Source organism: Bradyrhizobium sp. S3.12.5 (assembly GCF_040548225.1).
Lineage (GTDB): Bacteria > Pseudomonadota > Alphaproteobacteria > Rhizobiales > Xanthobacteraceae > Bradyrhizobium > Bradyrhizobium cytisi.
On the sequence record NZ_JBEPRF010000001.1, the window covers coordinates 400,001 to 455,114 of the forward strand.

Annotated in this window: 55 protein-coding genes (1 of these 55 only partly in view); 38 read left to right on the plus strand and 17 right to left on the minus strand. The window is 63.4% G+C overall.

Annotation, left to right across the window (positions count from 1 at the left end; genetic code table 11):
- Window positions 1-2: 2 nt before the first annotated feature.
- Window positions 3-401 carry a GFA family protein gene (locus ABIC09_RS01875; RefSeq protein WP_354108216.1) on the minus strand — a complete coding sequence of 133 codons (399 nt, stop codon included), beginning with the start codon at window positions 399-401 and terminating at the stop codon, window positions 3-5.
- A 263-nt stretch (window positions 402-664) separates the two neighbouring features.
- Here ABIC09_RS01875 and ABIC09_RS01880 point away from each other — a divergent pair, with 263 nt between their 5' ends.
- A complete protein-coding gene (locus ABIC09_RS01880; RefSeq protein ID WP_148751722.1) occupies window positions 665-1,255 on the plus strand; it encodes a hypothetical protein in 591 nt (196 codons plus the stop codon).
- Window positions 1,256-1,604: 349 nt separating this feature from the next.
- On the opposite strand, the gene ABIC09_RS01885 is transcribed toward ABIC09_RS01880, so the two are convergent.
- From ABIC09_RS01885 to ABIC09_RS01895, 3 genes are all read right to left on the minus strand, one after another.
- Window positions 1,605-2,912: an NAD(P)H-dependent oxidoreductase gene (locus tag ABIC09_RS01885; protein WP_354108217.1), complete on the minus strand. Its 1,308-nt coding sequence runs from the start codon at window positions 2,910-2,912 to the stop codon at window positions 1,605-1,607.
- A gap of 156 nt (window positions 2,913-3,068) precedes the next feature.
- Complete coding sequence (locus ABIC09_RS01890) at window positions 3,069-3,869, minus strand: phytanoyl-CoA dioxygenase family protein (RefSeq protein ID WP_354108218.1); 801 nt, start codon at window positions 3,867-3,869, stop codon at window positions 3,069-3,071.
- A 106-nt stretch (window positions 3,870-3,975) separates the two neighbouring features.
- Window positions 3,976-4,794 carry an alpha/beta fold hydrolase gene (locus ABIC09_RS01895; RefSeq protein WP_354082550.1) on the minus strand — a complete coding sequence of 273 codons (819 nt, stop codon included), beginning with the start codon at window positions 4,792-4,794 and terminating at the stop codon, window positions 3,976-3,978.
- A 138-nt stretch (window positions 4,795-4,932) separates the two neighbouring features.
- Here ABIC09_RS01895 and ABIC09_RS01900 point away from each other — a divergent pair, with 138 nt between their 5' ends.
- Window positions 4,933-5,475 carry a methylated-DNA--[protein]-cysteine S-methyltransferase gene (locus ABIC09_RS01900; protein WP_354082549.1) on the plus strand — a complete coding sequence of 181 codons (543 nt, stop codon included), beginning with the start codon at window positions 4,933-4,935 and terminating at the stop codon, window positions 5,473-5,475.
- Between the two features lie 178 nt (window positions 5,476-5,653).
- Here the strand turns inward: ABIC09_RS01900 and ABIC09_RS01905 are convergent, their stop codons facing one another.
- A complete protein-coding gene (locus tag ABIC09_RS01905) occupies window positions 5,654-6,826 on the minus strand; it encodes an acetyl-CoA C-acetyltransferase (protein ID WP_354108219.1) in 1,173 nt (390 codons plus the stop codon).
- Window positions 6,827-7,048: 222 nt separating this feature from the next.
- On the opposite strand from ABIC09_RS01905, the gene ABIC09_RS01910 reads away from it, so the two are divergent.
- The 7 genes from ABIC09_RS01910 to ABIC09_RS01940 all read left to right on the plus strand — a co-directional run bounded on the left by ABIC09_RS01910 (window position 7,049) and on the right by ABIC09_RS01940 (window position 15,118).
- Entirely contained in the window at window positions 7,049-7,645 is a 597-nt protein-coding gene (locus ABIC09_RS01910; RefSeq protein WP_246229909.1) for a TetR family transcriptional regulator, read from the plus strand.
- 55 nt (window positions 7,646-7,700) lie between these two features.
- The gene (locus ABIC09_RS01915; protein WP_212327383.1) at window positions 7,701-8,459 is read left to right on the plus strand and encodes an SDR family NAD(P)-dependent oxidoreductase; all 759 of its coding nucleotides are present in this window, start codon (window positions 7,701-7,703) and stop codon (window positions 8,457-8,459) included.
- A gap of 274 nt (window positions 8,460-8,733) precedes the next feature.
- Window positions 8,734-10,605, plus strand: a complete 1,872-nt coding sequence (locus ABIC09_RS01920; protein ID WP_354108220.1) for an AMP-binding protein — start codon at window positions 8,734-8,736, stop codon at window positions 10,603-10,605.
- Between the two features lie 28 nt (window positions 10,606-10,633).
- On the plus strand, window positions 10,634-11,761 hold the full coding sequence (locus tag ABIC09_RS01925; RefSeq protein ID WP_354108221.1) for an acyl-CoA dehydrogenase family protein: 1,128 nt from the start codon (window positions 10,634-10,636) through the stop codon (window positions 11,759-11,761).
- 15 nt (window positions 11,762-11,776) lie between these two features.
- The gene (locus ABIC09_RS01930; protein ID WP_354108222.1) at window positions 11,777-13,024 is read left to right on the plus strand and encodes an acyl-CoA dehydrogenase; all 1,248 of its coding nucleotides are present in this window, start codon (window positions 11,777-11,779) and stop codon (window positions 13,022-13,024) included.
- 9 nt (window positions 13,025-13,033) lie between these two features.
- Window positions 13,034-14,278 (plus strand): acyl-CoA dehydrogenase, encoded by a 1,245-nt coding sequence (locus ABIC09_RS01935; protein WP_354108223.1) that lies wholly within the window; start codon window positions 13,034-13,036, stop codon window positions 14,276-14,278.
- A 138-nt stretch (window positions 14,279-14,416) separates the two neighbouring features.
- The gene (locus ABIC09_RS01940) at window positions 14,417-15,118 is read left to right on the plus strand and encodes a nitroreductase (protein ID WP_354108224.1); all 702 of its coding nucleotides are present in this window, start codon (window positions 14,417-14,419) and stop codon (window positions 15,116-15,118) included.
- 88 nt (window positions 15,119-15,206) lie between these two features.
- On the opposite strand, the gene ABIC09_RS01945 is transcribed toward ABIC09_RS01940, so the two are convergent.
- Together ABIC09_RS01945 and ABIC09_RS01950 are read right to left on the minus strand one after the other, a co-directional pair.
- Window positions 15,207-15,755, minus strand: a complete 549-nt coding sequence (locus tag ABIC09_RS01945; protein ID WP_128954138.1) for a sigma-70 family RNA polymerase sigma factor — start codon at window positions 15,753-15,755, stop codon at window positions 15,207-15,209.
- Complete coding sequence (locus ABIC09_RS01950; RefSeq protein ID WP_187434895.1) at window positions 15,755-15,988, minus strand: NepR family anti-sigma factor; 234 nt, start codon at window positions 15,986-15,988, stop codon at window positions 15,755-15,757. Before ABIC09_RS01950 ends, ABIC09_RS01945 begins: the two co-directional genes overlap by 1 nt.
- Window positions 15,989-16,210: 222 nt before the next feature.
- On the opposite strand from ABIC09_RS01950, the gene ABIC09_RS01955 reads away from it, so the two are divergent.
- The 9 genes from ABIC09_RS01955 to ABIC09_RS01995 all read left to right on the plus strand — a co-directional run bounded on the left by ABIC09_RS01955 (window position 16,211) and on the right by ABIC09_RS01995 (window position 25,593).
- Entirely contained in the window at window positions 16,211-17,017 is an 807-nt protein-coding gene (locus ABIC09_RS01955; RefSeq protein WP_187434896.1) for a response regulator, read from the plus strand.
- A gap of 145 nt (window positions 17,018-17,162) precedes the next feature.
- Window positions 17,163-17,777 (plus strand): nuclear transport factor 2 family protein, encoded by a 615-nt coding sequence (locus ABIC09_RS01960; RefSeq protein ID WP_148751739.1) that lies wholly within the window; start codon window positions 17,163-17,165, stop codon window positions 17,775-17,777.
- A gap of 340 nt (window positions 17,778-18,117) precedes the next feature.
- Entirely contained in the window at window positions 18,118-18,438 is a 321-nt protein-coding gene (locus ABIC09_RS01965) for a helix-turn-helix domain-containing protein (RefSeq protein WP_354082540.1), read from the plus strand.
- A complete protein-coding gene (hyfB, locus tag ABIC09_RS01970) occupies window positions 18,438-20,453 on the plus strand; it encodes a hydrogenase 4 subunit B (protein ID WP_148751740.1) in 2,016 nt (671 codons plus the stop codon). The genes ABIC09_RS01965 and hyfB overlap by 1 nt, the downstream gene beginning before the upstream one ends.
- A complete protein-coding gene (locus tag ABIC09_RS01975; RefSeq protein WP_354108225.1) occupies window positions 20,444-21,400 on the plus strand; it encodes a respiratory chain complex I subunit 1 family protein in 957 nt (318 codons plus the stop codon). The genes hyfB and ABIC09_RS01975 overlap by 10 nt, the downstream gene beginning before the upstream one ends.
- A gap of 5 nt (window positions 21,401-21,405) precedes the next feature.
- Window positions 21,406-22,068 carry a hydrogenase-4 component E gene (locus ABIC09_RS01980; protein ID WP_187434909.1) on the plus strand — a complete coding sequence of 221 codons (663 nt, stop codon included), beginning with the start codon at window positions 21,406-21,408 and terminating at the stop codon, window positions 22,066-22,068.
- Entirely contained in the window at window positions 22,065-23,516 is a 1,452-nt protein-coding gene (locus ABIC09_RS01985; RefSeq protein ID WP_148751743.1) for a hydrogenase 4 subunit F, read from the plus strand. The genes ABIC09_RS01980 and ABIC09_RS01985 overlap by 4 nt, the downstream gene beginning before the upstream one ends.
- A gap of 18 nt (window positions 23,517-23,534) precedes the next feature.
- A complete protein-coding gene (locus ABIC09_RS01990; RefSeq protein WP_354082536.1) occupies window positions 23,535-25,046 on the plus strand; it encodes a hydrogenase large subunit in 1,512 nt (503 codons plus the stop codon).
- A gap of 13 nt (window positions 25,047-25,059) precedes the next feature.
- Window positions 25,060-25,593 carry an NADH-quinone oxidoreductase subunit B family protein gene (locus ABIC09_RS01995; protein WP_148751745.1) on the plus strand — a complete coding sequence of 178 codons (534 nt, stop codon included), beginning with the start codon at window positions 25,060-25,062 and terminating at the stop codon, window positions 25,591-25,593.
- 77 nt (window positions 25,594-25,670) lie between these two features.
- Here ABIC09_RS01995 and ABIC09_RS02000 read toward each other — a convergent pair whose 3' ends face one another.
- Window positions 25,671-25,991: a helix-turn-helix domain-containing protein gene (locus ABIC09_RS02000; RefSeq protein WP_148751746.1), complete on the minus strand. Its 321-nt coding sequence runs from the start codon at window positions 25,989-25,991 to the stop codon at window positions 25,671-25,673.
- Between the two features lie 344 nt (window positions 25,992-26,335).
- On the opposite strand from ABIC09_RS02000, the gene ABIC09_RS02005 reads away from it, so the two are divergent.
- The 3 genes from ABIC09_RS02005 to htpG all read left to right on the plus strand — a co-directional run bounded on the left by ABIC09_RS02005 (window position 26,336) and on the right by htpG (window position 29,889).
- Window positions 26,336-26,986 carry a spermidine synthase gene (locus ABIC09_RS02005; RefSeq protein ID WP_354108226.1) on the plus strand — a complete coding sequence of 217 codons (651 nt, stop codon included), beginning with the start codon at window positions 26,336-26,338 and terminating at the stop codon, window positions 26,984-26,986.
- Between the two features lie 457 nt (window positions 26,987-27,443).
- Entirely contained in the window at window positions 27,444-27,890 is a 447-nt protein-coding gene (locus tag ABIC09_RS02010; protein WP_148751748.1) for a hypothetical protein, read from the plus strand.
- Window positions 27,891-28,014: 124 nt separating this feature from the next.
- Window positions 28,015-29,889 carry a molecular chaperone HtpG gene (htpG, locus tag ABIC09_RS02015; RefSeq protein WP_354082535.1) on the plus strand — a complete coding sequence of 625 codons (1,875 nt, stop codon included), beginning with the start codon at window positions 28,015-28,017 and terminating at the stop codon, window positions 29,887-29,889.
- 12 nt (window positions 29,890-29,901) lie between these two features.
- Here the strand turns inward: htpG and ABIC09_RS02020 are convergent, their stop codons facing one another.
- On the minus strand, window positions 29,902-33,036 hold the full coding sequence (locus ABIC09_RS02020) for an efflux RND transporter permease subunit (protein WP_354108227.1): 3,135 nt from the start codon (window positions 33,034-33,036) through the stop codon (window positions 29,902-29,904).
- Window positions 33,037-33,462: 426 nt separating this feature from the next.
- Between ABIC09_RS02020 and ABIC09_RS02025 the strand changes: the two genes are divergently transcribed.
- A complete protein-coding gene (locus ABIC09_RS02025) occupies window positions 33,463-33,753 on the plus strand; it encodes a DUF3551 domain-containing protein (RefSeq protein WP_354032833.1) in 291 nt (96 codons plus the stop codon).
- A 61-nt stretch (window positions 33,754-33,814) separates the two neighbouring features.
- Here ABIC09_RS02025 and ABIC09_RS02030 read toward each other — a convergent pair whose 3' ends face one another.
- Window positions 33,815-34,795, minus strand: a complete 981-nt coding sequence (locus ABIC09_RS02030; protein ID WP_354108228.1) for a Bug family tripartite tricarboxylate transporter substrate binding protein — start codon at window positions 34,793-34,795, stop codon at window positions 33,815-33,817.
- Between the two features lie 223 nt (window positions 34,796-35,018).
- On the opposite strand from ABIC09_RS02030, the gene ABIC09_RS02035 reads away from it, so the two are divergent.
- From ABIC09_RS02035 to ABIC09_RS02060, 6 genes are all read left to right on the plus strand, one after another.
- On the plus strand, window positions 35,019-36,833 hold the full coding sequence (locus tag ABIC09_RS02035) for a long-chain-acyl-CoA synthetase (RefSeq protein WP_354108229.1): 1,815 nt from the start codon (window positions 35,019-35,021) through the stop codon (window positions 36,831-36,833).
- A gap of 152 nt (window positions 36,834-36,985) precedes the next feature.
- Complete coding sequence (locus tag ABIC09_RS02040) at window positions 36,986-37,231, plus strand: acyl carrier protein (RefSeq protein WP_008135396.1); 246 nt, start codon at window positions 36,986-36,988, stop codon at window positions 37,229-37,231.
- The gene (locus ABIC09_RS02045) at window positions 37,218-38,600 is read left to right on the plus strand and encodes a class I adenylate-forming enzyme family protein (protein WP_354108230.1); all 1,383 of its coding nucleotides are present in this window, start codon (window positions 37,218-37,220) and stop codon (window positions 38,598-38,600) included. Before ABIC09_RS02040 ends, ABIC09_RS02045 begins: the two co-directional genes overlap by 14 nt.
- The gene (locus ABIC09_RS02050; RefSeq protein WP_354108231.1) at window positions 38,593-39,315 is read left to right on the plus strand and encodes an SDR family NAD(P)-dependent oxidoreductase; all 723 of its coding nucleotides are present in this window, start codon (window positions 38,593-38,595) and stop codon (window positions 39,313-39,315) included. Before ABIC09_RS02045 ends, ABIC09_RS02050 begins: the two co-directional genes overlap by 8 nt.
- 124 nt (window positions 39,316-39,439) lie before the next feature.
- Window positions 39,440-39,649 (plus strand): hypothetical protein, encoded by a 210-nt coding sequence (locus ABIC09_RS02055; protein ID WP_354032838.1) that lies wholly within the window; start codon window positions 39,440-39,442, stop codon window positions 39,647-39,649.
- A 169-nt stretch (window positions 39,650-39,818) separates the two neighbouring features.
- Window positions 39,819-40,961: a DUF3095 domain-containing protein gene (locus tag ABIC09_RS02060; protein WP_354108232.1), complete on the plus strand. Its 1,143-nt coding sequence runs from the start codon at window positions 39,819-39,821 to the stop codon at window positions 40,959-40,961.
- A gap of 131 nt (window positions 40,962-41,092) precedes the next feature.
- On the opposite strand, the gene ABIC09_RS02065 is transcribed toward ABIC09_RS02060, so the two are convergent.
- Both ABIC09_RS02065 and ABIC09_RS02070 read right to left on the minus strand, forming a co-directional pair.
- Entirely contained in the window at window positions 41,093-41,533 is a 441-nt protein-coding gene (locus ABIC09_RS02065; RefSeq protein ID WP_354108233.1) for a DUF2147 domain-containing protein, read from the minus strand.
- A gap of 99 nt (window positions 41,534-41,632) precedes the next feature.
- The gene (locus ABIC09_RS02070; RefSeq protein ID WP_148751758.1) at window positions 41,633-42,160 is read right to left on the minus strand and encodes a GNAT family N-acetyltransferase; all 528 of its coding nucleotides are present in this window, start codon (window positions 42,158-42,160) and stop codon (window positions 41,633-41,635) included.
- Between the two features lie 210 nt (window positions 42,161-42,370).
- On the opposite strand from ABIC09_RS02070, the gene ABIC09_RS02075 reads away from it, so the two are divergent.
- The 9 genes from ABIC09_RS02075 to ABIC09_RS02115 all read left to right on the plus strand — a co-directional run bounded on the left by ABIC09_RS02075 (window position 42,371) and on the right by ABIC09_RS02115 (window position 49,213).
- On the plus strand, window positions 42,371-42,967 hold the full coding sequence (locus ABIC09_RS02075) for a superoxide dismutase (RefSeq protein WP_063985730.1): 597 nt from the start codon (window positions 42,371-42,373) through the stop codon (window positions 42,965-42,967).
- A gap of 193 nt (window positions 42,968-43,160) precedes the next feature.
- Window positions 43,161-43,409: a hypothetical protein gene (locus ABIC09_RS02080; protein WP_148751759.1), complete on the plus strand. Its 249-nt coding sequence runs from the start codon at window positions 43,161-43,163 to the stop codon at window positions 43,407-43,409.
- A 2-nt stretch (window positions 43,410-43,411) separates the two neighbouring features.
- Window positions 43,412-44,167: a metal ABC transporter ATP-binding protein gene (locus ABIC09_RS02085; RefSeq protein WP_354032842.1), complete on the plus strand. Its 756-nt coding sequence runs from the start codon at window positions 43,412-43,414 to the stop codon at window positions 44,165-44,167.
- Between the two features lie 6 nt (window positions 44,168-44,173).
- Window positions 44,174-45,043 carry a metal ABC transporter permease gene (locus ABIC09_RS02090; protein WP_148751761.1) on the plus strand — a complete coding sequence of 290 codons (870 nt, stop codon included), beginning with the start codon at window positions 44,174-44,176 and terminating at the stop codon, window positions 45,041-45,043.
- A 2-nt stretch (window positions 45,044-45,045) separates the two neighbouring features.
- Window positions 45,046-45,909: a metal ABC transporter solute-binding protein, Zn/Mn family gene (locus ABIC09_RS02095; RefSeq protein WP_187434899.1), complete on the plus strand. Its 864-nt coding sequence runs from the start codon at window positions 45,046-45,048 to the stop codon at window positions 45,907-45,909.
- A 54-nt stretch (window positions 45,910-45,963) separates the two neighbouring features.
- A complete protein-coding gene (locus tag ABIC09_RS02100; RefSeq protein ID WP_148751763.1) occupies window positions 45,964-47,007 on the plus strand; it encodes a CobW family GTP-binding protein in 1,044 nt (347 codons plus the stop codon).
- Window positions 47,007-48,026 (plus strand): WD40 repeat domain-containing protein, encoded by a 1,020-nt coding sequence (locus tag ABIC09_RS02105; RefSeq protein ID WP_354108234.1) that lies wholly within the window; start codon window positions 47,007-47,009, stop codon window positions 48,024-48,026. Before ABIC09_RS02100 ends, ABIC09_RS02105 begins: the two co-directional genes overlap by 1 nt.
- A 30-nt stretch (window positions 48,027-48,056) precedes the next feature.
- Complete coding sequence (locus ABIC09_RS02110; protein WP_354032844.1) at window positions 48,057-48,773, plus strand: MgtC/SapB family protein; 717 nt, start codon at window positions 48,057-48,059, stop codon at window positions 48,771-48,773.
- 101 nt (window positions 48,774-48,874) lie between these two features.
- Window positions 48,875-49,213, plus strand: coding sequence for a hypothetical protein (locus ABIC09_RS02115; protein ID WP_354082527.1), 339 nt, complete (start codon window positions 48,875-48,877; stop codon window positions 49,211-49,213).
- 182 nt (window positions 49,214-49,395) lie between these two features.
- Here ABIC09_RS02115 and ABIC09_RS02120 read toward each other — a convergent pair whose 3' ends face one another.
- The 5 genes from ABIC09_RS02120 to ABIC09_RS02140 all read right to left on the minus strand — a co-directional run bounded on the left by ABIC09_RS02120 (window position 49,396) and on the right by ABIC09_RS02140 (window position 54,204).
- A complete protein-coding gene (locus tag ABIC09_RS02120; protein WP_354108235.1) occupies window positions 49,396-50,838 on the minus strand; it encodes a homospermidine synthase in 1,443 nt (480 codons plus the stop codon).
- A gap of 48 nt (window positions 50,839-50,886) precedes the next feature.
- Window positions 50,887-51,276, minus strand: a complete 390-nt coding sequence (locus ABIC09_RS02125; RefSeq protein WP_354032846.1) for a RidA family protein — start codon at window positions 51,274-51,276, stop codon at window positions 50,887-50,889.
- Window positions 51,277-51,421: 145 nt separating this feature from the next.
- The gene (locus tag ABIC09_RS02130; RefSeq protein ID WP_354032847.1) at window positions 51,422-52,009 is read right to left on the minus strand and encodes a GNAT family N-acetyltransferase; all 588 of its coding nucleotides are present in this window, start codon (window positions 52,007-52,009) and stop codon (window positions 51,422-51,424) included.
- A gap of 133 nt (window positions 52,010-52,142) precedes the next feature.
- Entirely contained in the window at window positions 52,143-53,285 is a 1,143-nt protein-coding gene (locus ABIC09_RS02135) for a type III PLP-dependent enzyme (protein ID WP_148751770.1), read from the minus strand.
- 664 nt (window positions 53,286-53,949) lie between these two features.
- On the minus strand, window positions 53,950-54,204 hold the full coding sequence (locus ABIC09_RS02140) for a hypothetical protein (RefSeq protein ID WP_354108236.1): 255 nt from the start codon (window positions 54,202-54,204) through the stop codon (window positions 53,950-53,952).
- Between the two features lie 135 nt (window positions 54,205-54,339).
- On the opposite strand from ABIC09_RS02140, the gene ABIC09_RS02145 reads away from it, so the two are divergent.
- Window positions 54,340-55,114: the start of a M3 family metallopeptidase gene (locus ABIC09_RS02145; protein ID WP_354108237.1), read on the plus strand. It continues 1,307 nt past the right edge of the window; the window shows 775 of its 2,082 coding nt (coding positions 1-775); its start codon is at window positions 54,340-54,342; the stop codon falls past the right edge of the window.

The window sequence follows — 55,114 nt, forward strand, 5'->3', positions numbered from 1 at the left end:
CGTTAGCCGATTACCCGAGGCCCGGGCCATTGGCTCCGCGCGTTCGGATCCACCACGGACATCCCGATTCCCTCGGTAGCGCGCACCGAAACCGAAGTCGGATCAAAATCCTCCAGGCAGAACACGTTGACTCCAAAATGATCCGGGGCCGCGCGTTTGCGGTGAAACGTGTAGATGCCGCAGCGTGAGCAGAAAAAATGCTTCGCGCGGCGCGTATTCCATTCGTAGACCGACAGCAGATCCTCGCCCGAGAGCACGGTGAGCGCACTCTCATGCACCTTCGTCATCAGCGCGTTCTTCTGCCTGCACAACGAGCAATCGCAGGTCGTGAGCTCGGTGATATCCGACACGAGCCTGAACGTCACCGCGCCGCAATGGCAGGCGCCTTGATAGGCCGGCATGCTTTTCTCTCTTCTCGATGCGCTCGAGCATGATCCGGGACGAGCTGTCCGCACAACAGTCCAATTGCACGCAGAACAATGTTTGGTGATCGCTGGCGGCTCCACAGGGTTGTGATCATTCAGCCATGATCGCCCGCTAGCAGGGACACGCTGAGTTCATGTGGAGTTCATTTCGAGTTCCCTAGCTTCCGACCGTCTACACCCTCGACGGCCAAATCCCTTCCGCCATCAAAACCAGCCATCCCCCTCAGGAGGAGACTTCCATGCCAGCATTGCTTCGTCCCGCCCTCACTGCGTTCGGCGTCGCGTGCCTTCTGTCCGCAGCCACGCTCGCCTCCTCCGGCGCCGCGTTCGCGCAGGCCAAGCAGCAGCCCGCACCGGCGCAACAGGCCGCGCCCGAGCAAGCTCCCACGCTCAAGCAGATGGCGCTGACCGACAAGCAGCTCGACGGTGTGCTCGCCGCGCAGAAGGACATGGACGCGATCACGGCAAAGCTGCCGGAGAACACCGCGCCCGACGCGAAGGTGATCGCCCAGCTCGACGGCGTCGCCAAGAAGCACGGCTTCGCCAGCTATGACGACTACAACAACGTCGTCGACAACATCAGCCTGGTGCTCGGCGGCTTCGATCCCGCCAGCAAGAAATATGTCGGCGCCGAAGCCGTCATCAAGTCGCAGATCGCGCAGGTCGAGGGCGACAAGAAGATGCCGGCCAAGGACAAGAAGGAAGCGCTCGATGAGCTCAACCAGGCCCTGAAGACCCCGGCGCCCGCAATCGAGAACAAGGCCAACATCGATCTCGTCGGCAAGTATTACGACAAGCTGGTGGCGGCGCTAGGGGACGATCAGAACTGAGACCGTAGCTCTCGTGTCCCGGACGCGCTGCAACGCGTAGCGTTGCCGCGCAGAGCCGGGATCCAGTGAGCCACGGATTCGAAGCAACATAGGCCCCGGCTCTGCAGCGCATCGTCGAAGGGACGCTGCGCTGCGTTCGGGGCACGTCGGCGCTGTAGGGTGGGCAAAGGCGCAACGCGCCGTGCCCACCATCCCTCGGCGGATCGCGATAGACATTGGTGGGCACGCTGCGCTTTGCCCACCCTACAAGACCTGACAACCAAAAAGCCCTGGAAACACCTCCGGGGCTTTCGTCATTTCCGCCATTTCTCGCTGATCAGCGCCTCGCAATGACAGAGTGCATGACTGCTTATCTCGCGAACGCCGCTTCCATCGCCTTCCTTGTCTTGATCGTCTCGTTGTTGGCGTCGAACTCCACGTCGCTCCAGCGCACGATCTCGCCATGGGCGACGTCCTGCTTCAGCTTGAGCCGATGCGCCAGCCCGATCGGCAGAGCGCCCGCCTTCAGGCTCGAGGCCGCCGGCACCAGCTTGCCCCACACGGTGTAGCCGCCTTCGCCGTCCAGCATCTCGCCGGCGCGCAAGTTTCGCTTGGCCACGGACGCAACATCGCCGCGGAAGCCGTGCGGCTGGCCGGTCGGCTCGCCCCGCAGCGCGGCCGACAGCACCGAGATGTTCAGCTCGAGCCCGATCAGATGATAGGGCTTGTACATCGCAGCGAAGCGTCCGCTGCCGTCGGTCTTCAGGCCGTATTGCTTGAAACAGTCGGCGGCGTAGTCGTTCGGCGCCTCCAGCACGACATAGACGCCCCAGCGCAGATCGCGAAACACCGGCCTTCCGTCGCGCTCGATCGAGGAAACGACCTCGACCACGCCGGAGCGCTCCAGCACGCCGCCGCGCGACCGAGGCCGCATGATGTGCGGGAGATCATCGACGCCGCAGGGTGGAAACAACAGTCCTTCCGCCGGCACGTCGAGACCGCAGGCGTTCGCGATCGCGGCCATCTCGATCGCCGACTTGGTGCCGTCGAGGAAGGAGTTGAACATCTGCGGATTCATGCCGGCCAACTGCGCTTCGCCGGCGGTGAGGCCATAATGCTGCCAGACGCCGTCCGGCGTCACGTCGTGATAGGCCGGCAGATATTTTGTCCCTTTGCCGGCGGCGACGACGCGAAAGCCGGTGGCGCGGGCCCAGTCCACCATCTCCGCCGTCAACGCCGGCTGGTCGCCATAGGCGAGCGAATAGACGACGTCTGCTTTCCGCGCCTCTTCGGCGAGCAGCGGACCGGCGAGCACGTCGGCCTCGACATTCACCATCACGATATGCTTGCCGGCCGCAATCGCGGCGCGCGCATGCTTGATGCCGACGGCCGGATTTCCGGTCGCCTCCACCACCACATCCATCGCGCCGCCAGCGATGGCGCGTGCGCCGTCATCGGTGAAGACGGTGGCCGAAATCCGCTCGGCGCTCCAGCCGACGGTGCGGCAGGCCTCGCGCGCGCGCTCGCGGTCGATGTCGACAATGATGGGCACGTCCAGGCCCGGCGTGTGCGGTACCTGTGCCAGAAACATCGAGCCGAATTTGCCGGCGCCGATCAGCGCGACACGGACAGGCTTGCCGGCGGATGCGCGGGCCTGGAGGAGGCGGAAGAGGTTCATGGGGGATTCCGATTATGATCGTGTCCCGGACGCGGTGCGGCGCGAAGTGCCGCTCCGCAGAGCCGGGACCCAGAGAAAAACTATCCGCGTGGCGTGGGCCCCGGCTCAGCAGCGCATCGTCGAAGAGACGCTGCGCTGCGTCCGGGGCACGATACCTTACTCCGCCGCCTGCCGTGGCGCACGGGCCAGCCGCAGAAGCGCGTCGTCGTCCACCTTCCTGATCGGCGCAAAATCGCGGTGCGCGATGTAGTCCGGCCGCGTCGGGGTGCGGATATAGTTCGAGACCGCGTTCAGCGTCAGGTACACGATCTTGCGCGGGTAGGGCGTGATGTTGCCGGCCGAGCCGTGCACGAGATTGCCGTGGAACATCAGCATGCCGCCTCCCTTGCCGGTCGGCGCGACGATGCCGCCCTGCTTGACCAGCCGCGTCACCGTGTCCTCGTCCAGCGTCCACAGTGGATACGACGTGGTGGCGAGGTCATGCGAGGCCTTGAGATCGCCGGCGTTCTGGCTCTGCGGCACCAGCATCAGAGGTCCGTTGATCGGCATCACCTCGTCGAGGAAGATCGCGATGTTCATCGCGCGCGGCTCCGGCATGCCGTCGTCGCGCTTCCAGGTGCCGTAATCCTGGTGCCATTGCCAGACGTCGCCGGTAAAGGCCGATTTCGCGTTGATCTTGAACTGGTGCATGTAGACAGGCTCTCCGAACACCTGCTCCACGGGATCGATCATGCGCGGATGCGCCCCCAGAATGCCGAACGCCTCATTGTAGAGATGCGCGGCAAAGGCCGTGCGCGGCGCGCCGCTCTTCTCGCGCCAGACCTCTGGCCGGTCGGCGTCGTAAATGCCAACCGCCTCGCGCGCGAGCAAATCGACCTCCTCCTGGCTGAACAATTCGGGCAGGAACAGCCAGCCCTCGCGCTGGAAGAACTCCAATTGCGCCTCGGACAGTTTCATGGGTCGTCCTCCTGTTTTGTTTTGTTTTTGATATCACCAAGTCTTTGATTTTATTGGGGCGGTCTACTGTGCATGGGGTTGTTTTCGGCAAAAATAGTCTCGCCCGCTACTCCGCCAGGAACCTGCGCACCGCCTCGGCGAATTCCACCGGCGCCTGCTCGAACATCGGGTGCGTCGCGTTCGGAATGATCGCCGTCCTGGAATAGGGCACATGTGCGGCGAGCGCATGCAGCACCTTTGGCAGCAGGCCCCTGGTTCGCGCGCCCAGGACGAACAGCGTCGGCATCTGAATCGCCTCCGCATCCGCCTTCGAGAACGGCGGGCGATTGTCGCGGACCTGGCCGATCAAGGTATAGGCGTTGTCGCGCAAATTCTGCTTCACCATCGCCGGCAGCCGTGACCAGGTGCCGGGTCCTTCGAGCGTGTCGACGAAGACGGCGAGGCCACCATCGACATCGCCGGCCGCGATCTTCTCGGCCGAGGCCGTGAACCGCGCCAGCAGCGGCGACGGGCCGCCGACATACTCGGGATCGAGGCTCGCATCGAGCTCGCCGCCGGGTTCGGCGAGGACGAGCCGCCGCAGCAGATCCGGCCTCGCTTGCGCGACACGGAAGCAGATGTGGCCGCCGCGGGAATGTCCCATCAAATCGACCGGGCCGAGATCGAGCTTCTCGATAAAGGCGATGACGTCGCTGACGTGCTGGGCAATCGAATAGGTGTCGCCGATGCCGTCCCATTGGGCCGGGAAGAAGTGCCGCAGGCTGACAGCGACCATCCGGTGCCGCCGCGTCAGCGGCCCGAGCACGCAGCCCCAGATGCGGAAGTCGGACAGCGAGCCGTGCACGCAGACCAGCGGCGGGCCGCCTCTGTCCTCGCCCACGTCGAGATAGGGCATATCGTATCCGTTGACGTGGAGGCTTTGCATTCTTGGCTCGCAGAACGGGGCGGAACTCCTGTGCAAGATTCCCGGAAATCGGGTGGATCGCAACTATTTCCAAGCCTAGATTTAGGCTGAGATCACGATGGGGGCATGCGACAAGGACGCGAGCTCAGGAACCAAGCCATGACCGACCAGCATTTTGCACTGTTCGACACCAGGATCGGCCTCTGCGCCATCGCCTGGGGCCCGCGCGGCATCAACGGCACGCAACTGCCGATGGGCGGCGAGGAGAAGATCCGCACCCGCATCAGCCAGCGCCACGCCGACGCCAGCGAGGCCGAGCCGACCCCTGAAGTGCAGCAGGCGATCGACCGCATCGTCAAGCTGCTCGCGGGTGAGCCGGATGACCTCACAGACATCCCGCTCGATCTCGACGGCGTGCCCGACTTCAACCGCGGCGTCTACGAGATCGCCCGCGCGATCCCGCCCGGCAAGACCATCACCTATGGCGACATCGCCAAGCAGCTGGGCGGCGTCCAGCTGTCGCGCGACGTCGGCCAGGCGCTCGGGCACAACCCGTGTCCGATCGTCGTGCCCTGCCATCGCGTGCTGGCGGCCGGCAACAAGCCCGGCGGCTTCTCGGCAAATGGCGGCGTGGTGACCAAGCTGAAGATGCTCGAGATCGAAGGCGCGCTGGTGAACCACACGCCCAGCTTGTTTGATTGAGGCGCGCCGACTGGCAAGTTGGTGAAGCGGCATCCGCGCGACAAATATTGGCCGAAGACCGTGGCGAAGATTTAGCGCGCGAATGGCGAGTAGCGAAGGGCGAATAGGGAAGAAGGGGAAACTGCTCTTCGCCCAATCACAATTCGCTACTCGCCACTCACTATTCGCTTTTGTTTTCTTACAGCCGCTCCACAATCGTCACATTCGCCATGCCGCCGCCTTCGCACATGGTCTGCAGGCCGTAGCGCTTGCCGCGCTGATGCAGGGCGTGGACCAGCGTCGTCATCAGCTTGGTGCCGGAGCCGCCGAGCGGATGGCCGAGCGCGATCGCGCCGCCATTGACGTTGAGGCGTGCCGGATCGGCGCCGGTGGTCTTCAGCCAGCCGGTCGGCACCGAAGCGAAGGCCTCGTTGACCTCGAACAGGTCGATGTCGCCGACCTTCATGCCGGCCTTCTCCAATGCGCGCTTGGTGGCGTGCAGCGGCGCGTCGAGCATGATGACGGGATCGCCGCCAGTCATGGTCATGTGGTGGATGCGCGCCAGCGGCGTGGCGCCGAGCTGCCTGAGGCCGCGCTCGTTCACGACCATCACGCCGGAGGCGCCGTCGCAGATCTGGCTGGCGCTCGCCGCGGTGAGCTTGCCGTTCTCGGCGATCAGCTTGACGCCCTTGATGCCTTCGAGCGTGGCGTCGAAGCGGATGCCTTCGTCGATGTGATGGGTGTCCTTGCTGCCGTCGGCACGGGTGATCTCGAGCGGCACGATCTCCTTCTTGAAGTAACCGGCTTGTGTCGCCGCGATCGCGCGCTGATGGCTGTTGTAGGAATATTCGTCGAGATCGTCCTTCGACAGGCCGTATTTCTCGGCCATCATCTCCGCGCCGGTGAACTGGCTGAACACGATGTTCGGATATTTGTGCTCGATGCCCGGGCTCTTGTAATTGCCAAAGCCGTTCTTGGCCGGGAGCTGCGACGACAGGCCCATCGGCACGCGCGTCATGGATTCCACACCGGCCGCGATCACCACGTCCATCGTGCCCGACATCACGGCTTGCGCCGCGAAATGCAGCGCCTGCTGCGAGGAGCCGCACTGGCGGTCGATCGAGGTACCCGGCACGCTCTCCGGCAGCTTCGAGGCCATGATCGCGTTGCGCGCGACGTTGTTGGACTGCTCACCGACCTGCATCACGCAGCCCATGATCACGTCCTCGACCAGCGCAGGATCGACCTTGGTGCGATCGACCAGCTCGTCGAGCACCTTTGCGGCGAGATCGGCCGGATGCCAGCCGGCGAGGCGGCCCCCCTTGCGCCCGCCCGCGGTACGCGCAGCGGCGACGATATAAGCCTCGGCCATTTCGGTCTCTCCCATGATTGTTCTGAATTGGTTTGGGTTGTCGGGGGCGGATTTAATGGACGGCATATCGTTTAGTCAATCGATCAATTAACTCTTGTGGGGAGGCGCTGCTTGGGCTTATCTGCGGCCCGCTTCAAGCGCCGAGAACAAAGGATCTCCGTGACTACCAGCGTACCGAACAGGCTTCCGGGCGGAAAGAATTCTACGGCAGAGAAATTGCTCATGGCCGCAAGCGAGCTGATGATCGAACGCTCCTCGATCGAGATCTCGCTCTCCGACATCGCCCAGAAGTCCGGTGCCAATGCCGCGCTGGTCAAATATCATTTCGGCAACAAGGACGGCCTGCTGCTGGCGCTGCTCGCGCGCGACGCCGCGACAGAAATGTCCAATCTGGAATATCTGCTGGCGCAGCAGATCACCTCCACGGCGAAGCTGAAGCTGCATATCGGCGGCATCATCCGCGCCTATCACCGGTTTCCCTACATGAACCGGCTGATCCATTATCTCCTGCACGAGAGCGTTGCCGGCTCCGCGGACGAAGTTTCAAAATTCTTCGTCGCACCGCTGCTCGACTTTCATCGCCGCCTGCTCGCTGAGGGCGTCAGCCGCGGCGAGTTCCGCGCCACCGATCCGGTGCTGTTCTACACCAGCCTGATCGGCGCCTGCGACCACCTGTTCTTCGGCCGGCACGCGATGTCTCGCGCGACCGGCGTCGGCCCGGTCACCGACGACGTCTGCCGGCAATATATCAAGCACATGGAAACGCTGATCTGCGGCGGCATCCTCACGCAAGCCGAGGAAGCTGCCGCGGTCGGATAATCCGGCCATCACTCTCAAGTCTAGAGAAGAAACGCCCAAGGAAAGGTAGCCTGTCATGGAATTGAAAGACGTAGCCGTTCTCATCACCGGTGGTGGTTCGGGTCTTGGTGAAGCGACCGCGCGCGCCATGGCTGCCAAGGGCGCCAAGATCGGCGTGATCGACCAGAACAAGGATAACGCCGAGAAGGTCGCCGCCGAAGTGAAGGGCGTCGCGCTCCATGCCGACGTCACCAGCGAGGAGCAGATCAAGGCGGCGATAGCGAAGGCGGAAGCCGCGCACGGCGTTGCCCGCGTGCTGATGAACTGCGCCGGCATCGGCGGCTCGCAGCGCATCGTCGGCCGCGACGGCGTCTATCCCTTGGAGAAGTTCGCACGCATCATCAACGTCAACCTGATCGGCACGTTCAACTGCCTGCGCCTGTTCGCCGAGCGCCTCGTCACGATCGAGCCGATCGGTGAAGAGCGCGGCGTCATCATCAACACGGCGTCTGTCGCTGCCTATGAAGGCCAGATCGGTCAGATTGCTTATTCGGCCTCGAAGGGCGGCGTTGTCGGCCTCACCCTGCCGGCCGCGCGCGACCTCGCCAGCCAAAAGATACGCGTCAACACCATCGCGCCCGGCCTGTTCTTCACGCCGTTGCTGATGGGCCTGAACGAGGAAGCCCGCAAGAGCCTGGGGGCCCAGGTGCCGCATCCCTCGCGCCTTGGCGATGCCAAGGAATACGGTGCGCTCGCCGTGCACATGGTCGAGAACCCGATGCTCAACGGCGAGACCATCCGTCTCGATGGCGCGATCCGCATGGCGCCGCGGTAGGGCTGCTCTTCCTTCTCCCCTTGAGGGAGAAGGTGGCGCGAAGCGCCGGATGAGGGGTATGTGTCCGTGGAGGCAGACCCCGCACCCAAGCGAGTTCTCGGTCAGCGACCTAGCAAGAATTTTGGTGCTGGCCTCGACCTTAAGGCCACGATGGCGCGCCGCTCCGAGGAATTTTCGGAAGGCATCAGGGCCTTCCTTGAGAAGCGAAAGCCTGTCTATATCAAGCACTGAACAACGAAGATCCGCAAAGGACAATAATTCCGGGAGACGCAAAATGAGTGGAAGCGCGGCGGCGGTGATGACGAAACCCGCCTTTCGCAAGGTGGAGTGGCTCGCGCGCGACATCGATGTCGAACGCCGCGCTGACGGCACAGTGGTGCTCAAGTCGCGCATTCCCTTGCAGGCTTACGAGAAGCATCTTCCGGCCTCGCTCGCGAAGTGGGCGAAGCAAGCGCCGCAGCGCATCTGGCTGGCGCAACGCGGCGGTCCCAATCGCGAGTGGCGCAAGGTGTCGTATAGCGAAGCCAAGCGCACCGTCGATGCGCTGACGCAGGCGCTGCTGAATCTCAAGCTCGAGGGACGCTCTGTCACGATCCTCTCCGGCAATTCGATCGAGCACGCGCTGATGACGCAGGCCGCGATGCAGGCGCGCGTCCCGGCGGCTCCAGTGTCGCCGGCCTATTCGTTAATGAGCCATGATCATGTCAAGCTGAAATACCTGTTCGACCTGATCAAGCCGGCCGTGGTGATGGTGCAGGACGGCCCGACCTTCGAGAAGGCGCTGAAAGCGCTCGATCTCACCGGCGTCACCGTCGTTCACGTCGTGCGGCCCTGCGATGGCGTCAAGAGCGTCAGCTTTGCCGAGCTTGCAGTCACGCCGGTGACGCCTGATGTCGACGCATCGATCGCGAAGATCACGCCCGATACCGTCGGCAAGCTACTGTTCACGTCGGGCTCGACCGGCATGCCCAAGGCCGTCATCAACACGCAAGAGATGATGTGCGCCAATGCAGCGATGATGATGCAGGTGCGGCCGCGCAGGCCGGGCGGTCCGCTCGCCACGGTGCTGGACTGGATGCCCTGGAATCACACGATGGGCGGCAATGCCGCATTCCACCCGGTGCTGGTCGAGGGCGGCACGCTCTATATCGACGACGGCCGGCCGATGCCGGGGCAGTTGGAAGAGACTATCAAGAACCTGCGCGAGATCTCGCCGACCTATTACGCAAACGTGCCGGCCGGCTACGCGGCGCTCGCTGCTGCGATGGAGAAGGACGATGCGCTGTGCCATTCGTTTTTCAAGAACCTGTCGATCATGGCCTATGGCGGCGCGAGGCTGCCCGACGATCTCTACGACCGCATGCAGGCTCTCGCGGTAAAGACCACCGGCGAGCGCGTCGTGTTCTATACCGGCTGGGGCTCGACCGAGACTGCGCCGACCTCGACCGGCACCTATTGGGACACCGAGCGCGTCGGTCTGATCGGCCTGCCGTTCCCCGGCGTCGAGCTGAAGATGGTGCCGTGCGGCTCGAAATACGAGCTGCGCCTGCGCGGCGTCAATGTCACGCCCGGCTACTTTGGTCAGCCTGATCTCACAAAGAAGATGTTCGACGAGGAGGGGTTCTACTGCATCGGCGATGCCGGTATTTTCGTCGACGATGCCGATCCGGTGAAGGGCATCATCTTTGCCGGGCGCGTGGTCGAGGACTTCAAGCTCACCACCGGCACTTTCGTGCATGTCGGCTCGCTCCGCACCGATGCGATCGCCGCGGCGACGCCCGTCGTGCATGACGCGCTGGTCGCGGGACAGGACCGTGCCTTTATCGGGCTCCTCGCCTGGCCGAACCTGCATGCGTGCCGCCAGCTCGTCGGCAATGCCGATCTCAGCTTCGAGGATGCTGTAAAGCATCCCGAGGTGATTGTCTGCTTCAGGCGTGGGTTAGAGGCCCACAACGAGGAGTGCGAAGGCGCCAGCAGCCGCATCATCGCGCGCGCGACGCTGATGGCCGAGCCGCCCTCGATCGACGGAAATGAGCTCACCGACAAGGGCTACATCAACCAGCGCGCCGGCCTGGAACGCCGCGCTGCGCTAGTCGATCGGCTCTATGCGGACAAGCCTGACCAGGACATCATCATTCTCAAGTAATCGACATCATTCAACACGGGTACGGGCCATGAACTTCGATTTCTCTGACGACCAGAAGCAGCTCCGCGACCAGGCGCGCAAATTCCTCGCTGAAAAATGCTCGCCCAAGGCGGTGCGCGTCGTGCTCGACGGCAAGGCGCCATACGACAAGGAGCTGTGGAAGGGCCTCGCCGAAATGGGCTTTCTCGGCGTCGCGATCCCCGAGGAGTTCGGCGGCGCGGGCGCCGGTCATCTCGAGCTCTGCGTGATCGCGGAGGAGATGGGCCGGGCCAATGCGCCGGTGCCGTTCTCTTCGACCGTGTATCTTGCCGCCGAAGCGCTGCTGATTGCCGGCAGCGACGCGCAAAAGAAGAGGTGGCTGCCTGCGATCGCCTCGGGCAAGGCGATCGGCACGCTGGCGCTGTTCGAGGGCAAGGGCAATCCGGCGCCGAAGAACGTCAAGCTGACCGCTGCGAATGGCGTGCTCAACGGCGTCAAGAAGCCGGTTGCGGATGGTGCGATCGCCGACTTCGCGGTGGTCGCTGCGCGGACGGGCTCCAGCGGTCGCGACGGCGACATTTCGCTGTTCCTGGTCGATCTTGGGGACGGCGGCGTCGAGGTGAAAGGCCTCACCAATCTCGATCCGACCCGCGGGCAGGCCGAGATCAATTTCAAGGACTGCAAGGCGGAGCCGCTCGGTGCTGCCGGCGAAGGCTGGAGCATCCTCACTCAGATTCTCGATCGTGCCGCGGTGCTGTGCGCCTTCGAGCAGGTCGGTGGCTCCGACCGCGCGCTTGAGATGGGCCGCGACTACGCACTCGACCGTATCGCTTTCGGCCGCCAGATCGGCTCGTTCCAGGCTGTGAAGCACATGCTGGCCGACATGTATGTCTCGGCGACGCTGGCGCGCTCCAATAGCTATTATGGTGCCTGGGCACTCTCGACCAACGCGGCCGAGCTGCCGGAAGCCGCCGCCGCCGCGCGCATCAGCGCGACGCAGGCGTTCCAGCACTGCGCCAAGAACAACATCCAGGTTCACGGCGGCATGGGTTTCACCTGGGAGTTCGACTGCCACATGTACTACCGCCGCGCCAACGCGATGGCACTTGGGCTCGGCAGCCTGTCCTATTGGGAAGATCAGTTGATCGATCGCATGCGCAAGAAGAACGCGGCGTAAGCGAAGGACAACGCCATGAACTTCGACGACACCGCGCAGGAAGCCGAATTCCGAGCCACTGCCCGCGCCTGGATCGGCGCGAACGCGCCCAAGCAATATGAGGACGAGCTGCGCAAATCCTCGCTCGGCCGCACCCAGCTCAAGAACGCCAATATCCTTGAAGTGGCAAAAGCCTGGCAGAAGAAGAAAGCCGACGCCGGCTGGGCGTGCCTGCACTGGCCGAAGGACTATGGCGGTCGCGGCGCCTCGCCGATCGAGCGTGTGATCTGGCAGCAGGAAGAAGGGCCGTTCGGCAAGCTCTCCGGCATGTTCATCATCGGCCACGGCATGTGCGGGCCGACCATGATGGCGTTCGCGCGCGAGGAGCATAAGCGCAACTATCTGCCGCCGCTCGCCTCCGGCGAAAAGGTCTGGTGCCAGCTATTCTCCGAGCCCGCCGGCGGCTCGGACGTCGCAGGCTTGCGCACGCGCGCGGAAAAGGACGGCGACGACTGGCTCATCAACGGCCAGAAGATCTGGACCTCGGGTGCGCATTATTCAGATTACGGCATCCTGCTCACCCGCACTGATCCTACCGTGCCCAAGCACAAGGGCCTCACCATGTTCTTCCTGGACATGAAGAGCCCCGGCGTCGAAGTGCGGCCAATCAAGCAGGCGAGCGGCGCCTCCGACTTCAACGAGGTCTATTTCACCGATGTTCGCATCCCCGACCATCAGCGCCTCGGCGAGGTCGGCGACGGCTGGAACGTCTCGCTGACGACGCTGATGAACGAGCGCATGTCGATCGGTGCGGGCGTGTCGACCGGCTTCCCGGAGCTGTTCGAGTATTGCTCGAGCCTGATGCTTGATGACGGCCCTGCGATCGAGGACCGCGCGGTGCGCTCGAAGCTCGCCAACTGGGCGGTGAAGGCGAGCGGCCTGCGCTACACCAGCATGCGGGCGATCTCGGCGCTGTCGAAGGGCGAGCGGCCGGGTCCGGAAAATTCCATCGGCAAGCTGGTCGCGGGCTCGATGATCCAGGACGTCGCGGCCTACGCATTGGATCTGCAGGGCGCGAGCGGTGTCGTCAGCGGTCCGGAAGATGCCGAAGTCGCCGGCCGTTTTCAGGCGATGCTGCTGCGTGCGTCGGGGACGCGCGTGGAAGGCGGCACTGACGAGATCATGCGCAACATCATCGCCGAGCGGGTCTTGGGTCTGCCCGGCGATATCCGTGTCGACAAGGACGTGCCATTCAACAAGATCCCGACCAAGGGAAGAGGTTAGAGGTCCGCCATGAATTTCGACGACACGCCGCAGGAAGCCGCATTCCGCGAGACCGCGCGCAAATGGGTCGCCGCCAACGCGCCGAGGGAGTTCGAGCAGGAGCTGTCAAAATCCTCGCTCGGCCGCATCAGGCTTGCGAAGCATGACATGGTCGAGGTCGGTAAGGCCTGGCAGAAGAAGAAGGCAGAGGGCGGCTGGGCCTGCCTGCACTGGCCGAAGGAATATGGCGGCCGCGGCGCCACGCCGATCGAGCGCGTGATCTGGCAGCAGGAGGAGGGCGTCTACGGCAAGCTGACGCAGCCGTTCCAGATCGGCGAGGGCATGTGCGGCCCAACCGTGATGGCCTGGGGCAGCGAAGATGCCAAGCGCCGTTATCTGCCGAAGCTCGCCGCGGGCGAGGAGATCTGGTGTCAGCTGTTCTCCGAGCCATCGGCCGGCTCCGACGTTGCGGGTCTGCGCACGCGCGCGGAGAAGAACGGCGACAATTGGGTGGTCAACGGCCAGAAGATCTGGACCTCGGGCGCACATTATTCCGACTTCGGTCTGTTGATCGTGCGCACCGATCCGAACGTGCCCAAGCACAAGGGCCTCACCATGTTCTTCCTGGACATGAAGAGCCCCGGCGTCGAGGTGCGGCCGATCAAGCAGGCCAACGGCATGCAGGAGTTCAACGAGGTCTATTTCACCGACGTCGTGATTCCCGACAGCCAGCGGCTCGGCGCCGTCGGCGAGGGCTGGAGCGTGTCGCTGACCACGCTGATGAACGAGCGCATGTCGATCGGCTCGCGCCTTGCGACCGGCGTGCCTGAATTGTTCGAGTTCTGCTCCAATTTGATGCTGGAGGATGGCCTTGCCATCGACGATCCCGCCGTGCGCTCGAAGCTTGCGAGCTGGGCGGTGAAATCGAGCGGGCTGAAATACACCAGCTACCGCGCGATCTCGTCGCTGTCCAAGGGCGAGCGGCCGGGCCCGGAGAATTCCATCGGCAAGCTGGTGTCTGGCATGATGCTTCAGGACATCGCGACCTACGCGATGGACCTCCAGGGCGCGGCCGGTGTTCTCACGGGCGTGGACGAGGAAACGGCGCAGGGGCAATTCCAGCAGATGCTGCTGTCCTCGCCCTCGATGCGCATCGCCGGCGGCACCGACGAGATTTTGCGCAACATCATCGCGGAGCGCGTGCTGGGCCTGCCCGGCGACATCCGCGTCGACAAGGATGTGCCGTATAACAAGATCCCGACCAAGGGTAGATAAGAGATCTTGTGTCCCGGACGCGGTGCGGCGCGAAGTGCCGCTCCGCAGAGCCGGGACCCAGGAGCCACAATGGGCCCCAGCTCTGCGCCGCATCACTTCGTGCTGCGTCGCGTCCGGGGCACGAAAGCGAGCTAGGCAATGGACGCTAAAGCAAATCAGACCCAAGACCGCATCGGCGTGCTAGAAGGGCTCCTCAACGAGCGCTACTCCGTCCGCGCTTTCCTGCCGAAAGATGTCGACCGCGCCACCATCGAGCATGTGCTGACCACGGCACAGCGGACCGCATCCTGGTGCAACAGCCAGCCCTGGCAGGTCATCATCGCCAGCGGCGAGGCCAAGGAGCGCTTCCGCCAGCTGATCTACAAGGAGGCATCGGGCGGCCTCGGCGACGATTATGATTTCACGCCGCCGCGTGAATATGTCGGCGTCTATCTCGAACGCCGCCGCGAGAGCGGATTCCAGCTCTACAACACGCTGGGCATCCCCCGCGGCGACAAGATGGGCTACGCCAGGCAGGCGCTGGAGAATTACAATTTCTTCGGCGCACCGCATGTCGCGATCATTCACACCAGCGAGCCGCTCGGCATCTACGGTGCGATCGATTGCGGGGCCTACGTGTCGAATTTCATGCTCGCGGCCCAGGCGCTCGGGCTCGGCACGATTCCGCAGGCAGCACTTGCGCGCCATTCCGGCCTGATCCGTCGTCACTTCAACCTGTCCGACGACCGCCGTGTCGTCTGCGGCATCTCGTTCGGCTATGCCGACCACGCGCACCAGGTCAACAGCTACCGCACCACGCGCGCAACCGTCGTCGACACAGTGACGTTCGTCGAGAAGTGACTGAGCGGAAATAAACTGCCCACACGCACGTAAAGGCGATCGCGCAAACAGCCGCCTTCACAGCTGTCGCCTTCAGTCGATTGACGCGCTATCCGCCGCTGCCGCCGATTACGGCGCGCACGGTCTCGTCGGGCCCGAAGTCCTCGGCGCCGTCGACATAGAGCAGCGCGGCGAGCTTCGAGCGCGCGCGGTTGACGCGGCTCTTGATGGTGCCGACCGCACAGCCGCAGATCGAGGCCGCATCCTCATAGGAGAAGCCAGAGGCGCCGACCAGGATGAGCGCTTCGCGCTGGTCCTGCGGAAGCTTCTCGAGCGCGGTGCGAAACTCCTCGAACTCGAGATGTGCGTTCTGCGAGGGCTGCGTCTTCAGCGTCTTCGCATAGTTGCCCTCGGCATCCTCGACCTCGCGCCGCCGCTTGCGATAGTCGGAGCGGAATAGGTTGCGCAGGATCGTGAACAGCCACGCCGGCAGGTTGGAGCCGGGCTGGAATGAGTCGATGTTGGCGAGTGCGCGCAACAGCGTCTCCTGAACCAAATCGTCGGCGCGGTCCGCATTGCCGCTGAGCGAGATCGCGAACGCGCGAAGGCTCGGCACGGCCGCGAGGATGTCGTCACGCAGGGAGTTCGTGAGAGGCATTAATCCCTCCCATTGTTGTCGTTGGAGCCCCCAGCCCCATTCTCGTTCTGGGATCCACCTCCCGGCGCATCAAGCCTCTTGATGAGCTCCGCGAACCGGTCCGGAACCCCCTGCCGCACGACGTCGTCGTACATGGCGCGCAGTTGGTGCCCGATCCGGGATTGGATCTCCGGAGTGAGGCCTCCCTTGCCGGGGGTCGTGCTTTTGCTGGCTTGAGACTTGAGATCTTTCATGACCTGTTCCACGTTTCCCCGAGTTAAGTGACTGCAAAATCGAGAAGTTTTCTCAACCGGGAGCCGTTCCCTGGATGAGTTCAATTCGAGCTTCGACAAAAAGTTCCCAGGCCCATGGGAACTTTTCTTATCCTGAAGCGTAATTAGCCCCAGTAGGGGAACCCGGGTCTCCCCCTTGTAGTTCCTGATTTTTGAGGCTGGCCCGAAATGAATGGAGTGGGGATGTCCCGTTCGCAGCTTGTTGCTGAGCACTTGCCGTTGTTGCGCCGGTATGCACGCGCCCTGACGGGCAGCCAGGCCTCCGGTGACGCCTATGTCGCAGCCATGTTGGAAGCCATGCTGGGGGATCCGTCGGTGCTCGACGAGAGCCATGGGCCGCGCGCCGGCCTGTTCCGGCTGTTCACCCAGATCTGGAATTCCGTCTCGGTCAATGACGACGCCGAGGTGGCGACACTGCCGATGCCGCCGGAGCGGCGGCTGTCCAATATCACGCCGCTGCCGCGGCAGGCCTTCCTGCTGCTTTCGCTCGAAGGATTTTCGGAAGAGGAAGTCGCCTATATTCTCGCGACCGATGTCGCCGAGACGCGGCGGCTGGCCGATGCCGCCGGCCGCGAGATGGCGGCCGAGATCGCGACAGACGTCCTGATCATCGAGGACGAGACCTTCATCGCCATGGACCTCGAGAGCCTGGTGAAGAATCTCGGTCACAATGTCGTTGGCGTCGCGCGCACCCATGCCGATGCGGTGGCGCTGGCCAAGAACAAGCGGCCGGGCCTCATCCTCGCCGACATCCAGCTCGCCGACGGCTCGTCGGGTCTGGATGCCGTCAACGAACTGCTCCGCACCTTCGAGGTGCCGGTGGTGTTCATCACCGCCTATCCGGAGCGCTTCCTCACCGGCGAGCGTCCGGAGCCGGCTTTCCTGATCTCAAAGCCGTTCCAGCCCGCGATGGTGTCGGCGGTGGCAAGCCAGGCGCTGTTCTTCCAGCGCAACTCGCGCAACCGCACGCCGAAGGCGCCGGCGGCGTAATAGGCGCTGCGGCGAGCTATCTGACGATGATGATTCGATCCGGCGTGCTGCAAGGCACGCCGGATCTTCCGTGCCTGCTCGGGCTGCTTGACGCGCGTCGTGTTCACCGCTCATACCTCGCATTGCCCTCATCGGAGACGTGCCCATGGACCAGCAGCTCCTCGACCGCCTCGCCATCCGCGACCTCGTCGAGAACTGGGCGGTGTGGCGCGACGCCGGTGACTGGGAGCGCTTTGCCACGGTCTGGCACGAAGAAGGCTGGATGTCCGCCACCTGGTTTCAGGGGCCGGCGCGGGATTTTATGCGCGTCAGCCAGGAGGGCTTTGCCAAGGGCGTGCGCATCCTGCATTTCCTCGGCGGCACCAGCATCGACCTCGCCGGCGAGCGGGCCATTGCGCAAACCAAGATGACCATCTCACAGCGGGCCCTGGTGCACGACGTGCTCTGCGACGTCGTCTGCACCGGCCGCTTCTACGATTTCGTGGAGAAGCGGCATGACCAATCAGGTATTGGCAAATGGGGCATCGTGCGCCGCCAGCCGATCTACGAGAAGGACCGGATTGATCCGGTCGATCCCGCCGCAACACTTCAACTCGACCAAAAGGCGCTCGCCGCGCTGCCTGAGGGCTACCGCCACCTCGCCTACATGCAGGAGCTGATCGGCTACAAGGTCAAGCGCGACATGCCGGGCCTGACCGGCCCCGAGGTCGAGAAGCTCTATGGCGAGGGGCGGGACTGGCTTGCGGGGCTCGGCCGATAGTGTCGGGCACTCCAGCCAAGACTTGCCTGCCTTCTTGCAGAATGCTTCGCGACCGAAACACCGTCGCGTAGGTCTGCATCGCGCGTTGCATCTCGAGCCTAAGCGCGGGTGTCGGCGTCCCGCCCTTGGCATTACGCAGGCTGTCGAACCGGGCCAACGCCGCGCCCTTCACGAATTTCCACCGTCATTGCGCGCGACGCATTGGATGCCGACAATTCCCGGAGGCGTTTGCGCTTAGATTAGATGTTTTAAATATCACTTCTTGACAATATAACATGATTAATTACGATGCAGGGATGATGCATAGTATTCGATCGAACCCGGATAGTAGTGCAATCCGATGATTACAGCGGCTCAATTGCGAGCGGCGAGGGTGCTCCTCGGCATCGATCAGCGCCGGCTCGCAGAAATGTCCGGGCTTTCGGTGCCAACCATCCAACGTATGGAGGCCAGTGAGAAAATGGTTCGGGGCAATGTCGATTCGCTGGTGAAGCTGATCGCGGCTCTCGACGCCGCCGGCATTGAGTTGATAGACGAAGGGGCGGTCAGTAGCGCCGAGGGACGCGGGGTGCGCCTGAAAGTCAATTCTGGATCGGCAAAAATCTATTTGAGCAATCGGATAGAAAACAAAGCACCAAGCGGAATGAAGGCGCGCAGGTAATGTCGGCTGTCGTCTTGCAAATGCTCTGTGTCGCCGGAATGCTTGGATCGGCAGTCCTGGCGATTGTTCTCAGCCGCTCAACGATCGCCACGGCCATCATCTATAGCGCGACGTTAGCCGCGTCTGCGATTGCGTTGATTGGATCCATTCACTGGTTGCTGGGCGATACGACGAACGCCACCGATCTGACCCTCCCAATCGGATTGCCGTGGCTTGGCGCCCATTTCCGGCTCGACGGGCTGGCTTCGTTTTTTCTTGTTGTCGTCAATCTCGGAGGGACATCGGCAAGCCTTTATGGTCTCGGTTACGGCCATCATGAGGAGGCTCCGCAGCGCGTGTTGCCCTTCTTCCCCGCCTTTCTAGCAGGAATGAATCTTGTGGTGCTGGCGGGCGACGCGTTTTCCTATCTGCTTTGTTGGGAATTCATGTCGCTCGCGTCCTGGGCGCTCGTCATGGCGCACCATCGTGAACCGGGCAACGCGAAAGCCGGTTACGTCTACCTCGTCATGGCGAGCTTCGGCACGCTCGCATTGCTGCTGGCCTTCGGCCTTTTGGCGGGACCGGCCGGAGACTACGAATTTGCCGCCATTCGCGCGGCTCAACATACGCCCTACGTGGCCACGTTGGTGTTGATCCTGATGCTGCTCGGAGCCGGTTCAAAGGCCGGCCTGGTGCCGCTGCACGTCTGGCTACCGCTCGCTCATCCGGCAGCGCCCAGCCACGTTTCGGCGCTGATGAGCGGTGTCATGACCAAGGTCGCGATCTACGGCTTTATTCGCGTGGTATTCGATCTGCTGGGACAGCCGAGCTGGTGGGCGAGTGTGATCGTGCTTTCTCTTGGCGGCATCACCGCCGTAATGGGCATCTTGTATGCGATGATGGAAAAGGACCTCAAGCGCCTGCTCGCTTACAGCACGATCGAAAATATCGGCGTCATCTTCGCAAGCCTCGGCCTTGCATTGGCCTTCCAGGCCAACGGCCTGAAACTGCTGGCCGCGCTCGCGTTCGCTGCTGCCTTGTTTCACGTTCTCAATCACTCCTTCTTCAAGAGTCTGCTTTTCTTCGGCGCCGGTGCCGTCCTGATCGCGACCGGCGAGCGGGACATGGACAAGCTGGGTGGTCTCATTCACCGCATGCCGTTCACAAGCTTCGCCGTTCTCGTCGGCTGTGTCTCGATATCGGCGCTTCCACCCTTCAACGGCTTCGTCTCGGAATGGCTCATGTTCCAGGCCGTGCTGCAGAGCCCGGAGTTGCCGCAATGGGCGCTGAAGATCACCGTGCCTGCGGTCGGTGCTCTATTGGCCCTGGCTGCTGCGTTAGCCGCGGCGTGTTTCGTCAAGGCATACGGCGTGACCTTTCTTGGGCGACCACGTAGCGTGGCGGCGGAAACCGCGGAGGAAGTCGACCACTACTCGCTTTCGGCAATGTTCATCCTCGCCGCGCTTTGCTTGCTGGCCGGAATTTTGCCGGGGCTGGTGATCGACGCGCTTTCGCCGATCACGCTACAGATCCTCGGTGGCCGCATGCCGATCCAGATCAACGAGCCCTGGCTTTCGATCGTGCCGATTGCGGAGAGTCGCAGTTCATACAATGGATTGCTTGTTATGGTGTTCATCGCGATATCCGCCTCGTTCGCCGTTGTCTTTATTCATCGCTTTGCCTCTCATGCGTTAAGGCGGGGTCCGGCCTGGGGCTGTGGGTTTTCCGATCCGACACCCGCGGCCCAATATTCGGGCGGAAGCTTCGCTCAGCCCATTCGCCGCGTTTTCGGTACGCTCGTGTTCCACGCCCGCGATCATGTCGAGATGCCGGCCCCCGGGGATATCAGGCCAGCGCGCCTGCGAATCGAATCGCACGATCTGATCTGGGAGGGAATGTATGAGCCGATAGCGGGCGTCGTTGGCTTCGCTGCCGATAAACTCAATCGCCTGCAGTTCCTGACCATCCGGCGGTATCTCAGCCTGGTTTTTGCGACCCTCGTCACACTCCTTCTGGTCCTCGCAATATGGTCGTGATGCCGGACATTCTTGTGCAAGGCGTGCAGATGCTTCTGGTGCTGCTGCTGGCGCCGCTGCTGACCGGCTTTGTGCGCAAGATGAAGGCCCGCCTGGCGCGTCGCCAGGGAGCGTCGGTCTTTCAACCGTATCTGGATCTCCTGCGATTGCTCCGCAAGGAAGTGGTGCTGGCGGACAACGCCTCCTGGCTGTTCCGCGTAACACCCTATGTGACCTTCGCCGCGATCTGGGTTGCCGCAGCCCTGGTGCCGACGTTCGCCACCGGCCTTCTCTTCAACTGGACGGCGGACCTGATTGCCATCGTGGCGCTGCTCGGAAGCGCGCGCTTCTTTCTGGCACTGGCCGGCATGGACGTCGGCACCAGTTTTGGCGGCATCGGCGCCAGCCGCGAAGTCATGATCGCTGCACTGGCGGAGCCGGCGATGCTGCTGGTTGTATTTTGTGTTGCCCTGGTTGCCGGCTCGACCCAACTTTCGACGGTCGCAAATTTCATGGCCTCGTCGTATGTCGGCTTGCGGGTATCGCTGGGAATGGCGGTGATCGCGCTCATCATGGTGGCCCTGGCGGAGAACGCGCGAATTCCGGTCGACAATCCTGCGACGCACCTGGAGCTCACCATGGTGCACGAAGCGATGGTTCTCGAATATTCGGGCCGTCATCTCGCGATGATCGAGTTCGGCGCCTTTCTCAAGCTATTGCTCTATATCTCGCTGATCGCATGCGTGTTCCTGCCTTGGAAGATAGCAGTCTTCGGTACCGGTCCATTGTCCTATGCCATCGGCGCCGTCGCCTACCTCGTCAAGCTCGCGGCTGCGGGCTTTTTCCTCGCACTGTTCGAGACCGCCACGGCGAAAATGCGGGTCTTTCGCGTTCCGCAATTTCTCGGTGCGGCTCTCATGCTGGGCCTGCTCGGCACCCTTCTCCTGTTCGTGTCAAAGAGCTTCTGATGCAGATGCACAGCCTCTCCTTCGACGTTTCGCACACACTGGCTGGCGGACTCGTCCTGATCAGCTTCATGATGCTGTACCAGGATAGGCTCTATTCGCTGCTCAACGTCTTTGCGCTTCATGCCCTTGTGCTCGCGCTTTCCGTCGCTTGGCAGGCCTTCGTCCAGGACGCACCTCATCTTTACATCACGGCAACAATCGCCCTCGTCTTCAAAGCGATCATCATTCCGGTGGCGCTGCATCGCATCGTCAAGCAGCTGGGGATCCATCGCGACATCGAATCGGCAGTGGGGATCGGCCCGACCATGCTGGCCGGGATGGCACTAGTTGCCCTCTCAATGGTGCTGATGCTGCGGGTGACCGCGGAGGCCGATCCATTGGCGCGCGAGGATCTCGCTTTTGCCTTGTCGGTCGTGCTGCTCGGACTTCTGGTCATGGTGACCCGTCGCAACGCCGTCAGCCAGGTCGTCGGATTCATGTCGCTCGAGAATGGGCTGGTGCTGGCGGCAACCGGCGCCAAGGGCATGCCGCTGGTGGTCGAGATCAGCGTCGCCTTCTCGATCCTGATCGCCTTCATCGTCATCGGCATCTTCCTGTTCCGGATCCGCGAACGTTTCGATTCCGTCGATGTCTCCGCGCTCGACGACTACCGGGGCGAACGGCGATGAACGTACTTTCCTTCGATCCGGTGGCGGCTGTCCTGATAATTCCGATCGGCTCGGCAGCGTTGCTGGCCATACTGCCGGGTTATCGGCTGACGGCGCGGTTGAACGTCGTGGCGAGCTTGGCGACATTTCTTTCATCCCTCTCGTTGTTCGTCATCGCACGTCCACCGCCGGGGCCGTACGTGCTCGTCGACGATCTCAACATCGTCTTCATCGTGCTCAACACCTTCGTGGGGTTTACGACCAGCATCTTCAGCGCCAGCTACATCGCGCATGAACTGGAGACTGGTCGGTTGACACCGGTTTATCTGCGTTTCTACCACGCCATGTATCAGACCATGATGTTCGGCATGAACCTGGCTTTCGTGTCGAACAATATCGGCCTGATGTGGGTCGCGGTGGAAATTGCGACGCTCACCACAGTGTTGATGGTCGGCATCTATCGAAGCCACGCCGCTTTGGAAGCGGCATGGAAATATTTCATTCTGGGGAGCGTCGGAATAGCGTTCGCCCTGTTCGGCACGATCTTGGTCTACATGGCGGCGCGGCCGGTTGTGGGCGAGGGCCAGGACGGCATGATCTGGACCCTGTTGATCCGACATGCCGCGAATTTCGATCCCGCGCTTCTCAACGTCGCTTTCATATTCCTGCTGCTCGGCTACGGCACCAAGGTCGGTTTGGCGCCGCTGCACGCATGGCTGCCCGACGCCCACGCCGAAGGTCCGACGCCGATATCGGCGGTACTGTCGGGGCTGCTGCTGAATGTCGCGCTCTACGCACTATTGCGCTTCAAGATATTGCTGGCCGCCAATCCGGCAGCGATCGCTCCTGGCCCCCTTATGGTGACGATGGGCCTGGTTTCGCTCGTCTTCGCAGCTTTCATGCTCTACCGTCGACGCGACATCAAACGGCTGTTCGCCTATTCGTCGATCGAGCACATGGGCATCATCGTGTTCGCGTTCGGCATGGGCGGCCCGCTCGCCAATTTCGCGGGACTGTTGCACATGGTGATGCACAGTCTGACCAAGTCCGCGATCTTCTACGCGGTCGGACATATATCGCAGATCAAGGGCACGCAGCGAATCTCCGGGATCCGGGGCTTGACCGTGACCCATCCGGCGCTCGGCTGGTGCCTGGTGACGGGCGTCGTCGCGATCGCCGGCGTGCCGCCGCTCGGCATCTTCATGAGCGAATTTCTGGTCGTAAGCTCGACCTTCGCACGCCAGCCCCTGCTCGCGATCGTACTGGTATTCGGGCTGTTGTTGGCCTTCGGCGCTTTGACGTTGCGTCTGACAAGCGTCGCATTTGGCGAGCCTCGCGGCAGCACGAAGTCAGCCGAGGCTTCCTATGTGCCGATGTTTGCCCATCTCTCGCTGGTTCTGATTGCGGGAATCTATCTTCCAGCGCCGCTCGTTACCTGGTTCCAGCACGTGGCTCGCCTTCTTGGATAGTTTGGAGATCAACGGGATATGCCATCGCTGATCGATCTATTGCTGGAGGGCCGCCCGGTCCAACAACACAGCCCGTGGCCGCGAGCTGTAGTCGATGCTTCCGTTTGGACGTTTGCGGCAAGTGAGCTGGCACACGGACGCTGGAGCCTGCTCGGCCTTTGGGGGGAACCCTCAACGGTGCACATGGCGATTATGGATGGACATACGGCAGAAGTTGCCACTGTCAGCCTGGATTGCCCCGACCGCGCTTATCCTTCAGTCGGCAAACACCACCCGCCAGCGCTTCGATTGGAGCGCACCATCAACGATCTGTTCGGATTGTCAGCGGAAGGCTTGCCCGATACTCGTCCGTGGCTTGATCACGACCGTTGGGCCGTTCGCTTCCCCTTGGGAAACCGCATCAACGCATTTTCGAAGGCGCCGCCCTATCATTTCCTGCCGGTGGAGGGCGACGGCCTGCATCAGGTCGCGGTCGGTCCGGTGCATGCGGGAATTATCGAACCGGGGCATTTTCGGTTTACGGCCAGCGGTGAGACCGTGGCCCGGCTGGAACAGCGGCTGGGATATACCCATAAGGGTATCGAGGGTCTCATGGCTGGAGCCAATCTCGAACGGGCTGTTCAGCTCGCCGGACGCGTGTCAGGCGACAGCACAGTCGCCTACGCCTTTGCGTTTTCGCGAGCGGCCGAAGCAGCCTTGCAGCTTGTCGTGCCCGATCGTGCAGTTTGGCTGCGTGCGCTGCTCGCGGAACTCGAGCGGCTCGCCAATCATCTCGGCGACATCGGTGCAATCTGCAACGACGCGTCCTTCGCGCTGATGCACGCTCTTTGCAGCGTGTTGCGAGAGAGCATTCTGCGCGCATCCCATATCGCATTCGGTCATCGGCTGATGCGGGATATTATCGTGCCCGGTGGCGTGACCCGCGACCTTAACGATGAAGGGAGGGAAGCCATCCAGGCGGCGCTGGATAACATCCGCCAGCGGTTTCCTGCTTTGGTCGAGCTCTACGACAATACGGCATCGCTGCAAGATCGCACGGTCGATACGGGCGTGCTTAAGCCCGCATTTGCCAAGCAGTATGCCGCTGGAGGCTACATAGGCCGCGCATCCGGTCGGTCCTTCGACGCGCGACGCACACTTAAGTATCCACCGTATGACGCGCTGCGCTTCGAAGTCCCGGTCCTGAACGAGGGGGATGTCAACGCACGCGTCTGGATCCGCGTGCGCGAGGTCGAACAGAGCCTTCTGCTGATCGACCAAATATTGGACCGGCTTCCCGATGGCCCGCCGGGAACGCATGCGGGGCACCGGCGGGAGGTGCGGGAAGGCATGGCGATCGTCGAGGGATTTCGCGGCGACGTCCTGGTTTGGCTCCGCTTGCGGGATGGCCGGGTCGAACGATGCCATCTGCGCGACCCGTCGTGGTTTCAATGGCCGCTTCTAGAGGCCGCGATCGAGGGCAACATCATCGCCGACTTTCCGCTCTGCAACAAATCCTTCAATTGCTCCTATTCGGGCCACGATCTCTGAGGAACGGCACCAGATGCGCAAGCTGCTTTTTGAGAGCCTGTTTCGCCGGCCGTTCACCGAGCAAGCACCGTCACCGGACGACGCCGCAGTGACCGAGCTCGCCACGGCCGTCGGTCGCGCGGCACGACGGCGTCTCGGCCGAAGCCTCTCGATACGCGAGGTCGATGCTGGATCTTGCAACGGATGCGAACTTGAAATCCACGCGTTGAACAATGCCTACTACGACGTCGAGCGCTTCGGCCTCCGGTTCGTAGCGTCGCCGCGTCATGCCGATGTATTGATGGTAACCGGGCCGGTGACGAAGAACATGCGCGAGGCGTTGGAGCGCACCTATCATGCGACCCCCAACCCGAAATGGGTCGTCGCCGTGGGAGATTGCGCTCGGGATGGCGGCTGCTTCGCCGGCAGCTATGCGGTGGTAGGAGGGGTCTCGCAGGTAGTTCCCGTTGATCTTCATATTCCCGGCTGTCCTCCGCCGCCCAACATGATCTTGCAGGGACTTCTCGCCCTGCTCGATCGGACGGCCGATCACGCCAATTCCATTTGAAGTTCGGTGGGAGGGCTATTCCAGGCCGGCGTGATCGCAGGGGGCCTCGATCGAGAAACCCATCTTGCCTCGGCGGGTTATCGCGCCCGTTCCAAAGTTCGCGGCGAAGAGGGCTTGGGCTGCTTCATGTTCTTCATTTTCGGCTTCGCGACGTGCTCCCTGAGGCGAACGCCTCGACCCCCGGCCGAGCTCGCAACGCCCGGATTGATCAATTCGATCCCGGCATTCTCCAGCGCAGAAACCAATTTCATCAGAGAATCGACGTTCCCACGGATAACTCCGTCACTCGCTTCCATGCGCTGAATGGTGGGGACTGAAAGGCCAGCGAGTTCGGCCGTCTGCCGCTGGTCTATATTCAGGAGCGCGCGAGCAGCCCTGAGTTGATTGGCCGTGATCATGAAATGGCGGCCTCCAGTGCGATCCTCATGCAGTATATTTACACCATCCAAAATCCAATTTCAAGCATCAATTTAGATGCACAATATATCAGTGACCGGATCGCGCACCGCCCTAAAGGGATAGAGGTCGGAGACTTGTATCGAATTTTTCTCCCGGAATGCGGAAACATTATCAGCGATAGTCGAAACAGTTGGCGCACCGCAAATTACATGATAAGAGATGTTTAATGCATGTGTTCTAATGCCCGCCGATTAAGGTCTTTGGTGTCGTGAAATTGTTGGGTCGTTATCAAGGGAGGAACGGACAGATCGATATCGTCGAATGTTCTTGGGATGGCACGCGCGTGTACTTCGAAGACGGCATCCGGCAAAGCCAGGCGACGCCAGACGGCGAAAGCGTCTTCACCTATGTGAAGCTCATGGACGAACTCTTGTCTCGGTCCGAACAGATCCTCGTCCTGGGTTGTGGCGGCGGAAATCTTGCGACACGCCTGTGGCGTCTCGGCAAGAGATTGACCATCGTCGACATTAACCCGATCAGTTTCGTGCTCGCGCACAAGTATTTCGATCTTCCGGACGAGTTGCCATGCATCGTCTCCGACTTTCGAAATTTCGTGTTCGATGACCGCGCATATTACGACGGCATTGCGATCGACGTTGGTGGACCGGGATTCCGTTTCACGGAAGAGTTTGATGCTGAGACCTGCGACGCCATCCGCGCCCGCTTGGCACCGGGCGGTCGGATCGTGATGAACGTATTGGTCGCCCACGACATTGATCCGACGCCCGACCGGATCGCAGCAAGGCTCGCCGGTGAAGAACTGCGGACATGGATTGTCGACGAGCAATTCATCGAGGATCGCAATGCCGTCATCGCCTGCATCCCCGAGAAGACCTTGGGTTCACGGGCGGCGCTCGATCGCGTGATGCGCCATAGCCATGAACGCTGGGCAATCCGCCGCGGAAGATTGCGAAGCCGCGATCTTGCCTGTTGATTGCGCTAATGTCTCAGCCTTGGGCTGACCGACGCGAGACGTGAATAACCGGCGTCCGACTCGTGTCCTCCCTGGGGGGACGGGTCGGACGCAAATTGGGATGCTCTCCGCAACGGTCGCGTGAACGTCGATCTGGAAAGATATACCCCTGGATGATCCGCCCTTGGGGGCGGAAGGTGGGGCGGAAATTTTGGTTGGCGAAATTTGCGCAGACAAAAGTAAGGCGCGACTGGCATCACCACAGTCGCGCCCTACATCGCCGGCTTATGGGGCAGGGGGGAATAGCCGGCTGCTGAGACGACTCCCCGGCGCAGGAGTCGTTCCAAGCGGCCTGCAAAAATTTTTCGCAGGCATTCTGTGGTTTCCGCACACGGTTAAGTGATCTTAACGTCCGGGAAACTCCGGCCCTCCGCTCGCGTTGTTCCCTTGACCGCCATGGGGCGAGGGGCCGACAGCTATGCCACAGATTCAAAAGGTATTTTTTCAAAAGGTATTCTTTGGTGCCGTCGCACTCGCCGCGACGCTTGGCGCCGTCCAGGTTGGCGCGGTGCAACTGGCCTCCGGCCACGATCTGGCCGACCGCTGGCAGGCGCTCGCCGAACAGCCGGCCCAAACCTCAGCTCGCAGCGTTGCTAGTCACGACGTCAATCGTGCCGGCAAGTCCGACCGGCTCGGCGACTTGAAGCCGGCGGCGGTTGCCACCCGCACCGTCTCGATGCGGCTGAACGATCTGACCGATACGTCCGTGCTGCTCCGGGTCCCCGCGGTGATCGAGACCGGCAACGCCAAGTCCGCTCCTACGATGCTGAAGCCGGGCCGCAAGCCGACGATCGCTTGCGAGCCGATGGTCAGCTCCCTGACCGAGGTCGCCAAGCTGCTGCAGCCCGGCCGCTGCGTGACCTGATCGGCCTCGTCCCACATGCAAAACCGGCCTCCCGCCGGGACGGCGGTCCTACATGTCCACTTGATCCCCTATCCCATCGCGTTATATCCCGGGTTTCTTCACTTTTGATTGACCGGGTAAACGCATGACGACGTCCGATACGGCCACGCACACGCAGCCTTTCCAGGCCGAGGTTTCCGAACTGCTGCACCTGATGGTGCACTCCGTCTATTCCGAGACCGACATCTTCCTGCGCGAGCTGGTCTCCAACGCCTCGGATGCCTGCGACAAGCTGCGTTACGAGGCGATCGCCAGTCCTGCACTGCTGGGTGAGGGCGACGCGCTCAAGATCCGGATCATCCCGAACAAGACGGCCACGACGCTCACGATCGCCGACAACGGCATCGGCATGGAGCGGCAGGAGCTGATCGAGCATCTCGGCACCATCGCCCGCTCCGGCACCAAGGCCTTCGTGTCGAAGCTGAAGGAGGCCAAGGACGGCCTCGGCCTGATCGGCCAGTTCGGGGTCGGCTTCTATTCCGCCTTCATGGTCGCCGAGAAGATCGTCGTCGTCAGCCGCCGCGCCGGCGAGAGCGATGTCTGGACCTGGACGTCCTCAGGCGGCTCCGGCTTCGAGATCGCACGCGCAAGCGACGAGGAGGCGGCCCGCGTGGCGCGCGGCACCGAGATCGTGCTGCACCTGAAGGACGATGCGAAGAAATATCTCGAGACCTACGAGATCGAGCGCATCGTTAGTGCCTATTCCGACAATATCCTCTTCCCGATCGAGCTCGTGCCGGAAGAGGGCGAGCCGCGCCAGATCAACTCGGCGAGCGCGCTGTGGCAGCGCTCGAAATCCGAGCTATCGACGGAGGACTACAAGAAGGCCTATCAGCAGATTGCCTCCGCCTTCGACGATCCTGCGATGACGCTGCATTATCGCGCCGAGGGCCGGTACTCCTACGCCGTGCTGCTGTTCGCGCCGTCGACCAAGCCGTTCGATCTGTTCGAGCCGAACCGCAAGGGCCGCGTCAAGCTCTATGTCCGCCGCGTCTTCATTACCGATGATGCGGATCTCTTGCCCGGCTATCTCCGCTTTATCCGCGGCGTCGTCGACAGCGAGGATCTCCCGCTCAACATCTCGCGCGAGATGCTCCAGAACAACCCGCAGCTGGTGCAGATCCGCAAGGCCGTTGCGACCCGCGTCGTCAACGAGCTCGAAACCCTCGCCGAGAAGGATGCGGAGAATTTCGCAAGGATCTGGGACGCCTTCGGTGCGGTGCTGAAAGAGGGCATCTACGAGGATTTCGAGCGCCGCGAGAAGTTGCTCGCGCTGTCTCGCTTCACCACCACCACCGGCGAGAAGCGCGCGCTCAAGGACGTCGTCGCCGATTTCAAGCCGAACCAGACCGAGATCTATTATCTCGTCGGCGACAGCATCGAGCGGCTGAAGTCCAGTCCGCGGCTGGAAGCTGCGACCGCACGCGGCATTGAGGTGCTGCTGCTGTCCGATCCGGTCGATGCGTTCTGGACCTCGATGCCGACCGAGTTCGAGGGCAAGCCGCTGAAGTCGCTGAGTCAGGGCGATCTCAATCTCGACCTGATCCCGCGCGTCGACGAGAAGGACGAGGCGAAGAAGGACGAGCCCGAGGCGGACGAGGCCGCCACCATCGCGGTGATCAAGGCGACGCTTGGCGAGCGCGTCAGCGATGTCAAGGCCTCGACCCGCCTCACCAGCTCCGCCTCCTGCCTCGTCGCCGACAGCCAGGGTCCGAGCCGCGAGCTCGAGCGCATCCTGGCGCAGCAGAACCGCGGCATGCGCACCAGGCCGATCCTGGAGATCAATTTGCGCCACCCCATGGTCACGGCGATCACCAGGGCGCAGGCCGGCTCGAAGACGGTCGACGATCTCAGCCTGCTCCTGCTCGAACAGGCGCAGATTCTGGACGGCGAGCTGCCGGAGGATCCCGCCGCGTTTGCCGCAAGGCTGAACCGGCTGGTGCTGCAGGGGCTGGGTTAGCGCGAGCCCAGCTCACTCCGCCGCGTCCTTCTGCTCTTCGCTCTCGGCCTCCGGCTTCGGCTTCTTCTCCATCCAGCGTGACAACGTGTTGGAGAAGCGGTCGAGGTAAAGGTAGATGACGGGGGTCGTGAACAAGGTGAGCGCCTGGCTGACCACGAGACCGCCGACCATGGCGTAGCCGAGCGGTTGACGGATCTCGGCGCCGGTGCCGGTGCCGAGCATCAGGGGGACGCCGCCGAGCAGCGCCGCCATCGTCGTCATCATGATCGGCCGGAAGCGCAGCAGTGCTGCCTGGCGGATCGACTGCTCTGGCGTCAGATGCTGCTCGCGCTCGGCGGCGATGGCGAAGTCCACCATCATGATGCCGTTCTTCTTGACGATGCCAATCAGGAGGATGACCCCGATCAGGGCGATCAGGCTGAAATCAAAGCCGAAGACCATCAGGATCGCGATCGCGCCGACGCCGGCCGACGGCAGCGTGGACAGGATGGTCAGCGGATGGATATAGCTCTCGTACAGCACCCCCAGCACCAGATAGACCACGACGAGTGCGGCGAGGATCAGCATCGGCACGGTGCCGAGCGACTGCTGGAACGCCTGCGCAGTCCCCTGGAAGCTCATTGACAGCGTCGGCGGCGCACCCATCTCGCCGACCGCGCGCATTACGGCGGCGGTCGCCTGTCCCAGCGCAACGCCCTCGGCAAGGTTGAAGCTGATCGTCACCGCCGGAAACTGGCTCTGGTGCGCGATCGCGAGCGGCCGCACCGGCTCGTTGGTCCAGCGACAGATGACAGAGAGCGGGACCTCGTCGCCGGTCAGCGGCGACTTGATGTAGAGCTTGTCGAGCGTGTCGAGCTTGCCTTGCAGCGCCGGCGTGATCTCGAGCACGACATGATAGCTGTTGGTCTGCGTGAAATATTGCGCCACCTGGCGTTGGCCGAAGGCGTCGTAGAGCGTGTCGTCGATCAACTGCGGCTGGATGCCGTAGCGTGCGGCGGTGTCGCGATTGATCGTGAGCTGCACCGTCGTGCCCTCGGTCTGCTGGTCGGTGGCGACGTCGCGAAGCTCCGGCAGGCCTCTCATCTCCGTCAGGATCTTCGGCGCCCATGCGTCCAATTCGGCGAGATTGGCGTCCTGGAGCGTGAACTCGAACTGGGTGCGGGTGGCGCGACCGCCGAGCCGTACGTCTTGCGAGGCCTGCATATAGAGGCGCGCGCCCTCGACCTTGGCGAGCTTCGGCCGCAGCCGCGCGATGATCTGTTGCGCATTGGCGTCGCGCTCCCCGAGCGGCTTCAGCGTGATATACATGCGCCCCGAATTGAGCGCCGTGCCACCCCCGCCGATGAACATCGCGATGGAATCGACGGCGGGGTCGGCCTGCACAATGGCATTGAGCGCCTCCTGCCGCCGCTTCATCTCGGCGAAGGAGATGTCCTGGGGCATTTCCGACACCGCGGTGAGGAATCCGTTGTCCTGCTGCGGGAAGAAGCCTTTGGGGATCAGGATGAACAGCAGCGCCGACAGCGCGACGGTGGCGAAAAAAACGCAGAGCGTGACGAGACTATGCCGCAGCGCGAGGTCGAGCCCGCGCTCGTAGGCGCCGAGCAGCCGCTCGTACAGCCGCTCGCTCCATTGGTAGAAGCGGCCGCCGCGGGCCTCGTGGCCGGAACGTAGAAAACGCGAGGCCATCATCGGCGTCAGGGTCAGCGACACCACGAGCGAGACGAAGATCGCCATGGACAGCGTCACCGCAAATTCGCGAAATAGCCGGCCGATAATGCCGCCCATCAGCAGCAGCGGGATCAGCACGGCGACCAGCGATATGCTGATGGAGACGATGGTGAAGCCGATCTCGGCCGCGCCCTTGTAGGCGGCGGTGACCGGGTTCTCGCCCCGCTCGACATAGCGCGTGATGTTCTCCAGCATCACGATAGCGTCGTCGACCACAAAGCCGACCGCGATGGTCAGCGCCATCAGCGAGAGATTGTCCACCGAGTAGCCGAACACCCACATCAGCGAGCAGGCCCCGAGCAGGGCCAGCGGCACGGTGATGCTCGGGATGATCGTGGCCCAGAAGCTGCGCAGGAAGATGAAGATCACCATCACCACCAGCGCGATGGTGATCATGAGCGTGATCTGCACCTCGTCGACCGCGGCGCGGATGGTGATGGTGCGGTCGCTGATGATCTTGATGCTGATCGCGGGCGGGATCGCCGCGATCAGCCGCGGCAGCTTCTGCGTGATGCGGTTGACCGTCTCGATGACGTTGGCGCCTGGCTGCTTGAAAATGACGAGGAACACGCCGCGCTTGCCGTCGGCCCAGGCAGCGGTCTTCATGTCCTCCGGTCCCGACACCGCCTCGCCGATGTCGCGAATCCGCAAAGGCGCTCCGTTACGATAAGCGATGATCACATCCTGCCACTGCGTAGCCTCGAGCAGCTGGTCGTTGGCGTAGACAGTGTAGGCGCGCCGCGTGCCGTCGATGTTGCCCTTCGGGCTGTCCGTGGTCGCAACCGCGATCTGGCTGCGCACGTCCTCCAGCGACAGGCCCTTGGCGACCAGCTTGGCCGGATCGACCTGGATGCGCACCGAGGGCTTCTGCTGCCCGCCGACAAACACCTGCGCGACACCCGGAATCTGGCTGATCTGCTGCGCAAGCTGGGCGTCGGTAAGGTCGCTGACGGTGGTCAGGGGCAGCGTGTCGGAAGTTGCCGACAGGATCATGATCGGCGAGTCCGCCGGGTTGACCTTGCGATAAGTCGGCGGCGAGGGGAGGTTCTTCGGCAATTGGCCGCTCGCTGCGTTGATCGCAGCCTGCACGTCGTTGGCGGCGGCATCGATCAGGCGATTAAGATCGAACTGGATGGTGATCGATGCCGAGCCGAGCGAGCTCGTCGACGTCATCTGCGCGATGCCCGGGATTTGCGCGAGCTGGCGCTCGAGCGGCTGCGCCACGGAGGAGGCCATGGTTTCGGGGCTACCGCCGGGAAGCGACGCGGAAACCTGGATGGTCGGAAAGTCGACCTGCGGCAGCGGCGCAACCGGCAGCAGAGGGTAGGCCACGAGGCCAACGAACAGGATGCCCGCCATCAGCAGCGAGGTGCCGATCGGATAGCGGATGAACGGAGACGAGAAGCTCTCTTGCATGCTCTGGGACCAAAGGTGGGCCAGCGCATCTTCTCCCCGCGCACGGCGGAGCCGCGCTCAAAAGCCCGAGCGCGAATGTGCGTTTCCTCCAGCCCATATGTTTGTTGATTGCCCTGGAACGTCATCGGGCCTGGGCCAGCGTTGTGATCGAGAGACTAGTCCGTTCGCCCAGACCTGCGAACGGATTCCTGCGCCGGTGGCGTGCGACCTTGGTCGAAGGATGGTTGTACGGAGATATGCGTTCAGTGCGGGTCGGGCACGGAGCGCCTTCACCGTTTCGGATCGTTACGGCGCCGTGTCGGATCGTTTTTGATGCTTGTCACAAGCGGGAGAGGTATGAGTAGGAACGATCGCTTCTTTCGCGCCGTTGTGCCATATCGAAATGGCATAACGCCTGCCGTTGCTACCAATTCGAGGAAATGTCCGATGCGCCTGCCTCTCCTGACCCTCACCGCCATTGCCACGCTGTTCGTTGCGGCAGATGCCAGGGCCCAGACCTATGATCCGCGTTACCCGGTGTGCATGCACAAATACACGGGTGGTGGCGGCGGCTTGGGTGGTGGCGGCGGCGGCGGCTATTTCGACTGCAGCTTCACTTCGCTGGAGCAGTGCCGCGCCACGGCATCGGGCCTCGCGGCCAGCTGCGACGTCAATCCCTATTACGCTTTCGATAAGCCGCCGCCCCCGCCACGCAGGCGTCATAAGCAGGTGTACTGACGGATTGTGATGCGGTCGTCCGGGATGACGATCCGCTTGCTTGGCGCGTAGAAGCCGCGAGCTATTCTTTCCTGATCCCCGACAGCTCCACCACCTTGCGCCAGCGCTCGGTCTCGGCGGTCAGCATGCCGCCGAACGCGCCTGCATTGCCGTGCAGCGGGATCGCGCCGAGCTCGGCGAGGCGCGCCTTGATCCCGGCGTCGGACAGCGCCGCGTCGACCTCGCGATTGAGCAGGTCGACGATCTCGCGCGGCGTGTCGTAGGGAGCGCCGACGCCGTAGAACGAGGATGTCTCGTAACCGGAAAGTGTGTCGGCGATCGGTGGCACGTCAGGCAAAATCTCCGAGCGATCGCGCGTGGTGATGCCGAGCGCGCGCAGCTTGCCGGTGCGCACCAGCTCGAACGACGAGGTGACGTTGTCGAACATGCCCTGGATCTGCCCGCTCATCACGTCGGTCAGGCCCGGCGCGGAGCCGCGGTACGGCACATGCGTGAACTGGACGCCGGCCATCGACTTGAACAATTCGCCGGAGAGATGCAGCGAGGTGCCGATGCCGGAGGAGGCGATCGACATCTTGCCGGGATTGGCCTTGGCATAGGCGATGAAGTCGGAGCCGCTCTTCACCGGCAAATCGTTGTTGACGACCAGCACCAGTGGAATGCGCGCAACGCCGGCGACCGGCGCGATGCCCTTGGCGAAATCGTACGGCAGCGCCGGATCGAACGAGGCGTTGATCGCATTCGCTGTCGAGGTCAACAGCAGCGTGTAGCCATCTGGCGCGGACGTGATCACCGCCTGTGTGCCGATATTGCTGCCGGCGCCGGGTTTGTTCTCGACCACGAAGGTCTGGCCGAGCCGGTCGGACAGCCGCTGGCAGATCAGACGTGACAGCACGTCGGTGGCGCCGCCCGGTGCATAGGGCACCACCCATTTCACGCTGCGCGACGGATAAGACGGATTGCCGATCGCGAAGGCGCGCGGAGCGATGAGCGTGGCCGCGGCACAGGCGGCGGTCTGAAGGAAATGTCGCTTGGTGATCATCGCAGCCTCCAGTTCGTCTTGCGGCGAAGGGGACGCGCACAGCACGCCCGAAAGTCTGGATTTGCTATCGCAAGAATCGCTCCAGGCCGCACGACGTTCCCGTCGGCTTGGTAAAGGATGATCGCAGTTAATCGAGAGCTAACCGAGTTTTACCTTGTCTCTTAACACCTGGGCAGGACGCGCGAGCTAAGTTGCCGGGAACAAGCAGATACCGCCCGAAAGAATGAACGGCATGACCACCGGCCTCATCGAGCAAACGAAAGCCGCGCGCGCGCCCTCGGCTTCAAAGATCTGGCTGAAGGCGATCGAGCTGACTGCGCGGATCGAGACGCGGCCGGGCCGCCTCTTCGCCGACGTCGTCGACGATTGGGCACGTCGCCAGCCCGACCGCGTCGCGCTGGTCACGGACGATGCCAGCCTCGACTATGACGGCCTGTCGAAGCGCATCAACCGCTATGCGCGCTGGGCACTCTCGGCCGGCGTCGCCAAAGGAGATACTGTCGGCCTGATCATGCCGAACGGCATCGATTATGTCGCAGCCTGGCTCGGCATCAGCCGCGTTGGTGGCGTAGTGGCGCTGATCAATACCAAGCTTGTCGGGCAGTCTCTCGCGCATTGCGTCGATGTCGCAAAGCCCTCGCATATCATCGTCACGCATGAGCTCGTGGACACGCTGGAGAGCGCGGGGCCGCATCTGAACACCGACGCCAAGATCTGGACCCATGGCGATGCTCGCAGCGCGCGCGCGATCGATGTTGCGCTTGCCGCGCTCGATGATGGGGCGCTGTCGCCGGAGGAGCACGGCGATGTCACCATCGATGACCGCGCGCTGCTGATCTACACCTCCGGTACCACCGGCCTGCCGAAGGCCGCCAGCATCAGCCATCGCCGCATCCTCAATTGGGGTTTCTGGTTCGCGGGTCTCACCGGCGCGACGCCGCAGGACCGGCTCTATGATTGCCTGCCGCTGTTCCACTCGGTTGGCGGCATCGTCGCGCCGTGCAGCATGCTCGCCGCCGGCGGCGCGGTGGTGATCGCGGAGAAATTTTCGGCCTCGAACTTCTGGCCCGACATCGTGCGGCACGACTGTACGCTGTTTCAGTATATCGGCGAGCTCTGCCGCTATCTGCTCAAGGCGCCGCCGTCGGAATACGAAAACCGTCACCGCCTGCGACTGGTCTGCGGCAATGGCCTGCGCGGCGATATCTGGGAGGATTTCCAGGGCCGTTTCGCCATTCCCAGCATTCTTGAATTCTATGCCGCGACCGAAGGCAATTTCTCGCTGTTCAACGTCGAGGGCCAGCCGGGCGCCATCGGCCGCATCCCGCCGCTGCTTGCGCATCGCTTTCCCGCAGGCCTCGTCAGGCTCGACCCCGACACCGGCGCGCCGCTGCGCAATGGCGAAGGCTTTTGCATCGCCTGCGCACGCGGCGAGGCGGGTGAGGCCATCGGCCGTATCGGCAAGGCGGACGAGGGCGGTGGCCGCTTCGAGGGCTATACCGATGCCGGTGAGACCGAGAACAAGATCCTTCGCGACGTCTTCGCCAAGGGCGATGCCTGGTTTCGTACCGGCGATCTGATGCGGCTCGACGACAAGGGCTTCTTCCACTTCGTCGATCGCATCGGCGATACCTTCCGTTGGAAGGGCGAGAACGTCGCGACCTCCGAGGTCAACGACGCCGTGCGCGATTTCACCGGCGTGGTGGATGCCACCACCTACGGCGTCAGCATCCCCGGCGCCGACGGCCGCGCCGGCATGAGCGCGATCGTCGTGAACGAAGGATTTGATATCGCCGCACTGTCTGCCTATCTCGCGCAGCGGCTGCCGGCCTATGCCCGCCCGGTCTTCATCCGCATCTCGCGCGAGCTCGATGCGACCGAGACATTCAAGCAGAAGAAGGGCGAGCTCGCGCGCGCGGGCTTTGACCCGGATGCAATAGAAGACGCGATGTTCATGCTCGAGCCGAGATCCGGCGCCTATGTCGCGCTCGATTCCAGGGCTTTTGCACAGATCGTGGACGGTACGATCAGGCTGTAGCCGCGGCAAAATCGAGAGATAGGTCCAATTTTATCTGAATTGTCCAAGAGGCCATTTACTTCTGTCGGGTAAACAAGCGGCCATAGGGAGGCGGTCATCATGAGCCGCCGCAAGACATACGATCGATTAACTAAGTAAGAGGCGAGCCAGCCATGTCGGTACGATCCAAGGTCATTGAAGCGATTCAGCAGATCGCTAGGGAACAGCACGTCACGCTTCCCGCACTCTCGGACGATCTGTCCCTGCACGAGACGGGCTTCGACTCGCTCGCCTTCGCGATCCTGGTCGCACGTCTCGAGGACGAGACCGGCGTCGATCCCTTCACCATTTCCGAGGACGCAGCGTTCCCCGCCACCGTGGGCGATTTCGTGCGGGCCTACGAAAATGTCCCCGCGTGAGATCTTTGCGCTCCGTGACCATCTCGGCGCGGAGCTGAAGGGCCGCGACCTGTCGGATGCGCACCATGTCGTGTCGCTGACCGATATCTTGTCGCAGACCGTCCTCGGCGGCAGCCTGCGCGAGCTGTCCGGCCGCGCGGTGTTGCTGAAGCTGTCGGACCAGCTCCGGTCGGGCCTCGCCATGATCGAGCTCGACGGTATCGTCCGTCGCATGTTGCTGTGCCCGCCGGATCTCGACCCGGCGCATCTGGACGCCCTGATCGCAGATGCCGGGATCGATGCTGTCGTCACCGACGAGCCTGATCGCTGGACCGCGACCGCCGTGTCGCTGGTCGTTACTGCACAATTGCCGCTTCAATCCACCGCGCCTGCGCAGACCGAGCGCGCGACCGAATGGCTGATGCTCACATCGGGCACATCGGGCGTGCCGAAAATCGTCGGCCATACGCTGGAAGCGCTCACGGGCGCTATCGTCGCCGAAGGCCCCGCCAAGGGCCCCGCGCCGGTCTGGGCCACGTTCTATGACATCCGGCGCTATGGCGGCCTGCAGATCTTCCTTCGCGCCGTCCTCTCCGGTGGCTCGATGGTGCTGTCGGACCCGCACGAAACGCTCGCCGATCACGTTGCCCGGCTGAACGCGCGCGGGGTCTCGCACATCTCCGGCACGCCGTCGCACTGGCGCAAGCTCCTGATGAGCGGCTCCGCCGCGCAGTTTGCGCCGGGCTATGTTCGCCTCTCCGGGGAGATCGCTGACCAGGCGGTGCTCGACGGCCTCAAGGCGGCGTTCCCCAATTCCTCCGTCGGCCATGCCTATGCCTCGACCGAGGCTGGCGTCGGCTTCGCCGTCAACGACGGGCTCGAAGGTTTTCCGGCGAACTATCTCGGCAACCGTAACGGCGTCGAGATGAAGATTATCGAAGGTTCGCTGCGGATCCGATCGACGCGCACGGCACACGCCTATATCGGCCGTAACGCGGCTGCGCTCACCGACGGCGACGGTTTCGTCGATAGTGGCGATATCGTCGAACTGCGCGGCGACCGCTATTATTTCGTCGGCCGCCGCGGTGGCATCATCAATATCGGCGGGCTGAAAGTTCATCCCGAGGAGATCGAGGCGGCGATCAACCGTCATCCCGACGTGCGGATGTCGCGGGCGAAATCGCGGCGCAGCCCGATCACGGGCGGCATCGTCGTCGCCGACGTGATCCTTGCCGACGGTACCGACCAGGCGCGCACGAAGGAAATTCGTGACCAGATCCTGGATCAGTGCCGCGCGCAGCTGGCGTCCCACAAGGTGCCGGCGGTGGTCCGCTTCGTCGAGGCGCTCGACGTCACCCCGGCCGGCAAGCTGGCGCGTACCGATGCATAATGTTCTCGTCACCGGCGGCAGCCGCGGCATTGGCCTTGCGATCGGCACGCGCCTGGCCAGCACCGGCTACAACGTGATCGCGGCCGCGCGGCGCGAGAGCGACGAGCTCAGGGCCGCGATCGCCGGGTCCGAAGGCCGGCTGCACTTCCGCGCCTGCGACCTTGCCGTGATCGATGCGATCCCCGCTTTCGCAAAGCTCGTGCGCGATGAATTCGGCCCGACCTACGGCCTCGTCAACAATGCCGGCCTCGGCACCGAGGGCCTGCTCGCCACCATGCACAATTCCGAAATCGAGGCGCTGGTGCAGCTCAACGTGCTGTCGCCGATCATCCTCACCAAATATGTCGCGCGCCAGATGATGGCGGATGGCGCCGGCCGCATCATCAACATCTCCTCGATCATCGCGACGACGGGCTATAACGGCCTCTCGGTCTACGGCGCAACCAAGGCCGCCGCCACCGGCTTCACCCGATCGCTCGCGCGCGAGGTCGGCAAGCTCGGCATCACCGTGAACGCGATCGCGCCGGGCTTCATCGACACCGAGCTCACGCACAATCTCTCCGACGAAAGCCGCAAGCGCATCGCCGGCCGCAGTGCGCTGCGGCGATTGCCGGAGACCGGCGACATCGCGCGCATGGTGGAATATCTGCTCGGCGAGGGCGGCCGCAACGTCACCGGCACCGTGTTCACGATCGACGCGGGCAACACGGCGTAAAGGAACTCCGTTGCCACAATTGAGTTGATCAGGCCCAATGACATTTCACCGGATCTGGTCGTAAGATGCGCCGCAATCGATTGGGTTACGTCAATCGATCTGCCCTAATCGAGAGGAGCAGTCCATGGTCGCGTCAAACATGACCGCTTCAAATCAAGGCCGGATCGAACAGTCCCGCGCGAAGCCGGAGGACGTTCACTGCCCCCCGATGACGCATCAGAATTCCGGCGACCACGGCCACGAAATGCATCCGCAGCAATTTGTGCGGCTGGTTGGCTGTCACAACGCCCCCGCGGATGTATCGCGCAAGCATGCGGACGAGAAACTGCATTAGCTTGCGTCCCGGCAGATTGCCTGCGAACAGTGCTCGGGTGGCAGGCGCCGCATCTTGTTGTCATCCCCGTTTCAGCCAATGATGCGCCGTTGTTCGGGCGAGCCGGCAGGCGAACCCGGATCGATCCCGCCCCGTATCTGTTCTCGTGCAAACCTGACCAGCTCCTGCGATGACAGCCGCATCCTTTTATGGCGCCATACCCGTCTTCCGCGGCTTCACCAGCCTGATGGAGCCCAAGCTCTATTCCCCGCTGCCGGAGGACTGGAGCGTCGGCGTCGCCGACATCGTCGATTCCACCAAGGCGATTGCGGCGCAGCGCTACAAGGCGGTCAACATGGCTGGGGCTGCCGTGATCGCTGCGGTGACGAATGCGCTGGAAGGACGCGAATTTCCTTTCGTGTTCGGCGGCGACGGCGCCAGTTTTGCGGTCGCGCCGGCCGATCTCGATGCTGCACGCGAAGCTTTGGCTGCAACGGCGACCTGGGTTCGGGAAGACCTCGATCTCAAAATGCGTGTCGCGCTCGTTCCGGTGAGCGCCATCCGCGCGACAGGTCTTGACGTGCGCGTGGCGCGCTTCGGTCCATCGGCCAATCTGTCCTATGCGATGTTCTCCGGCGGCGGGCTCGCTTGGGCCGACGCCGCGATGAAGCGCGGCGAGTTCGCCCTCGCTGAGGCGCCCTCAGGCACGCAACCCGATCTCTCCGGCCTGTCCTGCCGCTTCGAGGTGATTCCGGCCTCGCGCGGGTTGATCCTGTCGGTGCTGGTGATGCCGGCAGGTGGCACCGATCCGCAGGCCTTCCGCAAGGTGATCGAGGACATCATCCATCTCGTCGAGCGCAGTCCGGATTCCGGCCGTCCGGTGCCACCGCAGGGGCCGCCGCTGAAATGGCCGCCGCAGGGCCTGGACTACGAGGCGCGGGCGATCCGTGGCGGGTCGTTGCTCAAGCGCCGCGCCGGTCTGCTCGCCTATACGTTTTTCGTCTATGTCCTGATGCGCTTCGACATCAAGGCCGGCGGCTTCCTGCCGAAGGTCTACAAGCGCCAGGTCGTCGAGAATTCCGACTTCCGAAAATATGACGACGGTCTGCGCATGATCCTCGACTGCACGCCGGAGCTCGAGTGCGCCTTGAGCGATCGTCTTGCGACCGCTGCGCGCGATGGCGTCGTGCGCTACGGGCTTTATCAGCAGGATGCCGCGATGATGACCTGCTTCACGCCCTCGGCGCTGCGCAGCGACCACGTGCACTTCATCGACGGCGCGCGCGGCGGCTACGCCTCTGCGGCGACGGCGCTCAAGGCGATGGTGGCCTGAAATCACTCTCTTGCCCCGGACGCAGCGCAGCACGTAGTGATGCGATGCAGAGCCGGGGCCCATCGTGGTGTGTCCCGGCTCTGCGAGGCAGCGCTTCGCGCTGCATCGCGTCCGGGACACGAGGGAGCGGATCAGCGTCCCGCCCGCGTCCAGGTCTCGCCGCCGCAGAGCGCGCCGACGCAGCCTTCGACGCGCAGCGTCGCTGTGCCCGACACCGAGACGCTGCTCGCATAGGTGCTGCCGTCATCGGCATTGTAGATCTGGCCCGACCATTTGTTCGGCCCTGCGGGCTGCATGCCGGAGAACAGCGGCAGGCCGATCATCGGGCGCCTGGCGAGCGCGGGATTGGGATTCTTGCTGTCGGTTGCGGGCTGCCCGGTCGCAGTGTCGGTGGGCTCGCGCAGCCAGACGATGACACCGCAGATGCCGCCGCCGCATTTGCTGATCTTCACGCGGGCATCGCCAGCCTGGGTGAGCCAGGTCCCGCTCGCGTCAGCACTTTGCGCATGCGCGGCCGTCGCGCCGGACAGCGCAGCCAGGAGGACGGAGAGGACGGCGAATCTGCGGGACATGGAGGGGCCTCGGAATGGAGGCGTCTCCATAGCAGCAAATTAGAATCGTGCAACGCCTGATGGAATCACATTGCTGGTTCATTTGCCCCAGCGAATGTTTCACCACGGCAGGCCGCAGAGGTCGATGGTGCCGAGCGTCGGCGCACGGACGATGTCGAACACGTAGGGCGCCATATGCGTGAAGTGGACGCGGCCCTCCGGCTGCTCGCAATAAATGTCGCCGGTGAAGGCGCGCCATTTGCGGGCCTCGTAGAACGCGACATTATGCGGTTCGCAGAACAGGATCGCGAAGCGAACCGCCTCGTTGGCGCGCATGGTGTGCACCGCCGCGTCGATCGCCATGGTCGCATAGCCGCGGTTGCGGCGATCCTCGCGCGTGCAGACGCCGCCGATGCCGCCGACGTGCGCTTTCTGTCCATTCCAGCTGATGGTGCGGAAATAGATGCCGACGTGGCAGACCAGGCCATCCTCGGGCGTCTCGATCAGCACGCGCAGATCGGCATGGGCCCATTTGACGTGGCTCCAGGACGGCTGCTCGGCGGCGTCGCGTCCCCAGACTGCGCTGAGCAGCGGTTGCGCGATCGGCCACGCGGCGTCGCCGTTCAAAATGTCGATCTCGATGCTCATGGCTTTCGCAGCTCTGCTCCGTGACGCATTCGTTCTGCCATAAGCACTTCAAAGGCAATGATATTTTTCGAGGACATGAAAGCTGTGCAATCGGGCCATGCTGTCGCAATCGCGCCTTTTCGCAAATTGACGGTATTTAACGGCGTAGGAACCTTCTATAAGGGGTGACCGTTAGAGAACACGTTCCCCACCAGTTGCGGACAAGAACCCATGACATTCACGCTGCCCCCCCTCCCTTACGCCTATGACGCCCTCGGCCAGTTCATGTCGAAGGAGACGCTGGAATTCCACCACGACAAGCATCATCAGGCCTACGTCACCAATGGCAACAACGCGCTCAAGGGCACCGAATGGGAAGGCAAGTCCCTTGAAGAAATCGTCAAGGGCTCGTTCGGCAAGAACCCCGCGGTGTTCAACAACGCCGGCCAGCACTACAACCATATCCACTTCTGGAGCTGGATGAAGCCCAATGGCGGCGGCACCAAGCTGCCGGGCAAGCTCGAGAAGAAGATCAACGAGGACCTCGGCGGCTTCGAGAAGTTCAAGACGGACTTCCAGGCGGCCGGCGTCGGCCAGTTCGGCTCCGGCTGGGCCTGGCTCCAGGTCAAGAACGGCAAGCTCGAGATCGCCAAGACCCCGAACGGCGAGAATCCGCTGGTGCACGGCGCGACCCCGATCCTCGGCGTCGACGTCTGGGAGCACTCCTACTACATCGATTATCGCAACCGCCGTCCCGACTATCTCAAGGCATTTGTCGAGAACCTCGTGAACTGGGAATACGTCGAGTCCCTGTTCGACAAGGCCTGAGGCTTTACTCCGCCATTCCAGGATGCTGCGTTAGCACCAGACTTGGAATCTCGAGATTCCGGGTTCGGCTTCGCCGCCCCGGAATGACGGAAACAACAGAGGCGGTCGCTCACGCGGCCGCCTCTTTGCTGTGTGGAATCGCCCTGCGTGACGGCCGTGGACAAGCGTAATGTTATAATATAACGTTCTTGGCATGGTTCCCGCCGCGTCCCACGCCCATCATCCCGCCCATGCTCATGGCCACTCCCATGGCCATTCTCATGACCACGGGCAATCGCACGGACACGACCACACCCATGCCCATGTCCACGACGCGGCCTCTCCGCACCCAGCCCAGGACGCGCCCTGGTCGATCCTGCGCATGACCGTGGCCGGCCGCCTCGCAGCCGCTGTCGCCGTCTGCGCCGTGCTCTGGGGTGTGGTCTGGCTCGCGATGAGGTGACCATGGCAGCGCTTCACTTTCACAACGTCACGCTCGGCTATGACCGCCATCCGGCCGTGCACCATCTCAACGGCGAGGTCGCGTCCGGCGCGCTGGTCGCCGTGATCGGCCCGAACGGCGCCGGCAAATCGACGCTGCTGCGCGGCATCGTCGGCATCCTCAAGCCACTCGACGGCAGTATCCATCTCGGCGGGCTCGATGCCAGGGACATCGCCTATCTGCCGCAGAGCGCCGAGATCGACCGCACCTTCCCGATTTCGGTGTTCGATTTCGTCGCGACCGGGCTGTGGCGCGCCACCGGCTTGTTCGGCGGCATTGGTAAGCCGGCGCGTGAAAAGATCCTAGATACGATCGCTTCCGTTGGCCTCAACGGTTTTGAGAACCGTCCGATCGGCACGCTCTCGGGCGGCCAGATGCAGCGCGTGCTGTTCGCGCGCGTGCTGCTCCAGGATGCACGCCTGATCGTGCTCGACGAGCCTTTCAACGCCATCGACAGCAAGACGACGGCCGACCTGCTCGCGCTCGTGAAGCACTGGCACGGCGAAGGCCGCACCGTGCTGGCCGCGCTGCATGACATGGAGATGGTGCGCACCCATTTCAGTGAGACGCTGGTGCTGGCCCGCGGCCCGGTGGCGTGGGGCCCGACAGCGGAGGTGCTCACGCCCGAAAACCTGCTGGTCGCGATGCGGATGTGCGAAGCCTTCGACGACAGTGCGGCGGCCTGCGCGGCCGACGATGCTCGCTCGCGGGCGGCGTGATCCCAGATGGTCTATGACGCGCTGATCGGTCCGTTCACCGAATTCGAGTTCATGCGGCGAGCGCTTGCCGCGGTGATCGCGCTGTCGCTGGCGGGCGCGCCGATCGGCGTGTTCCTGATGCTGCGGCGGATGAGCCTCGTCGGCGACGCCATGGCGCACGCAATCCTGCCGGGCGCCGCCGTCGGCTTCCTGCTCTCCGGCCTCAACCTGTTCGCGATGACCGCTGGTGGCCTGATCGCCGGCTTTGCCGTCGCAATCCTCGCCGGCGTGGTCGCGCGCTCGACCGGATTGAAGGAGGATGCCTCGCTTGCAACCTTCTATCTGGCCTCGCTGGCGCTCGGCGTCACCATCGTGTCGATCAAGGGCACCAATATCGACCTGCTGCACGTGCTGTTCGGCAACATCCTCGCGATGGACGATCAGACGCTGCTGGTGGTCGCCTTCAACGCCACGGTCACACTGCTGGTGCTGGCGGTGATCTACCGCCCCCTGGTGATCGAGAGCGTCGATCCACTATTCCTGCGCACCGTCAGCCGCGCCGGCGGCCCCGCGCATCTCGCCTTCCTCGCGCTCGTCGTCATCAACCTCGTCAACGGTTTTCAGGCGCTCGGCACTTTGCTGGCGGTAGGCCTGATGATCCTGCCGGCGGGCATCGCGCGGTTCTGGTCGCGCGATCTCACGGTGATGATCTGCATCGCGGTCGTCGCTGCCGCCGTCTCGGGCTATGCCGGGCTCGTGCTGTCGTTCCAGACCCGCGTGCCGTCGGGCCCTGCAATCATTCTGGTGGCGACGGTGTTCTACATCGTCTCCGTCCTGTTCGGCCGCGTCGGCGGCATCGTCCGGCAGCTGTTTCCCGGCCGGCATCTGGAAGCGTGACGATGCGGCGCCTCCTGCTTTGCGTGCTTCTGCTGATCGCCTCGCCGTCACACGCCGCGGAGCGGCTCAACGTCGTCGCCAGTTTCTCGATCCTCGGGGATTTCGTCCGCGCCATCGGCGGTGACCGCATCAACATCACGACGCTGGTCGGCCCCGACAGCGACGTCCATGTCTACACGCCGGCCCCATCCGATGCGAAGCGGATCGCGGACGCAAAACTCGTCATCGTCAACGGGCTCGGCCTCGAGGGATGGCTGCCGCGCCTCGTGCAGTCCTCCGGCGCCAAGGCACAGGTGGTGACCGCGAGCGCCGGCATCGCGCCTTTGAAGCTCGGCTCGGCCGCCGATCCGCACGCCTGGCAGTCAGTCCCCAATGCCAAAGTCTACGTGGCCGACATCACCAACGCGCTGGCCGCCGCCGACCCGGATGATGCCGATCTCTTCCGGACCCAGGCAAAAGCCTATCTTGAAAAGCTTGACGCTCTCGACCGCGAGATCCGCGAGGCCGTCGCCAAAATCCCGCCGGATCGGCGCAAGGTGATCTCGACCCACGACGCCTTCGGCTACTTCGCCGCCGAATACGGCGTCCAGTTCATAGCGCCCTTAGGGGTCTCCACCGAAACCGAGCCCAGCGCTCGGGATATCGCGGCCATCATCGGCCAGATCAAGGCCCAGAAAATCCCGGCGGTGTTCCTGGAAAATATCAGCGACGACCGGCTGATCCGGCGGATTGCGGCCGAGACCGGCGCAAAGGTCGGCGGGACCCTGATTTCGGACGGTTTGACCGGCGAAAAGGGGCCTGCACCCACTTACATTGACATGGTCAGGCACAATATAAAGGCGCTGACCAGCGCGCTTGACCACTAGGGCAGGGGGCCACCCCGCCTCGCGTCGCGCGAAAAGCCCGAAGTCGGAGTTGTTATGTCTGAAGCGACCGTCTCCAAAATTCCCGTGACCGTCCTGACCGGCTATCTCGGCGCCGGCAAGACCACGCTGCTGAACCGCATCCTGTCGGAAAACCACGGCAAGAAATACGCCGTCATCGTCAATGAATTCGGCGAGATCGGTATCGACAATGACCTCATCATCGGCGCCGATGAGGAAGTGTTCGAGATGAACAATGGCTGCATCTGCTGCACCGTGCGCGGCGACCTCGTCCGCATCATGGATGGCTTGATGAAGCGCAAGGGCAAGTTCGACGCCATCATCGTCGAGACCACCGGCCTTGCCGATCCGGCGCCGGTCGCCCAGACCTTCTTTGTCGACGAGGACGTGCAGAAGAACGCCCGCCTCGACGCGGTCGTCACGGTCGCCGACGCCAAATGGCTGTCCGATCGTCTGAAGGACGCGCCCGAGGCCAAGAACCAGATCGCCTTCGCGGACGTCATCGTGCTGAACAAGACCGATCTCGTCAGCAAGCCCGAGCTCGCCGAGGTCGAGGCCCGCATCCGTGCCATCAACCCCTATGCGAAGCTCCATCGCACCGAGCGCTGCTCGGTGGCCCTGGCCGATGTGCTCGATCGCGGCGCGTTCGATCTCGACCGCATCCTCGACATCGAGCCGGACTTTTTGCAGGCCGACGATCATGACCACGACCATGATCATCACGGCCACGATCATCATCACGACCATGATCACGGCCACGGCCTGAAGCATTACCACGACGAGGACATGCAGTCGCTGTCGCTCAAGACCGACAAGCCGCTCGATCCGAACGTGTTCATGCCCTGGCTCCAGAATCTGGTGCAGGTCGAGGGCGGCAAGATCCTGCGCTCCAAGGGCATCCTCGCCTTTCACGACGACGACGATCGCTACGTCTTCCAGGGCGTCCACATGATGCTGGAGGGCAACCACCAGCGGAAATGGAAGGACGGCGAGCAGCGCGAGAGTCGCCTCGTCTTCATCGGCCGCGAATTGCCCGAAGAGCTCATTCGCTCGGGCTTCGAGAGCTGCATCGTCTCGTGATGAAAGAGTTTACGCCGGCCCCCGATTCTGCCTCGATCGTCTCCGTCACCGATCGCGTCAAGCCTGTTACGCTCGGCATGGGCGTGACCTCGGTGCATTTCCTTGGCCCCCGCGCTGCCTTCGTCGGCGGCGAGGAGAATGTCGCGTTCGTCGACGCCAAGGGCGAGATCAGCACCGTCGCCGTGCACAGCGGCGGCATCCTCTCGACCGCCTCCGACGGCAAGCGCCTCGTGATGGGCGGCGACGACGGCAAAGTCGTTGCGCTCGACGCCAAGGGCGAGGTGACGCTGCTTGCCACCGATCCGAAGCGGCGCTGGATCGATGCGGTGGCGCTGCATCCGGATGGCGCCTTCGCCTGGTCCGCCGGCAAGACCGCGACCGTCAAGAGCGGCAGGGCCGAGGAAAAATCGCTCGAGGTGCCCTCGACCGTCGGTGGCCTCGCGTTCGCGCCGAAGGGCCTGCGGCTCGCGATCGCCCATTACAACGGCGCCACGCTGTGGTTTCCGAACATGGAGGGATCAGCCGAATTCCTGCCCTGGGCCGGCTCGCATCTCGGCGTCACCTTCAGCCCGGACAACAAGTTCCTGGTCACCACAATGCATGAGGCGGCGCTGCACGGCTGGCGGCTCGCCGATAACAGGCACATGCGCATGACCGGCTATCCCGGCCGCGTCCGCTCGATGTCCTGGAGCGCAGGCGGCAAGGCGCTAGCGACCTCGGGCGCCGACACCGTGATCCTGTGGCCGTTCGCCAGCAAGGACGGACCGATGGGCAAGGAGCCCGCGATGCTGGCGCCGCTGCAGGCCCGCGTCGCGGTGGTGGCCTGCCACCCCAAGAACGACATCTTCGCCGCCGGCTACAGCGACGGCACCGTGCTTATGGTGCGGATGGAGGACGGCGCGGAGATCCTGGTCCGCCGCAACGGCACGCCGCCGGTGGCCGGGCTCGCCTGGAACGCCAAGGGCACGCTGCTCGCCTTCGCCGACGAAAATGGGGACGGCGGACTGCTCGAGCTTTGATCTGTCATCGTTCCGGCCGTATAGGGAATCATGCGGTTCCTGACGACCTTCCAGATCGCTGATTTTGCCGACACGTTGGTCAGCCTGTTCACGGCCTTCGTGCTGGGCACGCTGATCGGCGCCGAGCGGCAATATCGGCAGCGCACCGCCGGCCTGCGCACCAATGTGCTGGTCGCGGTCGGCGCTGCCGCCTTCGTCGATCTCGCCATGCATTTGACCGGCGCGGACGGTGCGGTGCGGGTGATCTCCTATGTCGTCTCCGGCATCGGATTCCTCGGCGCCGGCGTCATCATGAAGCAGGGCATGGACGTGCGCGGGCTCAACACCGCGGCGACGCTGTGGGCCTCTGCCGCCGTCGGCTCCTGCGCCGGGGCCGACATGGTCGCGCAGGCCGCAGCGCTCACCGTGTTCGTCATTGCCGGCAACACGATGCTGCGCCCGCTGGTCAACGCCATCAACCGCATCCCGCTGAATGAGAAGACCTCGGAGGCGACCTATTACTTCAAGCTCGCGGTCGCGACCGATGCGTTGCCCGACATGCGCGACCGCGTCGTCGACAAGCTCGCGGCGGCGAAATATCAGGTGGCCGACATCGAAGTCGTCGAGATCGGCGACGATATCCTGGAGATCGTCGCAAAGCTGGTTGCGACCGCGGTCGATCCGAACGAGCTCAACGCGGTGGCGACCGATCTCCAGCATTTGCCCGGCGTGCGCCACGCGACCTGGGAAGTCAGCACCACGGATTGAGCGCGACGTTCCGGCGCGCAAACCTCTGGTTCCGCCCGGCCCCGGCTTGGAACTGCGGCTTGGCAAATTCGTTGATCCCACAGACAAAAGCGGTGATCGATATGCCCGGCAGGAACGACAAGCGCCGACCTCGACGAGACCTTTTGATCGCTTGCTCGCTATTTGCTGCAGGCGTCGTGATCTCGGGCCTGTCACTCGCGCAGATCCGGGACGAGAGCCGGATGCAGACGGCGCAGGCGACGGGGCCGCTTCAGGGCACGCCGTCCGAGGATCAGAGCAAGACGCCTGCGGAATCAAAGCCCGGCGGCGATCGCCCCACCACGCCGGCGCCCGAGCCCGCGCGCCCCGATCCACAGACGCAGGGCGCTGCGGGCGCGGCGAAACCAGCATTGCCGCCGGCACCTGCCGAGAAGATCGCGCCGCCGATCAAGGAGAAGTAGAAGCAGTCTCCACGCATTCGGTGTCATCACCCGCCTTGTGCGCAATTGTGCACTGGGGCGGGCGATCCAGTATTCCAGAGACGCTCGTTTGATACGGAGAGGCCGCGGCGTACTGGATGCCCCGCCTTCGCGGGGCAGGACGGCGGTGTGTGGGATGAGGCGCGCCGCCCCGGAGCGACGGCTCACCGCACCAGCACATTCCGGAACTGCCAGGGATCGCTCGTGTCGATATCCTCCGGAAACAGTCCCGGACGATCCGTCAGCGGCGTCCAGTCGGTGTAGAAACCCTTCACCGGGCCGAGATAGGGCAGCTGGATTTCCAGCAGGCGGTCGAAATCCATCTCATCGGCTTCGACGATGCCTTCCTTCGGGTTCTCCAGCGCCCACACCATGCCGCCAAGCACAGCGGAGGTCACCTGCAGGCCGGTGGCGTTCTGATAGGGCGCAAGCTTGCGGGTCTCCTCGATCGAGAGCTGCGAGCCGTACCAATAGGCGTTGTTGTCGTGACCGAACAGCAGCACGCCGAGCTCGTCGATGCCGTCGACGATCTCGTTCTCGTCGAGGATGTGGTGCTTCTCTTGCATCTTCGCTGCGCGGCCGAACATTTCATGCAGCGACAGCACGGCATCGTCGGCCGGATGATAGGCATAGTGGCAGGTCGGCCGATAGACTGCCGTGCCTGATGCGTCACGCACGGTGAAGTAATCGGCGATCGAGATCGACTCGTTGTGGGTGACCAGGAAGCCATACTGGGCGCCGCGGGTCGGGCACCAGGTGCGCACGCGCGTGTTGGCGCCGGGCTGCATCAGATAGATGGCGGCGCCGCAGCCGGCTTCGTGGGTCCGCGCATTCTCGGGCATCCATTTTTCATGGGTGCCCCAGCCGAGCTCGGACGGCTGCACGCCTTCCGACAGGAAACCTTCCACCGACCAGGTGTTGACGAAAACGTCCGGCTCTTTCGGCGACTTGGAGCGCTGGGTGTCGCGTTCGGCGATGTGGATGCCCTTGATGCCGGCCTGCCGCATCAGATCCGCCCATTCGGCCTTGGTCTTCGGCTTGGGGGCGTTGAGCTTCAGATCCGCGGCGACGTTGAGCAGCGCCTGCTTGACGAAAAAGGAGACCATGCCGGGATTGGCACCGCAGCAGGAGACGGCCGTCGTCGAGCCCGCCGGGCGCGCCTTCTTGGCGACCAGCGTCGCTTCGCGCAGGGCGTAGTTGGAGCGCGCTTCCGGGCCCTTCGAGGAATCGAAATAGAAGCCGAGCCAGGGCTCGTTGACGGTGTCGATATAGAGCGCGCCGAGCTCGTCGCAGAGCTCCATGATGTCGGTCGAGCCGGTGTCGACCGAGAGGTTGACGCAAAAGCCCTGGCCACCGCCTTCGGTGAGCAGCGGGGTCAGCAATTCGCGGTAATTGTCCCTGGTCACGGCTTTCTGGATGAAGCGCACATTCTGCTTCTCGCAATGCGCCCTGCGGCCCTCGTCCTTGGGATCAATCACGGTGACGCGCGACTTGTCGTAATCGAGATGCCGCTCGATCATCGGCAGCGTGCCTTTGCCGATGGAGCCGAAGCCGACCATGACGATGGGACCAGTGATCTTCGCGTAGATCTGCGAGGGGTGGCTCATGGGATGGGTTCTCCGGAACGTGCTGGCGGACAAAGGGTGAGGGGTGGCTCAGGCGCTGCGGCGCTTGGCGGTGACTTCGATCTCGACCTTCATCTCGGGCTTGTAGAGCGAGGAGACGACGAGAAGCGTGGCGGCCGGGCGGATCTCGCCGAGGACTTCGCCGCAGACCGCGAAGTGGGCGTCGGCGTCCTTGGCGTCGGTGAGGTAGTAGGTCACGCGGACCACGTCGGCCATCTCGAATCCGCCCTCCTTCAGGGCCGCCTCGATGGTCTTGAAGCAGTTGCGTGACTGGCTCGTGACATCGGCCGGCATGGTCATCGTGGTGTAGTCATAGCCGGTGGTCCCCGCGACGAAGGCGAACTCGCCGTCGATCACGGCGCGGCTGTAGCCAGCGGTCTTCTCGAAGGGGGAGCCGGTCGAAATCAGGCGACGGGACATGTGTTGGACCTCGGCTGAAAGGGTGCTTCGCGGGGTTAAAGGGCGTTTCCGGGGCCTTCGCAACCCCCAAGGAGCGGTGTCAAGTCAGGCGTAGCCGGGCATCGCCGCTCAAAGCGGCTTCGGTCGTCGCCATCATGGCAGTCCCTTAAGCCGCGTGCGCTTCGAGGGGGCGAACCGCCCTCCGTTTGGGCAGGGCCGCGCCGGTCGGGACTATCATCCCGCAGGCGCCATCCAGCGCACCGTCCTGAAATTCGATCGCCAGCAGGCGGTCGCGCTCGAACGGGCCGGGCAGCGCCAGTGCGCCGGTCTTCTCCGCAGAGAAGCCGAAGCGGGCGTAGTAGGGCGCGTCGCCGAGCAGGATCACGGCGGCATGCCCGCGCGCCCGAGCGGCAGCCAGCGCTTGTTGCATCAGCGCGGCGCCGATCCCGAGCTCGCGGCAGGCGGGGTCCACCGCCAGCGGTCCGAGGACCAGAGCGGGCCTGCCTCCGGCGCTGACGTGCCACAGCCGCACGGTTCCCACGAGTGTCCCCTCGTGCATCGCCGACAGCGCAAGGCCCGCGGCAGGTGCACGTCCGTCGCGCAGGCGCTGGCAGGTGCGGTCATGGCGGTTCTCGCCAAAGCAGGCATCGAGCAGCGCTTCACGCATCGTGACGTCGACAGCACGCTCGCTGCGGATGGCGAACGGCGCGGCTTTCGAAGTGAGGGCAATCTGTGGCTTCCGAAAAGCAGTCATGGCGCGTCAGTCCCCGCTTGAGCCGACGTGCACGCAGCACGCCGGTCCAAGGCGTCATCAGAATGGCAATGTCGAGAAGGGAGCCGGCGGACCGGCTCCCGGGTTCGTCAGGCCTCAGAAAGAGAGAGGCGGATCAGATGTGGTAGGTCTTCAGCGGCGGGATGCCGTTGAACGCCACCGCCGAGTAGGTCGACGTATAGGCCCCGGTGCCTTCGATCAGCAGCTTGTCGCCGATCTCGAGCGTCACGGGAAGCGGATACGGGTTCTTCTCGTACAGCACGTCGGCGCTGTCGCAGGTCGGGCCGGCGAGCACGCACGGGGTCATGTCCGCGCCGTCATGCGGGGTACGGATGGCGTAGCGGATCGACTCGTCCATCGTCTCGGCGAGACCGCCGAACTTGCCGATGTCCAGATAGACCCAGCGCACCTCGTCCTCGTCGCTCTTCTTCGAGATGAGCACGACCTCGGATTCGATGATGCCGGCGTTGCCCACCATGCCGCGGCCCGGCTCGATGATGGTTTCCGGAATCTGGTTGCCGAAGTGCTTGCGCAGCGCGCGGAAGATCGAGCGGCCGTAAGTCACGACCGGCGGCACGTCCTTCAGGTACTTGGTCGGGAAGCCGCCGCCCATGTTGACCATGGAGAGGTTGATGCCGCGCTCGGCGCAGTCGCGGAACACCTGCGAGGCCATCGCCAGAGCGCGGTCCCACGCCTTCACCTTGCGCTGCTGCGAGCCGACATGGAAGGAGATGCCGCACGGCTCCAGGCCCAGACGCTTGGCGACGTCGAGCACCTCGACGGCCATTTCCGGGTCGCAGCCGAACTTGCGCGACAGCGGCCATTCGGCGCCGGCGCAGTCATAGAGGATGCGGCAGAACACCTTCGCGCCGGGAGCGGCACGGGCGACTTTCTCGACCTCGGGGACGCAGTCCACGGCAAACAGCCGGATGCCGAGCGCGAAGGCGCGCGCGATATCACGTTCCTTCTTGATCGTGTTGCCGAAGGAGATGCGGTCGGGCGTAGCGCCAGCAGCCAGCGCCATCTCGATCTCGGCGACGGTCGCGGTGTCGAAGCACGAGCCCATCGATGCCAGCAGCGCCAGCACTTCCGGCGCCGGGTTCGCCTTGACGGCATAGAACACGCGGCTGTCGGGCAGCGCCTTGGCAAAGGTCTGGTAATTGTCGCGCACGACCTCGAGGTCGACGACGAGGCAAGGCTCGGTGTCCCGGCCCTCGCTGCGGCGGTTGCGCAGGAATTCCTGAATACGTTCGGTCATAGCACTCTCCCAAACGGCCCAGCGACGGGGATCCGTTCAAAAAATGTCGTCGGATAAGAGCGCTCCAGCCAGATCACGCGATGGAGGCGTGACGAGCCAAAGACTCACATCAGACTGTGCTGCCGTGGATTGGTTGGGAATTTTCCCGCCCGCACACCTGGCAATGAAGGACAAGCCTTTTCAGTAGCCCGCGCCGGCGTTGGACTGCCGGTAGAGACCAAAAAAGCCCGATCCGTCGTTGCTTTAAGTCGCGTCCCCCGTTGAGAGCGGGGTGCGCCGGTTCGCCTCCGGCTGCCAGTCACGGTTGCAAAGGGCAAAGTCACCTTCGACAAGGCATCTCTTTGAGAGAGATGCTGGACGCTCCGGGTTTGCTACCGTCATCTGACTTTAAAGGTCTTCCGACTTCTGCACTTCCGAAGAGCCCCTCGGCTTCTTCACCCCTTGGCGGCTGTCCGGCCTCTTGTCCGGATACCTACCGACTGACACACGACCACAGGCACGTGCGAAATTGGGCAAGAACGCACATAAGGGTTTTGAATCTCGATCGCAAGAATTTTTTTAGCCTAGCGACAAGATTACCTAACATCTGCTTGCACTGTGATGCGCGAGCGACGCTGAAGATGAACAGGCGTTAAGTTTTTCCGGAGCAGCGCGCGTACGCGCGTCAGCCGCGCTTCGTGAACGGCTCGACGCGCTGAGCGGTGCGGATGAAGGCGGTCATCACCAGCACGCCGAGCGCAAACATCACGGCCTGAAGGATGTGCGCGCCCTGGTCGCCGAGCCCGAACAGAATTGCGAGTGCCCAGCCGCCGGCAAATGCCGCACCGAACACCTCGGCACCGATCAGGATGGCGGCGCTGACAACGGTGATGACGCTCGGCCAGACGATCTGACGGGAAGACGAGGAGGAGGCGTTCATGGGCTTTGGGGTCCGTAGCTTCGAGGGCCGCAATCTCCCCGAAAAGGCGGGCGGGAGCAAGGCCAAATGGCCCAAAAAAGCCCCATCGCGTGCTATAGCTGGATCCAACAAATCGGCTCAAAAAACGGACTTGTGATGTCAGACCCCCGCCAAACCACGGACACCGAGGCCAACCCGCTGCTGAAGGCCTGGGTGACGCCATTTGCGACCCCGCCCTTCGACGAGATCAAGCCGGAGCATTTCCTCCCCGCCTTCGAGCGGGCTTTTGCCGATCACTCCGCCGAGATCGCGGCGATCACCAACGATCCGGCCGCGGCCGACTTCGCCAACACCGTCACGGCGCTGGAGCGCTCCGGCAAGCTGCTCAACAAGGTTGCTTCCGTCTTCTACGACCTGGTCTCGGCGCATTCCAACCCGGCCATCCTGGAGATCGACAAGGAGGTTTCCTTGCGGATGGCGCGGCACTGGAATCCAATCATGATGAATGCCGTGCTGTTTGGCCGCATCGCCCAGCTGCACGAGAACCGCGCCAATCTCGGCCTCGACCCGGAGCAGCTCCGCCTGCTGGAGCGCACCTACACCCGCTTCCACCGCGCCGGCGCCGGCCTCTCCGACGAGGCCAAGACGCGCATGGCCGAGATCAACGAGAAGCTGGCCCAGCTCGCGACCGGCTTCAGCCATCATCTGCTCGGCGACGAGCAGGACTGGTTCATGGAGCTCGGTGAGGCCGACCGCCAGGGCCTGCCGGAGAGCTTCGTCGCCGCCGCCAAAGCTGCGGCAGAAGATCGCGGCATGGAAGGCAAGGCCATCGTGACGCTGTCGCGCTCCTCGACCGAGCCGTTCCTGAAGAGCTCGGCCCGGCGCGACCTGCGCGAGAAGGTCTACAAGGCCTTCACGGCGCGCGGCGACA

Bases quoted from the DNA above. Each gene is read 5' to 3' on its own strand.
- ABIC09_RS01875 (WP_354108216.1), bottom strand. From the start codon at position 401: ATGCCGGCCTATCAAGGCGCCTGCCATTGCGGCGCGGTGACGTTCAGG.
- ABIC09_RS01880 (WP_148751722.1), top strand. From the start codon at position 665: ATGCCAGCATTGCTTCGTCCCGCCCTCACTGCGTTCGGCGTCGCGTGC.
- ABIC09_RS01885 (WP_354108217.1), bottom strand. From the start codon at position 2,912: ATGAACCTCTTCCGCCTCCTCCAGGCCCGCGCATCCGCCGGCAAGCCT.
- ABIC09_RS01890 (WP_354108218.1), bottom strand. From the start codon at position 3,869: ATGAAACTGTCCGAGGCGCAATTGGAGTTCTTCCAGCGCGAGGGCTGG.
- ABIC09_RS01895 (WP_354082550.1), bottom strand. From the start codon at position 4,794: ATGCAAAGCCTCCACGTCAACGGATACGATATGCCCTATCTCGACGTG.
- ABIC09_RS01900 (WP_354082549.1), top strand. From the start codon at position 4,933: ATGACCGACCAGCATTTTGCACTGTTCGACACCAGGATCGGCCTCTGC.
- ABIC09_RS01905 (WP_354108219.1), bottom strand. From the start codon at position 6,826: ATGGCCGAGGCTTATATCGTCGCCGCTGCGCGTACCGCGGGCGGGCGC.
- ABIC09_RS01910 (WP_246229909.1), top strand. From the start codon at position 7,049: ATGGCCGCAAGCGAGCTGATGATCGAACGCTCCTCGATCGAGATCTCG.
- ABIC09_RS01915 (WP_212327383.1), top strand. From the start codon at position 7,701: ATGGAATTGAAAGACGTAGCCGTTCTCATCACCGGTGGTGGTTCGGGT.
- ABIC09_RS01920 (WP_354108220.1), top strand. From the start codon at position 8,734: ATGAGTGGAAGCGCGGCGGCGGTGATGACGAAACCCGCCTTTCGCAAG.
- ABIC09_RS01925 (WP_354108221.1), top strand. From the start codon at position 10,634: ATGAACTTCGATTTCTCTGACGACCAGAAGCAGCTCCGCGACCAGGCG.
- ABIC09_RS01930 (WP_354108222.1), top strand. From the start codon at position 11,777: ATGAACTTCGACGACACCGCGCAGGAAGCCGAATTCCGAGCCACTGCC.
- ABIC09_RS01935 (WP_354108223.1), top strand. From the start codon at position 13,034: ATGAATTTCGACGACACGCCGCAGGAAGCCGCATTCCGCGAGACCGCG.
- ABIC09_RS01940 (WP_354108224.1), top strand. From the start codon at position 14,417: ATGGACGCTAAAGCAAATCAGACCCAAGACCGCATCGGCGTGCTAGAA.
- ABIC09_RS01945 (WP_128954138.1), bottom strand. From the start codon at position 15,755: ATGCCTCTCACGAACTCCCTGCGTGACGACATCCTCGCGGCCGTGCCG.
- ABIC09_RS01950 (WP_187434895.1), bottom strand. From the start codon at position 15,988: ATGAAAGATCTCAAGTCTCAAGCCAGCAAAAGCACGACCCCCGGCAAG.
- ABIC09_RS01955 (WP_187434896.1), top strand. From the start codon at position 16,211: ATGTCCCGTTCGCAGCTTGTTGCTGAGCACTTGCCGTTGTTGCGCCGG.
- ABIC09_RS01960 (WP_148751739.1), top strand. From the start codon at position 17,163: ATGGACCAGCAGCTCCTCGACCGCCTCGCCATCCGCGACCTCGTCGAG.
- ABIC09_RS01965 (WP_354082540.1), top strand. From the start codon at position 18,118: ATGATTACAGCGGCTCAATTGCGAGCGGCGAGGGTGCTCCTCGGCATC.
- hyfB (WP_148751740.1), top strand. From the start codon at position 18,438: ATGTCGGCTGTCGTCTTGCAAATGCTCTGTGTCGCCGGAATGCTTGGA.
- ABIC09_RS01975 (WP_354108225.1), top strand. From the start codon at position 20,444: ATGGTCGTGATGCCGGACATTCTTGTGCAAGGCGTGCAGATGCTTCTG.
- ABIC09_RS01980 (WP_187434909.1), top strand. From the start codon at position 21,406: ATGCACAGCCTCTCCTTCGACGTTTCGCACACACTGGCTGGCGGACTC.
- ABIC09_RS01985 (WP_148751743.1), top strand. From the start codon at position 22,065: ATGAACGTACTTTCCTTCGATCCGGTGGCGGCTGTCCTGATAATTCCG.
- ABIC09_RS01990 (WP_354082536.1), top strand. From the start codon at position 23,535: ATGCCATCGCTGATCGATCTATTGCTGGAGGGCCGCCCGGTCCAACAA.
- ABIC09_RS01995 (WP_148751745.1), top strand. From the start codon at position 25,060: ATGCGCAAGCTGCTTTTTGAGAGCCTGTTTCGCCGGCCGTTCACCGAG.
- ABIC09_RS02000 (WP_148751746.1), bottom strand. From the start codon at position 25,991: ATGATCACGGCCAATCAACTCAGGGCTGCTCGCGCGCTCCTGAATATA.
- ABIC09_RS02010 (WP_148751748.1), top strand. From the start codon at position 27,444: ATGCCACAGATTCAAAAGGTATTTTTTCAAAAGGTATTCTTTGGTGCC.
- htpG (WP_354082535.1), top strand. From the start codon at position 28,015: ATGACGACGTCCGATACGGCCACGCACACGCAGCCTTTCCAGGCCGAG.
- ABIC09_RS02020 (WP_354108227.1), bottom strand. From the start codon at position 33,036: ATGCAAGAGAGCTTCTCGTCTCCGTTCATCCGCTATCCGATCGGCACC.
- ABIC09_RS02025 (WP_354032833.1), top strand. From the start codon at position 33,463: ATGCGCCTGCCTCTCCTGACCCTCACCGCCATTGCCACGCTGTTCGTT.
- ABIC09_RS02030 (WP_354108228.1), bottom strand. From the start codon at position 34,795: ATGATCACCAAGCGACATTTCCTTCAGACCGCCGCCTGTGCCGCGGCC.
- ABIC09_RS02035 (WP_354108229.1), top strand. From the start codon at position 35,019: ATGAACGGCATGACCACCGGCCTCATCGAGCAAACGAAAGCCGCGCGC.
- ABIC09_RS02040 (WP_008135396.1), top strand. From the start codon at position 36,986: ATGTCGGTACGATCCAAGGTCATTGAAGCGATTCAGCAGATCGCTAGG.
- ABIC09_RS02045 (WP_354108230.1), top strand. From the start codon at position 37,218: ATGTCCCCGCGTGAGATCTTTGCGCTCCGTGACCATCTCGGCGCGGAG.
- ABIC09_RS02050 (WP_354108231.1), top strand. From the start codon at position 38,593: ATGCATAATGTTCTCGTCACCGGCGGCAGCCGCGGCATTGGCCTTGCG.
- ABIC09_RS02055 (WP_354032838.1), top strand. From the start codon at position 39,440: ATGGTCGCGTCAAACATGACCGCTTCAAATCAAGGCCGGATCGAACAG.
- ABIC09_RS02060 (WP_354108232.1), top strand. From the start codon at position 39,819: ATGACAGCCGCATCCTTTTATGGCGCCATACCCGTCTTCCGCGGCTTC.
- ABIC09_RS02065 (WP_354108233.1), bottom strand. From the start codon at position 41,533: ATGTCCCGCAGATTCGCCGTCCTCTCCGTCCTCCTGGCTGCGCTGTCC.
- ABIC09_RS02070 (WP_148751758.1), bottom strand. From the start codon at position 42,160: ATGAGCATCGAGATCGACATTTTGAACGGCGACGCCGCGTGGCCGATC.
- ABIC09_RS02075 (WP_063985730.1), top strand. From the start codon at position 42,371: ATGACATTCACGCTGCCCCCCCTCCCTTACGCCTATGACGCCCTCGGC.
- ABIC09_RS02080 (WP_148751759.1), top strand. From the start codon at position 43,161: ATGGTTCCCGCCGCGTCCCACGCCCATCATCCCGCCCATGCTCATGGC.
- ABIC09_RS02085 (WP_354032842.1), top strand. From the start codon at position 43,412: ATGGCAGCGCTTCACTTTCACAACGTCACGCTCGGCTATGACCGCCAT.
- ABIC09_RS02090 (WP_148751761.1), top strand. From the start codon at position 44,174: ATGGTCTATGACGCGCTGATCGGTCCGTTCACCGAATTCGAGTTCATG.
- ABIC09_RS02095 (WP_187434899.1), top strand. From the start codon at position 45,046: ATGCGGCGCCTCCTGCTTTGCGTGCTTCTGCTGATCGCCTCGCCGTCA.
- ABIC09_RS02100 (WP_148751763.1), top strand. From the start codon at position 45,964: ATGTCTGAAGCGACCGTCTCCAAAATTCCCGTGACCGTCCTGACCGGC.
- ABIC09_RS02105 (WP_354108234.1), top strand. From the start codon at position 47,007: ATGAAAGAGTTTACGCCGGCCCCCGATTCTGCCTCGATCGTCTCCGTC.
- ABIC09_RS02110 (WP_354032844.1), top strand. From the start codon at position 48,057: ATGCGGTTCCTGACGACCTTCCAGATCGCTGATTTTGCCGACACGTTG.
- ABIC09_RS02115 (WP_354082527.1), top strand. From the start codon at position 48,875: ATGCCCGGCAGGAACGACAAGCGCCGACCTCGACGAGACCTTTTGATC.
- ABIC09_RS02120 (WP_354108235.1), bottom strand. From the start codon at position 50,838: ATGAGCCACCCCTCGCAGATCTACGCGAAGATCACTGGTCCCATCGTC.
- ABIC09_RS02125 (WP_354032846.1), bottom strand. From the start codon at position 51,276: ATGTCCCGTCGCCTGATTTCGACCGGCTCCCCCTTCGAGAAGACCGCT.
- ABIC09_RS02130 (WP_354032847.1), bottom strand. From the start codon at position 52,009: ATGACTGCTTTTCGGAAGCCACAGATTGCCCTCACTTCGAAAGCCGCG.
- ABIC09_RS02135 (WP_148751770.1), bottom strand. From the start codon at position 53,285: ATGACCGAACGTATTCAGGAATTCCTGCGCAACCGCCGCAGCGAGGGC.
- ABIC09_RS02140 (WP_354108236.1), bottom strand. From the start codon at position 54,204: ATGAACGCCTCCTCCTCGTCTTCCCGTCAGATCGTCTGGCCGAGCGTC.